This is a genomic window from Ensifer sp. ENS02, assembly GCF_014851885.1.
Classification (GTDB): domain Bacteria; phylum Pseudomonadota; class Alphaproteobacteria; order Rhizobiales; family Rhizobiaceae; genus Ensifer; species Ensifer adhaerens.
The window spans coordinates 1-56,769 of the sequence record NZ_JACVAO010000025.1 but is presented as its reverse complement, the minus strand read 5'-3'; the positions used below and the strand labels follow the sequence as shown (position 1 = coordinate 56,769).

Here is a 56,769-nt window from a genome sequence, read left to right as displayed (position 1 = left end):
ACGGAAACTCCGATGATGGCTGCGAGCGCCGCCAGCGCCGCACAGGTCAGATAGACTGGCCAGATCGGCCAGGGCAGCTGGATCAGCGTCGTCCCGTATCCCCTCGCCTCCAGGCCACCGGTAAACAGACCCCAGGCAAAAAACGCCAGGCAGCCGGCCAAAAGCAGGTCCCAAAGGCCGTCGATGACCCGCGTGACGCGTGCGGGGAGAGCCAACGTGAAGGTATCGACGGCAATATGGCCGTTGCGGGCCTGTGTGTATGCGAGAAAGGAGAAGGCGGCGACGCCGACCGCCACCTCCACCAGCTCGTAGTCGGCCGGCACCGGCCGATTGAACAGCCATCGGCCCAGCACGCTGACGGTGACCAATCCCGCCGCAAGGCAAAGAAGCGTGCCGCCGATCAGTGCCAAACCGGCCGCGAGGCGTTCGACTTCCCTGCGGCGCGGCACCCTCACCGCGTCCTCGTATCCTACGTCTTCCATTGTTGAGGCCTCGAGCTGTTGGTTCATGCAGCGGCGCGTTCAGGCGCCACGTTCAGGCGAGTACGGCCGGCAGTGCGCTCAGGCGCTCGAATATTTCTGCACAAGCGCCTGCGCCGTGGCGATCAGCGCCTTGCCGTCGAGGTCCTTGGCCTTCATGTCCTCGATCCACTTGTCGTGGACGGGTCTGGTTGCCTCCACCCACTTCGCCTTTTCGTCCTCGCTGATCGTGCTGATTGTTCCTTCTCCGGATGTCTCGATTGCCGCGCGCACTTCGGCACCGACGCTGTCCCACATCTCGCCGGCCTTCTTGGCGAAGGCCATGCCGCTGTTGGCGTCCAGCACGGCCTTGAGGTCGGCCGGCAACCCGTCATACTTGCCCTTGTTCATCGCCAGGAAGAAAGTTGCGGTATAGAGCGTCGGCGAGCCCGGGATTTCGGTATGGAACTTGGTGAGCTCGTTCACCTTGATCGAGGGAACCACTTCCCACGGGAGCACGCAGCCGTCGATCGACCGCTGGGCCAGTGCTTCGGGCACCTGCGGAATGGGCATGCCGACCGGCGTCGCCCCCAGTGCCGCCAGCGCCTCACCGGCAAGGCGCGTCGGACTGCGAAGCTTCAGCCCGGCGAGGTCCGCTCCGGTCTTCACTTCCTTATTGGTGTGGATCAGGCCCTGATCATGCGCCCAGAAGCACAAGAGCTGGTTATCGCCAGTTTCCTTCAGTACGTGCGTCTGGCCATATTCCTGGCAGGCTTGCGCGTTGACGGTCGCCTCCTTGGCGGCGACGAATGGCAGTTCGAACACTTCCGTGGACGGGAAACGTCCGGGCGTGTTGCCGGGCAAGGTCCAGACGATATCGACGACGCCGTTCGACGCCTGATCGTAGAGCTGCGGCGGCTTTCCGCCGAGTTGCATGGCCGGGAAGATGTCGACCTTCCGCGCACCGCCGCTTTGTTCTGCCAGCAATTTCGCCCATGGCGTCAACAGCCGCTGATGAACGTTGGATGCCGGCGGCAGGAAATGGTGTAGCTTCAGCGTGACTGTTTCCTGGGCGCGCGCCGCACCGATTTTCAGAACGAAGGGCGCTGCAAGCAGAGCGCCGCCGGTCTTCATCAAATTCCGTCTGCTCAGTTTCATAGGTTCCTCCCTGTCGACCCCACATTCACGCGCGGCGAACATCGCATGCACGCACCTGATCCTTCACGGCCATCCGGCGGGCAGATCTCCCCGGTCGCTTGAAACTTCCCTTTGCTCCTCATCGGAAAGCTTCAATCCATTAACATGTTAAGTTTATTTTGAACCGACTGTCAAGCGACGGCATCGGGCGACAAAACGCCATGGCGTTCACCCGGACACGTCCTCGTGAACGGGCCCGTTCGAGCCTTCCCGTAAGGTTTTGAACCAGTAACGCGCCAGGAGATGGGATCAGAGCGTGAGCGTCTGCACAGTCCCCGCATATTCGCAGTCGAGCTTCCAATCGGCGCCATCCTGCCGGACGTGGAGAAAAGTCGCACCGTCGCCGGGAGCCGGCCGGGTCGCGTCGACGATGCAGTGATAGCGCTTGGCCTTGTAGTCGAACTCGAACGTCTCCTGCTCGACGATATCCTCGTCGATCCCGTTTGCAAAAGGATAAGGCGCATACATTGCCGCGGTGTGGATCGAATGCACGGTCGTGATCGGCGTGCCGTCCATTTCCGTCAGAAGCGCCGTTGCAATGCAGCCCCGGTGTTCATCACCGGAGAGGAGCACGACATGCTTGATCTTTCCGGCGGCGATGGCGCCGAGAACATCACGCAGACTGTTCGGATAGCCATCCCAGCCATCGGAACGCAGCGCACTCAGGTTGTCCGGGCTGAGGCTGGCATCGCGCTGGATCGCCCGGCGATGACGCGGGAGAAACATCGATGGCGACGAAGGCTGAGGTGCTGCGCGGCCGCCATGCCATCCTCCCACACGGACATTGCGCCAGCCTCCTTGCCCTCCAGCCAGAGTGATACGCCCGACCAGACATTCGACTACGAGGGCTTCCATTTCTTCCTGCTCGACACGCGCAGCGAAAGGATGCAGCGGAAGGTCGGCGCCGGGCTTGCCAATGCGACCCTGTTCAAGACAGGCGTCGGCGAGACGATGGGCGATCTGGAGACGTGGCTTTTGAAAAATGGCGCGAAGTTCATAGCGTCGCGGCGAGGCCATGATCGCCGCCGAGCTGCGTCGCAGGCGGGACCGGCTTTAGGGACGTGACTAATCGGCGCAACTCGCGAGACTATCGTTTCCAAGCCCGCCCAGCCGTTCGGTGAGAAGCGTTTTAAGGCCAGGCTGCCCGACAAGCGACGCCGCGAGGGATGCCGGCACCCAGCGCATCGCGCGCGCGCCCTTTTCCGGAAAGTCGGGCGCCATGGACACAACGGCGATCAGGTGAACCTGGACGTGATAGACGGCGGCCTTGCCGAGCTTGCTGTAGGTGTAACCGCCGATTTCGTCGTTTAACGCCGTTCCGATGACACCGGCCTCTTCGAACGCCTCCCGGACGGCAGCGCCAGGGGTGTCTTCACCATACTCCAGGTGTCCCTTGGGAATGCCCCAGAGCCCGGTGGTGCGGCCGCAAATGAGCAGCACCTCGAACCGGTCTCCGCCGCTTTCCTTGCGAATGCAGATCGCACCAGCCTGGTCGACGACGACCGGCTCTGCGTCGGAAGCGGCTATCGCGTCAGATGACAGACGTGACACAGCGGGTGTTTGCATCATCGCTCTCATGTTGAACTGACTGGAAGCCAAGGGAAGGTCAGGCGGCTATGTGACGGTTTTATGACGATTCATAGTTAAATTCAACAGCATGCTAATGCAATTGAAAGGCCGGCAAGATGGCCGGCCGCGGGGCAGTATTCTCAGCCTCGCCGAGCCTGATGACGGCCCACAAATCGCGGGCCGTCATCACATCAAAGCTTAATCAGAACGGCGAATCCGGGAAGTAGAAGTCCTTCGCATTGTCCTTGGTCACGAGCGTTGCATCGATCGTGTAGACGCCGCGCACCGGAACCTGGCCGTAGAAGTTGGCGACGGTCATTTCGAGCGCCGTGCCGACCATTGCTGGCGGATAGAGCACGTCGACCGGGATCATCTTGTCGCCGTCCATGACCTTCTTGATCATTTCCTTCGAGCCTGCGCCGGCGACGACATACTGGATGTCGGTGCGCTTGGCCTGCTCGATCGCCTGCAGCACGCCGACGGCCATGTCGTCGTCCTGGCACCAGACAACATCGATCTTCGGGTACTTGGTCAGGTAGTCCTGCATGACCTTGAAGGCATCGTCGCGGTTCCAGTTGCCGTACTGGCGGTCGAGAACCTTGACCTTCGAGCCTTCGATGCCCTTGTCGAAACCGTCCTGGCGCTGCTGGTCGATCGGGATCGGCAGGCCGCGGATGACGACGACTTCAGCTTCCGGCGTCGTTGCCTTGATGTACTCGCCAGCGACCTGGCCAAGCGCCGGATTGTTGCCGGCAACGTAGAGGTCACGCACCGAGTTGTCGTTGACACTCGGGGCACGGTCGACGAGAACGACGAAGGTGCCCTTGCCCTTCACTTCCTTGATGGCGTTGACCAGCGGATCCGGATCGGTCGGCAGGATGACGAGCGCGTCGATGCCTTGCGTCTCAAGATCCTGCACGGCGTTGGCCTGGCTTGCCGGATCGGGTGAGGTCTTGACGATGACGTTCAGGCCGGGATTACGCTCCATCAGGATCTTGGCGACCCGTTCGGCATGGAACACCACGCCGGCCGTCCAGCCATGGTCGGCCGCCGGGATCGAGACGCCGATGGTTACTTTCTTTTCCTCTTGCGCGTGAGACACGCCGGCAAAGGCGGTCATCGCGGCAAGGGTCAGGCCGAATAGCTTCTTGTGCATTAAGTTCCTCCCAAATTTCAGGTCAGCCTGTTCAAGGCCGGGAGACCTGTAGGCCCGGCCGTCTCACGACTTCCGCACCAGCGAACGCTGGACGAGCATCGCAATGATGATGATCGCGCCCTGGATGGCACCGATCAGATATTCGCTGATGAAGTTGGAGAGCAGCATGATGTTGCCGACCAACTCGAGGATGAACGCGCCGCAGATCGTGCCCCAGACGCGCCCTGCACCGCCCTTCAGCGCCGTGCCGCCGACGACGACGGCGGTGATCGCCTGCAGCTCCCACAAAATGCCCGTCGTGGCCGAGGTCGAGCCGAGGCGCGGCACATAGAGGAGAACAGCGACCGCAACGCAGAGCCCTTGAATGACGAAGGCGATGGTGCGCACGCGATTGACGGAGATGCCCGAATAGCGGGCAACGTCGCGGTTGGAACCGACAGCAACGACGTGGCGACCGTAGCGCGTGCGGTAGAGGACAAAGGCAGCAACAGCAGTCACCGCAAGGATGACGACGATCGGAACCGGCACGCCGGCGATCGTGCCGAAATAGGCTGGCCGGTACATTTCCTGCAGCTCAGGCTCCTTGAGCGTGATCGCTCCGCCCTGCGAGAGCCAGGTCGTCAGCCCACGATAGATGCCCATGGTGCCGAGTGTCGCGATGAAGGGCTCGATCTTGCCGACGGTGGTGATCAGGCCGTTGGTGAGGCCGCAAAGCGCACCGGCGACGATGGCAAAGAGGATTGCCGCCAGGAGCATGAGAACCGGATCGGCAATGACGCCGGAGTTCATGAACAGGATCATCAGGCTGGCGATGAACGCGACCATGGCGCCCACGGAGAGGTCGAGATCTCCGGACGAAATCACGAAGGTCGCGCCGACCGCGATGATGGCAATGAAGGCGCTTCGGGTGGCGACATTGGCGAGGTTGGTGATGCTGATGAAATTGGGATTGACCAGCGCGCCGACCAAGAGAAGCAACGCCAGCGCAACGAATGGCGCCACTGCCCTCAGATCAATGTCACGCCAGCTGCGGCGGCGGATGGCTTCCTGGCTGCCTTCCTGGTTCACGCTCATGTCCAATCGAACCTCCCCCATCTGTCGGGAATCTTGTTGTTGTTGTCGTCGGCCGCGCCGCTGATGCGGCTCAAGCCGCCGTCTTTTTCTTCAGGCCTGCGGCGTAACGCATGATCTCCTGTTCGGAGATCTCGTCGCCTTCGAGAATGCCGGCGATATGGCCTTCCCGCATGACCGCGACGCGACTGCAAAGGCCAATGATCTCCGGCATCTCGGAGGAGACGACGATGATCGAGCGGCCATCCCGGGCGAGCGCCGAAATGAAGTGATAGATCTGCTGCTTGGTGCCGACGTCGATGCCCCGCGTCGGCTCATCGATGATGATGATGCTGGGGTCGGTTTCCATGACCTTGGCGAGAAGCAGCTTCTGCTGATTGCCGCCGGACATGCGCCCGGCTACGATCCTGTCGTCCCGCACGCGAATGTCGAAGCGACGCCGCGCCTTGACCAGGGCCGCCTCTTCGCTGCCGGGATCGAGATAGCCGAGGCGGCTGTGGCGGCCGAGCGATTGCAGCGTCAGGTTCGCCATCATGCCGGCATTGAGCAGGAGCCCCTTGGCCTTGCGGTCCTTGGTCATATAGGCAAGGCCAGCCTTGTTGGCCGCATGCACGTCGCCGGATGGCACCGGCTCGCCACGCACCAGCACCTCGCCGGCCGTGCGCGCGCGCAAGCCGACGATCGCCTCCATCAGCTCCGTCCGGCCTGAGCCGATCATGCCGGAAAAGCCGAGGACTTCGCCGCGGCGCACCTCGAAGCTCGCGTCGCGGACATAGCCGGTCGATACCGCATCGACGCGCAGAACCACGTCTTCGTCGACATCCGGCTCGTTCTTTGCGGGATAAAGGCTCGACAGCTCGCGCCCGACCATCAGCTGGGCGATCGCCTCGCCGTCGAGAATGGAGGTCGGCGACGTCTTGATCCACTGGCCGTCGCGCAGCACCGTCACGCGGTCGGTCAGTTCCATCACCTCGTCGAGCTTGTGCGACACGAAGACGAAGCTCGTTCCCTTGTCGCGCAGCTTGCGCACCAGCCGGAACAGGAAGTTCGTCTCCTCGCGCGACAGCACAGCCGTCGGCTCGTCCATGAACACGACGCGCGCATCGCGGCTGATGGCCTTGGCGATTTCGACCATCTGCTTTTCGGCAATCGAGAGCGATCCGATCATCGCGCTCTCATCGACATGCGAACCGAGGAGATCGAGCACACGACGGGTCTCGGCGCGCATGAACTTGCGGTCGAGCACGCCGAAACGGGTTACCTCGCGGCCGAGAAACAGGCTCTCGGTAACGGTCAGATGTTCGGCAAGATTGAATTCCTGGTGGATGATGACGATGCCGAGCGCTTCCGCAGCGCCATTGGCCGGCAGCTTCGTCGACTTCCCGTCAAGCAGGATCTCGCCCGATGTAGGCTGCTCGAAGCCCGACAGGATCTTCACCAGCGTGGATTTTCCAGCCCCGTTCTCGCCCATGAGCGCATGGATTTCGCCCTGGCGAAGCTCGAAATCGACGCTGAACAGGACCTGCACGCCGCTGAACGATTTGCTGATGCGGCGCGCCGACAGCACGACGGGAGCCCCGTCGACATGCTCCGTGGTCATTATCCCCTCCCTGCGGCCTCCACCGCTATTTCAATGATGTAAACCTTTACACTCGCCGATGTAAAGGTTTACATCGTGATTGCTCGACAATTTTTTTGGCTTCTTCGTTTGACCGTCGGGCGAACCTGTGTAACGTCCTCGCAGCAAATCCCGAGGCCAAGTGTGTCCAATTCCCAGCCCGCAACCATTGAAGACGTCGCACGGATCGCCGAAGTGTCGATCGCGACCGTATCGCGGGCCATTCACATGCCGGAAAAGGTAGCCAAATCGACGCGCCTCAAGGTCAACCAGGCGATCGCGATTACCGGCTACACGCCCAATGCGATGGCGCGCAGCCTGCGGCTCGGGCGGTCGAACATGATCCTCGTTGTCGCACCAGATATCGGTGATCCGAACTTTTCCAGCATTCTGGTGGGTCTCGAAAACGAAGCGCGCGCGCATGGTTACGGCGTCCTGATCGGCCATACGCAGAACGACGCCCAGCGTGGCCTGGAATATTTGAAGTTCTTCAATTCCAACCAGGCGGCGGGCATGATCCTGTTTACGGGCATCCTTCCCTTCGGCCATCAGACGCTAACGGCGCGGCTGCCGCCGACCGTCGGCGTTTTCGAGCCGGTCTTTAACGGCGGCATCCCCTATGTCGGGGTCGATGACGTCGAGGGCGCCCGCAAAGTCGTCGATCTCCTGATTTCCGAAGGACACCGGCGCATCGCCTTCATCGGCGATTCCAACACCCGCCTTGCCTATGGTCGCCGGCGACAGGGATATGAAGCGGGGCTTGCAGCGGCCGATATTGCCATCAATCGCCGTCTGATCATGGAAGGCGACGGCACCGTGGAAAGCGGCAGGCTGGCGCTCGAACAACTCTTCATGCGTGACGACCTGCCGACCGCCTTTATGTGCGTCAACGACCAGACCGCACTTGGCGTGACGCTTGGCCTGCGCGCCCGCGGCTACGACATCCCTGACGATTTTTCCGTCACCGGCTTCGATGATGTCCCGCAGGCGAGTTTCATGACGCCTTCGCTGACGACCATCCGCCAGCCTCGAACTGCCATCGGCAAACACGCGATGGCGCTGCTTTTGGAGTTGCTTTCAGACCGCGCGCCCTCCGAAACCGAAATCCTGCTGCGGCCTGACCTCGTCATCCGCAACTCCGTTGGCCCCCCGCCGGCACGGCGATGACGCGACATTCGCAGCCCTTCTGGAAACTCCTGCCCGTGCTTGAACCTGTGACACGGTGATGGAACCGTTTGCTCTCAAGTCGGTTCTCCCACTGTGAAGTCAAAGGAGCAACGAAGATGGATCACACTGGTCACGTACGCCTTGCAGCCACGGAACTGACACCGGCGATTTTGGAAGGGGCAACGGTTTACGGAGCGGACGACGATAAGGTCGGCACGGTCGACCACGTCCACGGCGTCGGCACAGCGAGCACCGTCGTCATCGACGTCGGCGGGTTTCTGGGCATCGGCGCAAAACCCGTTGCCGTGCCGCTTGCCGATCTCGATTTCATGCGTGACGAAGACGGCGACGTCCACGCCGTGACGACGTGGACCAAGGATCAACTCAAGGAAATGCCCGAGCATTACGACTCGTAGCTTGTCCGACATAATGGCCTGGGGCTTCGAACGCCCAGGCTCACATTAGGATTGCGGCGGCGGCCAAAATATATCCGGCCGCCGCATACGGTTGACCCCCCGTCTCGCTGCGCCATCACTCCTGGAGCGAATGCCAGCCATTCCTCATCACCCAAGGACTGCAGTTTCAGTTTCGGCCGGGATCGGCGCCACATCCTTCGCCCTTCGCGGCAAGCCTTGCCTGGTGTTCCTTGCCCCACGTCGACAGGACCGTGACGGCCTCGTTCAGGGTCTTGCCGAACTCCGTCACCGAATACTCGACCCTTTGAACGGCGCCCGGAAAAACCTCGCGGCGAACCAGACGATCGGCTTCCATTTCGCGAAGTTGTTGTGCCAGGACCTTTTCGCTGATCCCCGGCAGAAGACGTCGCAATTCGCCGAAGCGACGCGGTTCGATGTTGACCTCCCACAATATCAGGGTCTTCCATTTGCCGCCGATCGCGTTCAGCGCCGATGCGAAGCCACAATCGTCCTGCTGCAACCGTTTCACGCGCCCCGCTCCCTACTTTCGAGTTACCGCTTACTTTAAAGTGCGTAATTTACAGGCTCCGAAAGCCGCTCCTATTAGACGGCAGCTTTCAATCGGAGTTGTCGTTCATGACCAATATAGGTGTTGCCGGCGGCGGGCGCATTGGCCCCGCGCGCGCCCGGATATTTCTGAAGCCTGGCGCGTTTGCTTCAAGTTATCTGCCGAGTGAACTCGCGGCCCTGGCCAGGTCGGTGCCATGACCACGAGCGATCGCCTGCAAGACAATGGACGGCCGCAGGCGCTAGAACGTGCCTGCAAGAGAACGGCAAGCTGTGCCTGCGGTGGCCTGAAGATTACCGTGAACGGAGCCCCTGCCCGTGTCTACGCCTGCGCCTGTCTGGAATGCCAACGCGCAACGGGATCGGGCTTCGGCTATCGCGCCCGATTTTCCAGAGCGTCCGTCATCGGCATCGAAGGGGAACGCCGGGTGTGGCGACGCGGCAGCGACGCCGGCCGCTGGGTGGACCAGACCTTCTGCCCGACATGCGGAACGCTGGTCTACATGGAGGCGGAGGCGCTGACGGACGCGGTGATGATCTCCGCGGGCTGCTTTGCCGACCCGGACTTCCCGCCGCCCGCCGCCGTCTTCTGGGCCTCGCGCCGACATACCTGGTACGACCTGACGGAAGGCATCGAGACATTTGGATAGGTGGCCGATTTCCCCTCAGACGCAACATGTCGCAATCCACCGCGGCGAGGGCCACGGCGCAACATTAGGGAGCTTGTCCGCTCATCGTGTCTCGGTATCCGCCCGTCGGGCCACGAGGCCCAGGTCCTTGGCCCCGAGCCTGCCGATGGCCGACAGGATGCGGTAGCCTCCGACGACGGTCTCCCGCTCAGCGGTGGCGAGCTTCACCTGCGCCTTCACCACGTCGGCCTGGGCTTCCAGAACGTTGAGTAGCGTGCGCTGGCCGATCGCTTGTTCTGCCATCATGCCGTCCTTGGCCATTTTTGCCGCCTTGACGGCGGCCCGGTTGGCGGACGCGGTTGCGAGCGCTCCCCGGTATTGCGCCCAGGCAGAGGCTGCCTTCGCCTGAACTTCGGCGTGCTGAACGTCGACGGTGAAGTTCGATTTCCCGAGGTCCTCCTTCGAGCGCCGTACCTCGGCCGCCGCCTTTCCTCCCTGATAGATGGGTACCTTGAGCTCGATGCCCGCCTTTTGCTCCGTCGCCGATCCGTCGAACGCCATTGCGTCGATCGCGCTCACGCGCTCACCTCTGCCAATCCCGATCGCCCCCTTCACGGTCGGCAGGAGCTTTCCCTCGCTGACGGCAACATTGAACATGGCGCCTTCGGCGAGGTGCCGTTTCGCCAGAAGAGCGGGATGCTGCTTGGCGGCAATCGCCAGCGCCTTATCGATGTTGGCGGGCAGTATTTTCACGGGAACTTTTCCACCGGTTAGATTGCCCGGTTCGTCGCCGATGACCTGCCTGTAGGTCGCCTGGGCACGCTTGGCTTCGGCATGGGCGAGGCTCAGTTCCGCCTGCGCCGCAGCGCGGCGCGCCTCGGCCTGAGCGATGTTTGTTCGGGTCCGTTCGCCTGCTTGGTGGCGGGCGATCTCGGATCGCGTGAGTTCCTTGAGGAAATCCAGATCCTGTTTGCGTAGCGCGACGATGCGGCGCGTCAGCACCACGTCCATATATGCCTCGGTCGCCTCGAACAGGATGTTCTGCTCGGTGTTGCGGGTGTTTTCCTCGGCGGCGCGCTGTCGCGCCTTATTGACCTCGACATTGTTGGTCGTCTGCAGGCCGTCGAAGAGGGTCTGATCGAGAACGATACCAAACGTGCCGCGATTGGTCGTCGCACTGGAATTGTACCCGATCCCGCTGCGCCAGGTGATTTTCGGATGCATCGCCGACCGTGCGATGTCGATGTCGTACGCGCTTGCGCGCGCTCCGGCCCGCGCTGCATTGAGCGTCGGGTTGTTGCGGTAGGCCTTCGCCAAGGCACTTGAAAGCGGCTCGGCATGAGCCTCAGCCATGGCAATCGGCGCAATCATTGCAACCAGGGTCACCAGTATTCGTTTCATCGAACAGGAATCTCCGTTGGGAACCCGGATGGCCCGCAAGCGAGATAATCCGGATCGAGGGCACGGAGACGCTCGGCGGACGGCGTCAAGGGACGGCCAACGGCCGAACAGCACTTGGCCGGCGCCATGGCGGAAATACAGCGCCCGAATTTGGTACCGATGGATCCGCCGTCACAAAAAAAGTCGTGCCGTCGCGAATCCTTTTCCGGGTTCCGCGCCTCTTATGACTGAGACGATGGGTCTCGGTTTGCACCGGAGGTGTTGCATGGCATTTTTTCGCAAGAATATAGGTAAGGGGCAGCAGATCGTGCGGATTGGCCTTGGGGTTGGCGCGGCTGTGCTGGCATACAGTTTCCTGAGCGGGTGGATCGCCCTCTTGGTGGGCGTATCGGCCCTCACCTTCGTCCTCACCGGCCTCATCGGCTATTGCCCGGCCTGCGCCGTTGCCGGGATCCATGATCGGACCAAGCCATGAACACAAAGGCGGTGACGACTGAAACTTTCGAAGCCGCCCGCCACGGCGATCGCAATGCGATCGTCCGGCTGCTCGAGCGGACGCAGCCGGATATTCGCCGATATGCCCGAGCAACCTGCCGGACCGCCGATGTCGACGATGCGACACAAGAAACGCTTTGGCTTCTGTCACGCCACGTCGGCGCGATCCGGGCACTCGCGACCCTGTCGAACTGGTTGTTCAGCGTGGTGCGGCGGGAGTGCCTGAGGCTCGCCCGACGTACCGGCATGATCGCCGCCGTAGACGAGGACGCACTTGAAACAAGTCTGGTGCAGCGGCCCGAACATGTGTTGCGGCTTGATCTGGCAGCGGCCTTCGAGCCTCTGCCGCCGCACTATCGCGACGTGGCTCTGATGCGCGACCTCCAGGAGATGACGATCGACGAGATCGCCGCGGCGCTCGATCTTTCGCGACAGGCAGTGAAAGCGCGGCTGCACCGTGCACGCCTGCTGTTGCGCGAATATTTGGCGGAGTGAGCGAGCCGAAGAGATTGTGCGCGAGCGGCTTCAAGGAACAATGGCGCTGCTATCACGAAAACGCGGATTCCTTCGTAATTTTCGGAAATGCCAGATCGACGACCAAACCGCCGTTCGCTGCTTCTCCGAGCGCCACGGAGCCGTTGTGTGCCGTCATAATCTGGGCAACGATGGCCAGTCCCATGCCTGTTCCCTCACTCGCGCTGGTATTGCCCCGCACAAACGGCCTCAGCATTTTCTCGCGCTCCGCGGCCGGGATTCCTGGGCCCTCATCGCTGACCCGCACGATCCGGGCTTGCAGAACCTCGACTACAAGCACTTCCGTTCCGCGTGCGTGTCGCATCGCATTGATGATCAAGTTGTCCAAGGCCAGGCGAATGGCCGGTTCGGAACCGGGGACAATGACCCGCCCCTCTGCTTTGAACTCGATGTCCATGCCCTGCTTCATCACGGATGGCACATGCTCGGCAATGGCCGCGCGCGCGATGGCTGCGAGATCTACCATGGTGAAGGTCAGCGCCTGGCCTGACAAACGCGCCAACTGCAACGATGTCGTGACGATTGATGCAAGCCGCGCCGTGTCGCGAACAAGGACCTCCCGCACGTCCGGGTCCTGAACAAGGTCGAGCTTCAACCGCAATTTGGTCAGCGGCGTCCGCAATTCGTGGGATGCGTTGGCAAGAAAGTTTCGCTGCGCTTCGAACGCGTTGTCGATACAACCGAGCGCCGTGTTGAACGCGGCAACCATCGGCTTCAGTTCTATCGGAGTGTCGCGATCCGATATCCGGCGACCATTGGGAAGCCCGTCGATCTGCTCGGCTGAATCGACAACCCTTCTTACAGGGGTTGCGATCGTGCGCTTGACAGCAACGACAGCGATCGTGGCCGTGGCAACAAGAACAATACCCAGAAGATGGTAAAGCCCCTGCGGCCAAATTTCGCGCAGGACCACGAGCAGCGTTTCAGCATTCGAAAATGTCACTCCGCCGACCACAACGAGTTTGGGTGGATCCTCCGCGTTCAGTTTTCGGAGCCCGAGAAACTGCTGCTGGCCCGCCATGTAAGAAAACTCAGAGGAGAATACCTGGGGAGAGGTCGTATCGATGATGTCTTGGACCGATGCCGGCACGGCACCGTGTATGATGGATTGGGTTCCGTCACTGACAAAGTACCAGAATTCGGACTGCTCTTCGGAAAGCCTGATAATCTTTTCCGCAATTACGCCTTCGACCTCGAGCACAAACTTGCCGGTGTGATCGTAGCTCACACCATCCTGGAGAAGTTCGACGACACTTTCGACTGCGATTTTTTTCCTGCTCTGCCCATCCGTCAACAGGAACACCGCGACGGTGAGGACGGTGCTGATCACCATCATCAGCGCCATGCCCAAGATGAGCACAATGGCCACCGGAAACGCGATTGAATTCGGACGCCTCATTACTCTTGCACCAGCATGTAGCCGATGCCGCGAATGGTCCGGATCGTTGCGCTGCAATTGCCCTCGCGCAGACGCTTGCGTAGCCGCGAGACATGGGAATCGAGCACGTTGGACTCGATCTCCTCGTCGATATTATAGACGGCAGCTTCAAGATTGTCGCGCTGCACGACGCGCCCTGCCCGCCGGATCAACGCTTCCAGAACGGCGAGTTCGCGTCTCGGAACGCTCAGCGCGTTCTCACCGATCATGGCGGATCGATTGATGAGATCAAACGATAGATTGCCGAATTGCGTGCAGCCGGTCTCGTCCAGGCTGTAGCGACGAAGAACCGCGCGCGCCCGTGCAATAAGCTCCATGGGCTCGAATGGTTTGCCGACATATTCGTCTGCGCCCTTGTCGAGCGCAGACACGATATCGGTCGGATCGTCCAATGCCGTCAGAACGAGCGTTGCCGGCCTCGGGCGGAGTTGCCGCAGCGTCGGCAGCAGCGACAGGCCGTCACCATCAGGTAGGTTGCGGTCGATGACCACGAGATCGAACTTGAAGGCAAGCAGTGCCGCCTCGGCATCCGCAAGCGTTTCGAATACATCCGCAACGCCGATCGCGGCTTCCAGCATGGTCTTGAGCGAAGACGCCAGCTCACGATCATCTTCTACGATCAGAATTCGCATGTTGCCTGCCAGTGTCGACTAGAATTGAGTTTTGAAGATGCGAATATTCATGAAGGAAACAAAAGAGGATTCTAAACAACACGACGTAAGTCAGGTCGCAATCATCCTAATCGAAACAGCCCTCGCTAAAACATCCGTCATCCCTGCGGAATTACTCGTAAGAATACACGGGAGGATCGTAATCGCGTCCTCTACGGCGTTCATCGGACATATCAAGACGTTGTACGCAATTAGCATAAGCATCGGTTCCCGGCACGAATCCGTACTCGGCACAACGGTTTCTGTATTCTACGGTTTCGCATCCCGCCAGCACGATCAGCAGGCCCGCTGCAATGAAAAGACGCATAAAATGACCTCGGTTTATTTCTCGTTTTGTCGATGCCTGGATCCCATTGCCACCTTGCGACAATGTTACGAGACACAAGCGTAGTCCGCCTCAGCGGCTGCCAATGGAAGGGATTGTTTTTTCGGCAGAAACGGCTGTTCCGGTTGCCGCGACGGCGAGCTTGCCTCCCCTGTCCGTCCAGGACGGCGGCGCTCCGATGGAGGCGCCGATCATTCCGACCACACCCGGCGCACGCCCGAAGTCCTCACAGATCGCAGAACCGGGTTTCCCACCAAGCGACGTGCGAATGTCATAAACGGACGGCAAGTACAGATCGAAATCTCCAGGTTCTTTGCCGGCGACGACCATTCTTGAGAAATCCTTGCCGAAAGCCGCGGCCAGGTCATAGGCGTCACCAACCTGCGAAACGCGCGCTTCACTCGTAAACGAGTTCGCGCCCTTCGACCAAACGATCGCCGCCGTTTGTTTGCCGGTTCGATCGACGGCCTCCGCTTCGACGGCCAGCCCGCCGAGCCCGAAGGGCAGTCGTGGTATGCCGACCGGCAAGGCAAGCGAACTGCCGATGGAAATCGCCTTGGCGGCACCAGCGACGGACTGCTCGGTCGGGACAATGTCCGTAACAACCGTTCGGACCGTCAGATCTGCGGGCGTACCGAACGGGACGATCCGATATTTTTCGCTCATGGTGATGCAGATCGCGCGGTCAATCGCGTTCGTTACCAGCAGGCGGTCCTTCTGCTTCTCGACACGCTGCAGAGCAGGCGGGGCCAGAGACGTCGGCGCGATGCTCACCGTTTTGACGTCCTTCAGGCCATCCTTGCTGAAATAGACTCTCTTCTTCTCGAACTTCCCCTTCGGAGCACTGAGGTTGCTGTAGGAGGTAAGCGTTCCTGCTTCCTTCAAGGGAACGGTCGTACATCCCCCAAGAGTGAGCATGATCGGCACTATTCTTGCGATTCCCCGACCCCCTGCCACGCCCCTTCTATGGCTGTTCGTCTTCTCATTGCATGTCATTCGCCCAGAACCCTCGTTGTCAAAGACGAGCGCCGATTGGGGTCCTGCACCTTGTGAAAACATTACGAATTCAGCTCAAACGCGCTGACTACCATTTGAATTCAATATCCGGGAAAAATCAGGTCTCTTGCAGCGTAATGTTCCTGCAAAAGAACAATAGGACAAGGATGTACGGTGATTTTACTCGGAGCACATTGATGTACCTTTTTATGTTTTTTAGCGCGATAATCGTATTCAGCATTCTGTTCCTGAGCGCATACTCCATTTACTCGCAGCTCAGCGACGCCAACGATATTTTATAGGTACGTCTGCGCTGAGCGCGGGAAACAAAAAAGGTCGACAAAAGAGTGCTTTGTCGACCTTTCCTCAAGTACCCGCGCATCGGCCGAGCAGACTACTTTCCGGTGGCACTTGCCGGTGGCTGCGTGGCCGCCTTCAACCCACCTTCCTGCAAATCCGCCTCATCGGCCAGAATGGCGGTCGCCTCAGCAAGCAGAACGTCCTTTGCGTTCTTGCGGGCGTTTTCCATTGCGATATCGGCACTCAGGCTGCGTTCGTCCGCATTCAATCCATCGTCCTCACCGGTATCCTCGCCATCGCTTCCCTGAGCTCGAGCCTTAAGACGATTTTCGCGATCCTTCATTTCCTTGCGACGTTCGGCTTCGTTGAGGGAGACAACGCCTTTTTCGCGTTGCGCCTTGATGTCGGCGATGTCTTCGAGGAGGCGCTGGAAATCGGGGTCGCTTGCAATGCGCGCATTATGGCGGTCCTGCAGTGCCGGCAGCAGCGCCGTGACGGTATCGGCCGGCGTATAATCCGCAGGCTTGATCTCTGACCACGGCAGGGCGTTATCATAGCTCGTCTCGCCAAAGCGCGTCGGGTCGGAAAGCCCCGGCAGACTGATATCGGGCGTTACGCCGTGCAGCTGCGTAGTGCCGCCATTGACCCGGAAGAACTGGGCGATCGTCACCTTGAGTTCGCCAAACGCAGGCTTGCTGTTGCGGACCATCTGGTCGAGGTCGACGACGGTTTGAACCGTGCCCTTGCCGAAGCTGGGCTCGCCGATGACGACACCGCGGCCGTAGTCCTGGATGGCCGCAGCAAAAATCTCAGAGGCCGAAGCCGACCCGCGATTGATCAAAACACCGACGGGCCCTGACCAGAGAGGCTCAGGAAACTCCGAGCTTGTCACCACGACCTTGCCGTCGCCACTGCGTTGCTGAACGACCGGTCCAGAGCCGATGAACAGGCCGGTCAGGGCAATCGCCTGGTCCAGCGAACCGCCGCCATTGTTGCGAACGTCGATCAGAACGCTGTCGACCTGTTCCTGCTTCAGCTCTTCGAGAAGCTTTGCGACGTCGCGGCTCGCGCTGCGATAATCCTGCTCTCTTTTGCGCCGGGCTTCGAAATCCTCATAGAAGGCCGGAAGAGTGATCACCCCGATCTTGCGGGTGGTATCGCCCGCCTTCACAGACAGAACGCTCTTCTGCGCCGCCTGCTTTTCGAGGCTGATCTTGTCGCGCACGAGGGTGACGATGCGATGGGCGGCGTCTGCTCCCGCATCGGCCGGCAGAACGTCGAGGCGCACGACCGACCCCTTCTTCCCGCGGATCAACTGCACGACTTCATCGATGCGCGTGCCGACCACTTCCTTTATCGGGCCGTCGTGACCCTGCCCGACGCCGGTGATGCGGTCTCCGACCGCAAGCTTGCCGGACAGCTGCGCCGGCCCACCAGGCACGAGCTCGCGGATCGTCGTGTAGTCGTCGCGTTCCTGCAGCACCGCGCCGATTCCAACCAGCGAGAGCTTCATGGCGATATCGAAGTCGGCCGAAGCCCGGGCGCCAAAGTAATCCGTGTGCGGATCGACCGACGTCGTGTAGGCGTTCATGAACGACTGGAAGACGTCGTCACTCTTGTACTTGGAGGCACGCTCGAGCGCGTTTGCATAGCGCTTGTCGAGCGTTTCGCGAATGGCCGCATCAGTCTTGCCACTGAGCTTCAAGCGTAGCCAGTCGCTTTTCACACGCTTGCGCCACAGCTCGTTGCTCTCGGCTTCCGACTGCGGCCAGGGCGCCTTCTCGCGCGACAGGGAATAATCCTCCTGCTTCGTGAAATCGAAGTCCTGCTTCAGCAGTTCGCGCGCGTAGTTCATGCGGTCGACGACACGCTTTCCATAGACGTTGAAGATCGCAAACGGGATCTTCAGGTCCTTCTTCTTGATGGCGTCGTCGATCTCGTTGCGGTCAGGTTTGAAACTGTCGATGTCGGCCTGCAGGAAGAGCCCACGATCCGGATCGAGGGACTCGATGAAGCTGTCCATGATCTTGGCCGACAAGGCGTCATCTAGCGGAACGGGCTTGTAGCTGTAGCGCGTCAGAAATTTTGCGCTCAACTGTGCGGCCTGTGCCTGCTGCTTCAGCGGCTCCAGAACAGGAGGCGAGGCAACGTCGGCATAGGCGGACGGCGCGATTGCAAGAAATGCACCAAGGAAGACGTATGAAATGCGCATTCAGCGTTGACCCAATTCTTAATGCCGAGTGTCGAAGAGGGATCTAGGTGAAGCAATTATGGCTTTTTGGCAACCGGATTGATCCGACGCCGAGGCCGGCCTTACGTCAAGGCAGGCATCCGCCCGGGACTAATGGAGCGAGCCTGCCGCCCGGAATTCGCCCGGCGCCATCCCGTAAGCGCCCGTGAAAAGTCGGTAAAACCTTGCAAGACTATCGAATCCGCAGGCATAGGCGACCTCGGTGACGGGCAAGGCGGGCCGCTCGACGAGAAGCCGCCGCGCCTGCGAAGTCCGCATCGATGCCAGCGTGCGAGCGAAGGTCAATTCCGCGTGTTCGAACAGGACATGCAGCTGGCGCACGGAAATACCGAGCTCGAGCGCGACCTTTGCCGGCGTCAGTTTCTGCTGGTATTTGTCGCGCGCCACGATCTCTTCGGCGGCATAGCGCAGGCCCGAACGAAGGGCCGCACGCACTTCGGGCATGCCGGGTTTCAGTCTGTCGAGAATGGTCACCGGGTGGGCGGCATGTTCACTGATCCAGCGGCCGTGAATGCGCTTGATCGGCAGCGCATTGAGATAGTTCCAGCGCTCGCGTCCTGCCCGGCTGACGATGATCAGGTCGGCCTCTTCCAGCACCTTCAGATGCTGCATGACGGTACAGCGATCCATGTCTGAAAAGGCGGCGCAGAGCATGTCGGTGGTCTGCGCCTGGGCCAATGCCCAGAAAACCGAGACTTCTTCCCGCTTGCTTGACATGTTATGGTTTTACAACATATTGAAGCCAGATGCGACGGAGACCGCGCCGGTAAGATCGGATTGAGAGCTTTTCGGGAGCAATCGAACCGAGCCGGTTGGCTGGACGTCGCCGATCGGAGTTCAGCGTTGCAACGATGCCCCCACGCAAGTTGCCCAAGAAGGGAGATCATTGAGAATGTTGCCTAAGATCGTTTCAATTGATGAGTGGCAAGCCGCAATCGAACAACAGATTGCCAGGGAGAAAGCCCTCACCCGCGCACGCGATGACTTGAGCGCCGAGCGACGGCGCTTGCCGATGGTCAGGATCGACAAGGACTATTCGTTCGAAGGCCCCACGGGCACGTTAAGCCTTGCCGACCTCTTCGATGGTCGGCGGCAACTGATCGTCTATCACTTCATGTTCGCGCCCGGATGGAAGGCGGGCTGCGACGGCTGTTCCTGGGTCGTGGACGCGATGACCCACCCGGCGCATCTCAACGCACGCGATACGTCCATCGTGCTGATCTCGCGCGCGCCGCTCGAGAAGCTGCAGAAATATCAGGCCCGGATGCAGTGGCAGCACCCGGTCTGGTACTCGTCCATGGCGAGCGACTTCAACCACGACATGGGGGCCACGGTCGCCGACCCGGATGACCCGACCAGGACCAGCGATCGTCATGGCGTCAGCGTTTTCCTCAGAGACGGCGACGATATCTACCGCACCTATTTCAACGGTGCACGTGGCGTCGAGTATCTCGGCAGCATGTGGACGTATCTGGACCTGACGCCCTACGGTCGCCAGGAAACATGGGAAGTGTCTCCCGCGGGATGGCCACAGACCGAACCCTACGTTTGGAACCGGCGCCACGACGAATACGGGACCGAACCGGCCTTCTGATTTTCCCCGCCGGCGAGCATGGAATTGTCGTGCTGCCGTTCCTACGTCTTGTCTTGCCGATTGTCCGACCTCCGTCATTGCTGCGGGCCGGAACAGGGCTCGGGCGCGATGCTGAAGGAATATCGCCGGCCCTGGCTGGAGCGCTGAATGTGGGGATGGATCGCGCCTTGAAGAGGGGCGCTGTTGGGGGCCGCAATCGATGGGAAACGAGACTCAAATCGGCAAGGAAGATCCGGCGCCGAGAGGCAACAGGTTTTGGCGGCGGCGCGGCGTTCGGATTGCATCGATAGCGCTTGCCGCCTTGCTTTTCCTGCTGGTCGCGCCGCTTGCGGCTATTCTCTATCCGACGCTGAAGAGCTATCCCCGAAGCGACTTTCCGGCCGCGACCTCGCAACTGGAGCGCAACAGGCAGGACCTTGCCCATCTGCGGCGCCTGATCGAGGTCGACCGCAGCTTCTCGCCGACCGCCCAGGCCGCGTTTGCCGATGCCCTCGAAGTGATCGAACAACGGGCCGGTGATCTCGACCGCGCCGGTCTGGCGATCGCGGCTGCAAAAGCGGTCGCGCTCGCCGACAATGGGCACACCAGCGTGGTCGGCCTCGTCGGAGGTCACAGCTTCAATGCGGTTCCCATCCGGCTTGGCTGGTTTGCCGACGGCCTGTTTGTGATCGCCACGACAGGCGAGCAATCGCACCTTTTGGGCGGAGAGATCCTTGAGGTAAATGGAAGAGCGACGGAGGCCTTTGTCGATGCGCTTCGGCCCTATTTCGGCGGCCCCGCCAATCTCGCCAAGGAATTCGTCCCGAATGTCGCGATTTCGCCGGAATTGCTCCATGCCGCCGGCCTTGCCGAAAGCCCGCGGGAAAGCGCCTATTTCATCCGTCGCGCGGATGGACGCGCAGCGCAAATCGCTCTTGTCGCCACGCCCGGTGCGCCGGAACCCTTGAACGCCCATGTCTGGCCACGACGCGATTTCAGCCCCTTGTCACAGACCGGTCGCGGCGCCGGGTGGCGGCACGTGCTCGACGGTGTCACGCTACCGGCCTATCTCACGCGCCCCGACGCCAATGTCTGGCACCATTATCCCTTGCCCGATCTTCTCTACATCCAGATCAACCGCGTCAGGGATGCGACGCCGGAGGGCCTGTCGCAGGGGCTCGCCAAGGTGCTGGACGAAGCTGAGAAAAAACCGATACGCAATGCAGTCGTCGACCTGCGGTTCAACAATGGCGGCAATTACGAACTGACCGCCGATTTCTCGCGAAGGCTCCCGGCCATCCTGCCGCCGGAGGGACGGCTGTTTGTGCTGACCAGCGCGAACACGTTTTCGGCCGCGATCAGCACGGCGGCGCGACTGAAGTACTTCGGCGGCCCGCGCACGGTACTTGTCGGCGAGCCGATAGGAGACCGGCTGCAGTTCTGGGGCGAAGGCGGCCGCACGGTTCTGCCGAACTCGAAGATCACCATCCGCTACTCGACGGCCTATCACGACTGGCAACACGGTTGCAGCCTGTCGGAGATCAGGACCTGTTTCCTGCTGAATTACGTCTACGACGTCCCGGCAGGTCCCCTTCAGCCAGACGTCGCGCGCTCCACGAGCTTTGCCGACTATGCCGCTGGCACCGACCCGGCAATGGCCGCCGTCATGAAGATACTCATGGTGGGCAATGCCGATTGAGAAGCAGCTTGTGGGGAGGCAAGGCCGCGGCCGTACGCCGCCGTGGCCGCTGACATCCGTTGGCCCGGCCATTCCCGGCGGCGAAGGATCTGCGGCGACGCTTTCACATCTTCTCGCCCGGCAGTTCGCTGGCCTGCTTGACCCAATCCATGAACTGCGCCTCGTCGAGTTCGTCCGTCTCATAGATGTCGAGATAACGAACATCCGGCTGTTTTGACGTGCCGGGAGGTAAGGGGCTGAATTGCGCCCCGCGGAAGAAAGCGACCTTCACGTATTTCGTCATGCAATGAAAACTGAGGAACCAGACATCCTTTTCCACGCCATAAAAGGGAGAGTTCCACTTGACCGCTTTTTCGACGCCGGGAACGGTCTTGACGACCAGCCGGTCCAGCCGCTTGCCTAGATCGCTTTTCCACCCCGGCATCGCAGCGATGTACTGCTGCACCGGCGCATTTCCGTAGCCCTTTGCGATCTGCGGATTGCCGCCGGTTAGAAGGACGACGCCATCGGCCGATTTTGTCGGCGGCGTCTTGCGTCCGATCTTTGAGCGTGGCGCAAGGGAAGCGGCTTTCGGTGCGTTCTTTCCGACTTTCTTCTCAGACATCCCGGACCTCGACTGTTCCGTCAGTTCGTTCAGGGTCGGATCCACCGTGATGGGCGCGGAGCCCCATACCAAATGGCTAAGCACGATACATAGCCATCCAGCTATGCATCGGTCAAGAATAAACCTCCGGTGTCAGCTGCATTGCGGGCCGCAACTCGATCAGAAAGCCGCTTCGCCAGGTATTGGCCATCGGCACGGCATCCCTCCACAGCCGTAGGGTCATGGCATGCAAACGGTCCGGATCCCCTTGCGATCCCGACCTGTGCGGCAGCGGCTCTCGTGACGAGCCATCATTCGTGATCTCGAGCGTGCTCTCCACCAACACCTTGACCGCCGGACAACACCCATGCCCAAACGGCTGTAGACCTGCTGAACTGAAAAGACGCTCTGCCGACACGGCTGCGCGCGCTGTTGCAGCCTGCTCCGGTCGATTTGCCACGTGGGCCCAAGGCCACGGCCGCGATCCCTTGTCACCAGCAAGCGCCTCTACCCGGCATGTGCCGAACTGGCCGTCGCGGCCCGAACCGAATAGCGAAAGAGCGAAAGCACCCGCAACATAGGCACCCCAAGGTGCGTACTTGTAGGTGGCCTCTGCGCCCGATAGGCCTGCAGCCAAGCCCTGGAGTTTCCCTTTCCAGGTTGTCCGCTGCTTGAGGAAGATATCGATGAAGGCAATGGTTCTCTGCTCCAGCCCGCGGCGCGATGGAAACTCCACGACGATGGCGAAAGCGGTGGCCGATGGTTTGCTTGAGGCGGGCCATCAGGTCGAGACCGTTCATGTCGACGACGTCCTGTCGGCGCTGCTTAGAGACTGTCGCCAATGTCGTATGCCCGATGGCGAATGCGCGATCGACGACGGTTTCCGGCGGGCGTTCTTTGGCTCCTACCTTCCCGCTGACGGTTTTGTCGCCGCAAGCCCGATCTACTGGTATGGCGTCTCTGCGCAGTTGAAGGGGTTCTTCGATCGAATGTTCTGCTACGTCGCCGCGTCGCATCCACAATCGGCGTCCGTTGTCGCGCAGATGACTGGAAAACGGATCGGCCTCGTCCTCAGCTCAGAAGAGACCTACCCCACCGTTTCGTCCAGCCCGCAGCATCAGTTCCAGGAATTCAGCCGCTATACGCGTTCGACCTTCGTCGGCGTCGTTCATGGCCATGGCAACGCACGCACAGATATTTGCCGCGATCCGAGTGACCCGATCGGACGGGCACGCGTGTTCGGTCGGAACTTCTTCAGCGCTCACACCTCCGACTACCAGATCGACACGCCGCGATCAGGTCGCGTCTGGGCGTGAGCCGTCTTGCGTGCGCGCAATATCTTTCGGCTAGGCCAGGCGGACCTTCCGCCGCCTGGCCGCCTTTGCCTCGCTCGCGGCCGCATCGTATTGCTCCCTGAAGTAATCAAGCTCCGGAAAGTTCCGCTCCGCCCATCGGTCGAGGCTGATGAGCGTTTCGCTGAGAGACAGGCCGACTGAGCTCAGACTGTACTCGACATGGGGCGGGTTCGTCTGGTGATCGTGACGCTGCACCAACCCGTTGCGCTCGAGGTCCTTCAACGTCTGGGTCAGCATCTTTTGCGAAATGCCCTCGATCTTGCGCAGCAACGCGCCATTGCGCATCGGGCCCGCCGCGAGCGCCGACATGATGAGGATCGCCCATTTCGTCGATATCAGTTCGAGCGCATGCCGAGCCGAGCAGGATGCGTCGAACACGGGATTGCTCGCAGGCGGGGCTCCAGCTTGCGGGGGCAGTTTCATCATCACCTCAAGGACATGCCGTTGCGGCCGCCGCTCTTCACCCCTCACAGGTAGTGCGCGTGATCGCGCCCCACAAGTTGCGAGTAGCACAGCCGAAGGCATGAGGGCGCGCCGGGCTACGCCCAGGGCGCACCGGCCGCCCATTCCGCTCGGATGGCCTCAATAAAAAGGCGGACCTTTGGAGAAACGTGCTTTCGTGTCGGATAGACGACGCAAACAGGCGGCTCGTCGCGTTCGAATTCTTCGAGCAGGGGGACAAGCCTGCCTTCCCTGATGTCGCGGCCCACCAGGAAGGCGCCGAGTTGCGCAAGGCCCGTTCCGGCGAGGCAAGCGTCGCGAATGGCCTCGGTGTTTCCGAGACGCAAGTTTCCCTGAACACCGACGTCCCGGTCTCCGCCGCCGACCCTGTAATGCCACGGTACCGGTCCGCCTGCGTGCTTGAACCCGATCCTGTCGTGGCGCGTCAGTTCGTCGATGGTGCGCGGCGTTCCGCGCCGCTTTAAATACTCCGGCGCAGCGCAGGTTATGAGCCGATGAGAGGCCAGGACCCGCCGCACGAGGCGACTGTCGGTGGGCCCGCCGATACGAACGGCAACGTCGATGCCGTCGCCGACGATGTCGCGATACTCATCCGAAAACGAAACCTCCGCTTCCACCTCGGGCCAACGGTTCAGGAAGCGCTGGAGAACGGGCAGAATGTGCAGCCTACCGAGGGCGATCGGCACATCGATGCGAAGGCGCCCTCTTGGGGCCTGGTGCCGTTGTGCCAAGGCGAACTCCGCGTCGTCCACTTCTGACAGGATCCTGATCGCATGCTCGTAGAAGAGCTGGCCCTCCTCGGTGAGGCTGACGCTACGCGTTGTTCTATGGATCAGCCGCGTTGCCATATTGTCTTCAAGACGTGCGACACATTTCCCGACCGCGGAACGGGAGAGGCCGAGCCGCTCCGCCGCCAGGGTGAAGCTCTGGTCATCGGCGACACGAACAAAGGCGCGCACATCGCCGAGATGGTCCAGCATCGCAAGATCCTATTGGGGACGATTCGTCCCTTTTGTTTCCATAAGGCCGAAGTTTATCTGAATATCGGAAACAGTAAAGAATGCCTCGCAACGTCCCGGCAACGGGACATGAAGGATTGGCTGGGCGCCACAACGTGCCTCGCCCCAAAATGAAAGAGGCAATTAGATGAAACTCCAGGAAGAAACCGACGGACTCCAAAGGAAGGGAGGCCCTGACCGGGAGAATTGGCTACCGGTCTATGCCGCCGGCCTGTCGACCTTTTGCGTCGTGACGACGGAGATGCTGCCCGTTGGGTTAATGACGCCGATCGCAGACGACCTTCAAACGTCGATGGGGACCGCCGGTTTGACGCTCTCGCTGCCGGCGTTGCTTGCCGCGCTCTTTGCGCCCACCGTGGTACTCTTGGCCGGCAGGATCGACAGAAGGCGCATCCTGACCACCCTTCTCTTGCTGCTGGTTGTTGCAAACATCATTTCGGCGCTGGCCAGTACGATCGGTTTGCTCCTGGCGGCGCGTATCATTGTCGGCCTTTGCATGGGCGGCATCTGGGCCGTTGCCGGAGGCCTTGCGCTACGGCTGGTTCCGGGCCGATCGATCGGTGTCGCAACGGCGATCATTTTCGGCGGCGTTGCAGCAGCGTCGGTTCTTGGCGTTCCGGTCGGAGCCATGATCGGTGACGCGGCGGGCTGGCGCTTCGCGTTTGCCGCGATGGCGGTCTTTTGTGCGATCGTGCTTGTGGTCAATCTCTGTGCGTTGCCTGCGCTGCCCGTCCACCAGTCCGTCCGGCTCAGCCAGTTTGGCCATCAGCTCTTGAACCGCCGGATCCAGCTTGGTTTGGCGATCACGTTCCTGTTCGTTGCGGGGCATTTCATGGCCTACACCTTCATACGTCCGCTTCTGGAAGTTGTTTCGGGCATCGGCACACAATGGGTCGGGCTCATGCTGTTTGCCTATGGAGCCGCTGGTATTGGCGGAAACTTTGTTGCTGGCCCTGTCGCCGACAGGCGTACCGGCGCGACCTTGCTGTGCATTGCCGGTGCCCTTGCTGCTGTCCTCTTCGGCTTTGCTCTCTTCGGAAACTCCGCTCTTGGCGGTGCGGTCGTCCTCATCTTGTGGGGCATCGCCTATGGCGGCGTCTCGGTCTCATTGCAAACCTGGATGATGAAGTCGGCACCCTCCGACATTGAAGTCGCAACGGCGCTGTTCGTCGCAATCTTTAATATCGCCATTGCCGCCGGATCCTTTGCCGGCGGTCGCATTGTCGATCAGTTCGATCTCGGCTCCAACCTGCTCGTAGCGGGCATCCTGCCGTCCCTCGGAATTCTGCTCGGATTGAAAGCCCAACGTGCGGCCACTGCTAAGGCTGACTGATCATCGGACATATATCGAGCGGATCGCACTCACCATCTGTGCGCAACCGGATGGACCGGGACGGCTTTCGTCCCGGCTCCGGCGGATCAGAAACAATCGCTTGAGGAATTTCCTACTCCGGCCGGGGGGAGAGAGAAGCAAAATCATTCCGCACTACTACATAAAATACATAGACTATATGTGTATTAGCCCAGGATTCTCACGCATGATGCTGGCAACAACACGTGCGCCGGACCCGTTCCGCCTGCAACGAATGACAACGCTGGCCAGCCCAGATTTCGACGGAGGATCTCATGTCCAGTTCCATTTTCGGCCAGGCCTATCGCCGCCGCAGCGTGCTGAAATCGCTCGCGGCTGCCGGCGCCCTGCCCTTCATCGCGCCACTTGCCTCCTCGACCGCCCTTGCGTCCGGCAACAAATATGCCGGCCGCACGGTCAATCTCCTGATCATCCAGCCGCATGTCGTCACCGGCAAGAAAATTGCCGAGGATTTCGAAAGGCTGACCGGAGCCAAGGTCAACGTCACGGCGGTGCCCTACGACCAGGTCAGCGTCAAGGCGACGCTGGACGTGCAGTCGGGCGCCAACCAGTTCGACGTCATCGACTATTTCTATACCTACAAGGGCCAGCTCGCCGAAGATGGCGTGATCGAGGACGTGACCGATCTCATCGAGCGCGACAAGGCCGAGATCCAGCCGGAAGACTTCATCCAGACCATCTACGACCAGTACACGCTGCATGACGGCCGTCGCTATGGCTTGCCCTATGACGGCGACAGCCATCTGTTGTTCTATAACCGCGAGCTGTTTGATCGCTACGGCCTGAAGGCGTCGGCAACCTGGGACGAATACAACGAGAACGCCAGGGTGATCACCGAGGCGGAAAAGAAGAACGGCATCTATGGTGCTGCGGTTCTGGGCGCGAAGATCCCGGTCATCATTCTTTCCACCTATGCCAACCGGCTCACCGGCTTCGGCGGCAACTTCTTGAAGGCGGACGGCACCTCGGCGCTCGACAGCACCGAGGCCGTCGAAGCCCTGAAGTCGCTGCTTGCGTCGGCTCCCCATGCGCTGCCGACCCCACTTGAAACCCGCTTCGAAGAAGGGCTGCCCGCGTTTCTCAACGGCAAGGCTGCACAGATCGACTTCTGGACCGATCTCGGCGGCTATGCACAGGACCCCAAGGGCTCGAAGATCGTCGACAAGTGGGGGGTGACGCGCATTCCCGTCGGCGGCAGCAACAAAACACCCCGCCTCGCCTTCAATGCCGGCTTCGGTTTTGCGATCACCAGCGGATCGAAAAACAAGGACGTCGCCTGGGACCTGATCAAGCTTGCGACCGGCAAGGACTACCACCAGGAGCTTCTGGTGCTCACCGGCTCGGGCATCGACCCGGACCGCCAGTCTGGCTTGAAATCTAAGATTTTCAGAGACTTCCAGCCGTTGGTGCAACCGCTGCTCGATGATGGCGCATTGGAAAACAGCCTGGCCTGGCCGACCGCCGTCTATGCGCCAAAACTCGAAAATGCGCTGACCGACGAACTGGCCCTGGCGCTCGCCGGCACCAAAAGCGCGGAACAGGCGATCGCCGATGCCCACCAGGCCTGGACCGAAATCATCGAGACCAACGGCTGATTGCTTGCGGGGTGGCGCTTCCTCCCGGCGCCGCCCCGCCACTTTTTTTGAAACGAGGCAAAAGACCATGAGCGCAAGATCCTTGCCGAAACGCAGGCTCGGCCGAACCGATTTCGACATCACGCCCGTTGGCTTCGGCGCCTGGGCCATCGGTGGGCCCGATTGGGGCTGGGGATGGGGAAGTCAGGACGATACCCGGTCGATCGCCGCCATCCGTCATGCGGTCGAGCGCGGCATCAACTGGATCGACACGGCGCCCGTCTATGGCCTCGGCCATTCCGAACAGATCGTGCGCGAGGCGCTTTCGACCATCCCACGCTCCCAACGTCCGTTGATCTTCACCAAGGCCGGGCTGATCTGGGACCCGGACAACCGCAACGCCCTTCCCGCCCGCATCGGCAATGCCCAATCCATTCGCCGCGAGCTGGAGGCTTCCCTGAAGCGGCTCGGCGTTGATGTCATCGACCTCTACCAGGTGCACTGGCCTGCCAATGACGACACGCCGGTCGAGGAATACTGGGCGACTTTTGCGGAGTTGAAGAAAGAGGGTAAGGTACGGGCCATCGGGCTTTCGAACCACGATCGGGCGCTTCTGGAGCGCGCGGCAACGGTGGCGCCCGTCGATGTGGTGCAACCGCCCTTTTCGGCAATCAAGCGCCAGTTCGCCAGAGCAGACCTGCCGTGGGTGCAGGCGCATGGCAGCGGCGTCATCGCCTACAGCCCACTGCAATCAGGCCTGCTCACCGGCGCCTTTACGCCGGCGCGCGCCCGGGCCCTTCCGCACGACGATTGGCGATCGCGCGACGAGGAATTTTCGGGCGAAGCGCTTCACCGCAACCTGGCCTTTGCCGAAGGCTTGAGGCCGATTGCCGCGCGACACAAAACGACCGTCGCTGCGATCGCTGCGGCCTGGGCGATTTCCTGGCCCGGCGTCACCGGTGCCATCATCGGCGCGCGCGAACCGCTGCAGATCGACGGTTGGATCGATGCCGCAACCCTTGCGCTCACGCCCAGCGACCTCGACGATATCGAGGACATGTTGCTGGCCACCCGGGCCGGCAGCGGGCCGACACGCCCGGATCTGGCCGAGGCCGCATGACCACCTTTGCCGTCGAGGTGCTGGAACCCGCCGGCGCGGCGGGTGTTGCCGGGCGCGGCCACGCCTTTTGGGCGCGTCTCGCACGGTTGGCCTGGATCGCACCGGTCCTCGTCGCGCTGATCGTCACGACGCTCTACCCGACTGTCTTTCTGCTGGCGCTTGCCTTCAGCAAGAGCACGCTTGGAAAGCCGTTCCGCGGCTTCGTCGGCATCAAGCACTTCGCAACGGCGCTTCAGGATCCGATCTTCCTCGCGGCCATCGGCAGAAGCGTCGCCTATGCACTTGCCACCTCGCTGGTGCAGCTTGCGCTCGGCTTCCTGATCGCGCTGCTTTTCACTTCCCTGTTGAAGGCCGGCCGCTTTTTGATGAGCCTCGTTCTGCTGCCACTGATGACCCCGCCGGTCATGGTCGGCATCGCTTGGAAGCTGATCTTCGCGCCGGCAGGCGGGCTCCTGAACGGTACCCTGATCACCTATGGCTTTATCTCCGAGCCGATTTCCTTTCTTGGTCACCCGACGCTCGCCTGGCTGGCGATCGGCGCCGCCGACCTCTGGCAATGGACGCCATTCATCGTCATTCTCTGCTTTGCGGCTCTTTCCACGGTACCCGACAGCGTTCACGAGGCAGCGCTGGTGGACGGGGCCAATGGCTGGCAGCGCTTCTGGCACATCACACTTCCGCTGGTCGCAGCACCGCTTTCGTCGATCTATCTGCTGAAGCTCATTTTGTCGTTCAAGCTCTTCGACCTCATCTACATCCTGACCTTCGGCGGACCGGGCTTTGCGACGACATCGGCCGGCTTTGCCATCTATCGGCGGGCGATCGAACAGTTCGACGTCGGCCGCGCCGCGGCCGAAACGATGATCTATGCGCTTGTCATCGGGCTTGTGACCTTGCCCGTCGTACGGCTGCACCAGCACTTCGAAAGGCGAGAGCTGTGAGACCCGCCGCGCGACATCTGTGGCTCGGCCTTGCGACAGCGCCGGTCGTCAGCTTCTTTGCCTTGCCTTTCCTCTATCTCATCGCGGTTTCCTTCAAGACGAAGGACGACGTGCTCAACGGACGCTTCTGGCCGACGATGCCGACGCTCGCCAACTGGCCGGCGGCCTTCGACGCGGCCAACATCCTCGGTTTCATCCTGAATTCCGTGATCGTGTCGCTGGTTTCGGGCCTCGTCACCATCGCGCTGGCGCTGCCGTCGGCCTATGCCGTCCTGCGGCTGAAGATCGGTGGCAAATGGCTGTCGGACGTAACGCTGTCGAGCTACATGGCGCCGCCGATCGTAGCGCTGATCCCGCTGTTTTTTCTGCTGAAGACAACCGGACTGCTCGATACGCGCGCCGGCCTGATTCTCATTTATGGTTTCGCCAACGTGCCGGTCGCCTTCTGGCTGCTGATGCCGTTCCTGCGCCGGATGCCGATCGAGATCGAACAGGCAGCGGCGATGGACGGCGCCGGTCCATTTCGCACGCTGCTGCAGATCGTCGTGCCGATCATCGCGCCCGGCATCGTCGCGACCTTCATCATCGTCACGGTCTTGTCCTACAACGAGTTCCTGTTTGCTTCCGCCTTCACCTTCTCCGACGCCACGCGGACCTTGCCGGTGGGCATCTCGCTCTTCCAGGGCGACCGTCTGGTGAATTTCGGCCAGATGGCAGCCGCCTCCCTGGCAGGCATCGCGCCGGTTTATCTGGTCGCGCTGTTCATGCAACGCTACCTCGTGAGCGGGCTTGCCCATGGCGGGGTGAAATAAGGATCGCCAACCGCAAGCTATCGCGCAATAGGAGAGTTGAACGCTTGTTGCGCCGCAGCTTTTGGTTTCTTGTCGGTCCATTGAGGCGGCGCGCCGTATTTGGCTGCTATCGCGCCGACCAGGCCCGGTGCCCGACCGAAGGCATCGCATGCGGCATATTTGGGTTTGCCACCCAACCAGGACTGCATGCGTTGCCGGGTCGGCAGCGAGATATTCAATGCCTTCGGCTCCTTGCCGGAAATCAGCACCTGCGAAAACGCGTCGGCGAATTTCGTCGAAAAGCTATAGGCGTCGCCAACTTCCGAAACACGGGGCTTGTCGAGGATCGAATTTGCACCACGCGCCCAAAGCATGGCGGCACTTTGCAGACCGCTGGCATCGACCGCTTCGGCCTCTACAGCCAAGCCTCCCAGGCCGACAGGCAATCGCGGCACGCTGACGGGCAGGACGAACCCCGTACCAATGGTGATGGCCGTGGAAACCCCTGCGAGCGCCTTGTCTGTCGGGACAATATCGGCGATCACGGAGCGAACCGTCAGATCAGCAGGCTGATTGGCAGGAACCATCTGGTACCTGTCGCTGAGCGCGACGCAGAGCGCCCGATCGAGAGCGTTCGAAACCAAATCGCGATCGGCATCGGACTTGATCTTGGAGGCGGCTGCAAAGGAAAACGTCGTTGGCGCGATGCGGACGGTTTTCACGTCGACCAGACGTTGTCCATCAACGTAGAGGCGTTTCTTGGCCACCATGCCTTTCGACGGACCGAGCTTGCCATAGGAGGTCAAAGTCCCCGCCTCCTTCAATGGAACCGATTGGCATCCGATCAGGGTTGCCGAGAGTAGCCCTGCCAGCGCCACCGCGCCGGCCGGGACGAGCGATGAAGAAACCCAGGCAAGCGATTGAATAAAATATTCTTTTAGCACGTTTAATGATCTCCGTTGACATGCAACGGCGACCTTGGGGATGGACAATTGCTACAGAATTACAAGCAGGTTAGAGCTGACACCGAAGGGATGGTGTCTCGAAAACCCTTCAAGCATGGGCGCGGCGGTGACCGCGACCTAAATCCCACGCCTCTCGCGGTCAGAGGTGGACGACCACCTTGGTTCCGCTCGCTGAACTCGTGAGACTGACACGCCCCCCGTGGTTTGAAGCCACCTGTTTTACAAGGCTCAAACCAAGACCCGCGCCCGTGTCCTTGGGAGAAACCCTGTAAAAGGGTTCAAAGACGAGTTCCTGATGCTCGGCAGGTATGCCCGGTCCTTCGTCGGAAACTTCCACGCGCCCATCGCTTGAGACCAAGACGGCAATCATGCCCGAATTGCCGCCGTGATCGATCGCATTTCGGACGAGGTTCGTGACCGCGCGCAACACGGCAGGTGGATTGCCCTTTCGCGCAAGCGTTTCCACGTCACTGTGGAAAGACACCTGATAGCCACCCCCTATCGCCAACGGAGCGAGATCGGCAACCGCCGATCGCGCGATGTCAACCAGATCCATCGGCTCGTCCAGAACGAGCGCCCGGTCGTTGCGCTCGAAGTCCAGAAGCTGCTCTGCCGCTTCTGCGAGCCGGGCGACATCATCCATCAGGCGCGTTCTCTCCCGGCCATCAGGCATGCCATCGATGCGCGTCTGCATGATCGCAATGGGGGTTCGCAGTTCGTGGGCCGCATCGATCAGGAAGCGCCGCCGCTTTCTGGACTCGTCCTCGAGGCGCTCAAGTGCGCCGTTGAATGCGATCAGAACCGGGGCGACTTCGTTCGGGATTCCTGCGAGCGGAAGGCGCGTCCCGTGGAGGCGCGGATCGATCCGCGATGCTTCGTCGGCAACCTCGCTCACCGTCGCGAGAGCACGCCCGACGATGTGAGGAACGGCAAGAAAAATCGCCGGGAGGGCACTGGCGATCAAAGACAGGTAGATTGGATAGGCCTTCGCCAAGAGAGCCAGGGCACCCCAACCCTTGTCCGCCACGCCGCCAAACAGAATCCGGACTTCGCCAGCCGGCGTCTTCGCGTTTTCGATCGTCGCAATCTCGCCAGTGGTTGCGGCCCCCCTGATATCCGCTTCGTCGAACAGGTGGATTACCGAGGGCAGCGCGGCATAGGCGGGCGGAACGGATCCATAGGACGCGAAGGCACCGCTGGTGGTGGCGACTACGAACCACAATGCGCTGTTTTGCGCCTTGAGCGTCGTCAGGTCATGGGTCTCGGAAAGCTGCAGTTGACCATCGCTTCCGCGGCCTACGGCACGGGACACGACCGAGACGACCGTCCCCTCCATGGCCGTGTTCGGCGACATGATCGTGGTTGCCCAGATGCAGAGCCCGATGATCACCGAGGCAACGACGGCGATGATGACGAGGCTCAATTGCCAGCTGAGCCGCCACCAGAGCGACGGATTGCGTCCTGTCGTCTGACCCATCACTCTTCCTTCAGGAGGTAACCGACCCCACGGATGTTGTGAATCGAAACTCCGGCCCCAGCATCCGCCAGGCGCTTGCGCAGCCTTGAAATGTGGGCGTCGATCGCGTTCGACTGGATCTCTTCTTCGTAGTTGTAGACCGCTGCTTCGAGCGTCGAGCGGAGAACGGTTTTGTCCCGGCGCCTCGCAAGGGCCTGGAGCACGAAGAGTTCGCGCCTTGGGACGTCAAGCTTCACATCATCGACGGTCACGGTGAGGTTCAGCGGATCGAGCGCCATTCGTCCCAGCTTGATCTGAAGCTCAGCAAGCGCAGCCGGGCGGCGCAACACGGCGCGCAGGCGCGCCATCAGTTCTTCGACGAGAAAGGGTTTGCCGAGATAGTCGTCCGCCCCGGTGTCGAGACCTTCAACCCGTTCCATCGGCTCGTTGCGTGCCGTCAGGACGATGATCGGCGCGTCTTGGCCAATGCGGCGCAATTGCGGGATGAAGCTCAGCCCTTCACCGTCGGGCAGGCGGCGGTCGAGAAGAATAGCGCCGTAGTCATTCTGACGCGCAAGTTCGGCTGCATCGGCGAGATGGGTCGTATGGTCGATGACGATGCCATATTTGCTGAGCGCCACAGCCAGTGCCGCCGCCAGCTCCCTCTCATCTTCGATCAGCAGTATCCGCATCGGCACCCCATGGCTTCGACCTTTCGAATCTGCCGCAAGAATTACAGCAGCATTACGGAAACCACGGGGCAGCCGAACGTAACACTGCTGCAATCGTTCAGAGCTAGCACACGCATCGAGCCGCCCTCGCTCGTATCAGCAGTGATAGGCGCGGCCTTCAACGAACCGGAAAGGCAGGAAGCATGACGACGTCACAAGTGGAGCGCCCTTCCGGGTCGGGATTGAAAACTGTTAGTTCGCGCCATGAGCATAGGGCCGCTCGATGACCCGCGGGCCCCTGCTGCGCTTCCTCATACGCTCGATCCTGTCGGCACTTTTCCTCGCAGCCTTCCTGGCTGGCCCGGCGATCATTCTGATCCTGACGTCCGATCGAATTGCGATGTAGCGCGCCAACGGATCAGATCCCCGACGTGGCGATCTGGTCGATCCAGCCAGTCAAAACGTCGCCGCGCGGATTGACGGCGGACAACATTGTTCGAACTGCTTCGGGCCCATTCACGACCCTTGGTTGCTATCTTCGCCGGATGTGGGTGCCGGGGTGTTCTTCGCTTCCATCGCCGCTTCGATCTGCCTGATGACCTTGACGGCCTCCTGGAGGATTGCCCGCATCTCATCGTCATAGAGATATACCGGCATGCCGCCGGCGCGGATGATGTCCATCGTTTCGGCAGACTCGCTGAGGCGATTGGGCTGCCCGAGCAGCTCCCAACCTTCCTTGATCGCGACATAGGCCCGGGAGACAAGACGGAGCTTTTCGCCCTCCGTCAGCATGTGAACGTCGCGCGCGGCCCGGGTCAGTTCGGCGATGACGTCTTTCGTGCTTTTCATGGGACACCTTGGCTATGCAAGTACCGCGGTGCAACCGACCAATCCATTCATGGTAACTAATGTATAGATTGAGGAAAACAAGAGCCAACACCTTCACGTAAGGGCAAGCCGAGGCCCTGAAATCCATGCACATCGCGGAAATTCATCACCGGGGACGCACGTCGGATGGCATCAACCGCTTCTTAATCCTTTGTTGACCATAATCTCCGTCGAAGAGCCGAGCCGCCGGCCGTTGCCGCCGGTGGATTGTACCTCGATTGAATCGGAAGCCGCTGTGTCTGAGTATCCTGTAACTGCGTATCCAGAGCCTGCCTCGCCTGCCATCGTCAGAGGCGTGAAGCGTATTGCCCGGTGGGCCGCTCGAGCGGCCGCCATCACCGCCCTTGCAGCATCCGCCATGACTTTCACCAGCACGGCGTCGTCGGCAGAAGTCCGGTCGCTGAAGCTGTTCTTCACGCACACCGGCGAACGCGCGACGATCACCTTCAAGCGTGACGGCAAGTACGACCAGAAGGGGCTCGCGCAGATCAATCGTTTCCTGCGCGACTGGCGCCGGAACGAGCCCGCCCGCATGGACCCGCGTCTTCTCGATCTTGTCTGGGAGGTCTATCAGCGCGCCGGTGGGAAGGACTATATCAACGTCGTCTCGGCTTACCGCTCGCCCGCCACCAACAGCATGCTGCGCGGCCGCTCCCGCAGCACCGGGGTCGCCAAGAACAGCCAGCACATGCTGGGAAAGGCGATGGACTTCTATATTCCGGGCGTGAAGCTCACCCGGCTGCGGGAAGTCGCCATGCAGATGCAGGTCGGCGGCGTGGGATACTACCCGACGTCAGGATCTCCCTTCGTACATCTCGACGTCGGAAACGTACGGGCGTGGCCGCGCATGTCGCGCCAGGAACTCGCCCGCATTTTCCCGAAGGGGCAGACACTCCACCTTCCGGCAAGCGGCGGGGCTTTGCCGGGGTATGACCAGGCGATGGCCGACTACAAGCGACGGGTCAAGGCCACCTCGATCGTCGCTGCAAACAGCGCCGGCCCAGCCAAACTGAAGGGCGGAGAACCGGCCGGCAACACGCTGTTGACCGCGATGCTTCCCACGCGCAAGAGCCGCGGTGAAGAAGCCCTCGAGCTTCAGACCATGCGGAAGGAAGCAGCCGAAAAGTCGCCGTTCTTCGACCTTGCGGCGATCACCGTGCCGCTGCCGACGCTGCGCGCCACGGCTACCGCCGCGACCGTGACGCCCGTCCCCACGCCCGAGCGGGCGCTACCCACAGACGTCTCGGCTTTCATTCCCTCCTCGTCGTTCAAGGTTGCGCTTGGCGTGGGCATGATGCGCCATCCAGCTGCAGGCGAAAGCAGCCTCACCGGCCCGTCGCCTACAAATGCCGAGTGGACAATTCGCGACGCGGCGCTCTTCAAGTGGGCGCTTGCGCCGGCCAAGGAGCTTGAGCGTCTGGCACTTCCGGCGAACCTGGAGCTCTCGGTGGCAAGCGCCGACGATACACCGCGCGTTCTAAAGCGGGCGTCCCAGGCTGGTAAGGAAAACAAGAGCTTCAACAAGGAGCGCTTCTGGTCGGACGGTTGATGCGGCAAGCACCTGTCACCATCTCGGCTTAAGGTTCGACCGGCCGGTCCGGCGTGCCACCAAGGCCGGCGTCACAGCGGCAGACGGCCCGATGATCACGCCAAGCTTTTCGGCCGAAGGAGCGGCGACCCCGCACACCTTTTGCCACGTCTTGTAACGCGGCCGCTCGAGAAAGTTCGCCCGAGCGGCCCGGTTTTCTCAGCGACCGCGGCCGCCGCCACCACCACCACGTCCGCCACCGCCGCCGCGGAAAGCAGCTCCACCGCCGCGACCACCACCTCCGTGGAAGCCGCCGCGGTTGCCACCCTGGAAGCCGCCGCCGCTGTAGCCGCCGCGACCACGGTCAAAGCTCTGGAAGTTCCGGCCGGACTCTTGGTAAAGCCGCCCATAATTGCGGCTCAGTTCGTTCTGGTTGCCGAATTGCCGTCCGGCGCGATCGAAGGACAGATGATCCGGCGCCCGTTGGCGAACCTGCTGGTTGCGGCGCGGTGCGGGTCTCGTTTCGGCACGGTTCTGGATACGCTGTGTGGCTTGGGGCCGGTTGGATGCCGCGCCTTGGGCGGCCTTGCGCAGGTTCTCCCCGTCCGGCCTCTGAACCGGTTGCCAGCCATCCGGCGTGTGCTTCTGCCATTGGCCGTCCTGACGGCGATAGACGCTGCCATCGCGGCCGGCATAAACGTCACCGCCCTTGCTGCCGGCGATAAAGCCCTTGTCGCCTTCCGAGTTGCGCCAGCGCAGGCCGCCGGCACTCCCGGTTGATCCGCCGCTGATGCGTGCGAACTCTCCGCCGTGCTTGACGGCTACACTGCCCCAGGAGCCGTAAACATTCTGCCCGCCCCGCGCGACCATCGCGTTGCCCGTGCGTGGATTGTAGGCAGAAATGAAACCGCGCTCGCCACCGGGACCCGCCACCGCGCCGCCGCGGAACCGTGTCCCCGTGACGGGGTTATAGGCTGCGCCGAAGACCAGGCCCCTTTCCGGGCCATAGGCGTAGCCATAGCGCCCGAAAGTGCCATAGGCCGGGTTGTACGAGGCGCCGAACCCGTAGCTGATCGGCGGCGGATAATACGGCCAATCATCGTCGTAATAGTCCCAATAAGGCGGATAGTACCATCCCGAGCCCCAGACGACTGTATCCCAGGCAAGGTAGGTATAGAGATAGCCGAGTGTGTAGCCGTACCAGATGGCATCCGGTTCCGTATCGTAGATGCGGACATAGGTCGCGTTATAGACCGGAGACGACGATGGGATCGTGTAGATCTCATCGGCAACGGCGCGCGCAACGGCGAAGGGCCCGGTCGGCGTATCGCCGACGAACCAGATGCCGTCCTTCAAGACGAAATACTTGTCCGCGACCTTGATGACCTGCTCGTTGGCATTGACGGCATAGAACATGGACGTGCCTTCGATCGGCTCGAACTTCGGCTCGCCATTGTAGTGGACGTCCACCTTCAGCGATCCATCCGTCGAAACCCGCGCGAGCTTCGGAATGCTCGCCCGCAGACGCGCCATTGCGCTTTCGGACGTGCCGGGGATCGACGCGCGCACAGCCGAGTAAGCGGCGTCGTCGGGCAGGTTTACGAAATCATCGGGCAGGTCAGGCGTGGCAAAGGTCCAGGGACCTTCGAGTGCCGTTGAAGAAAACCACCGTCCGGAAAGAAGCGTGTACCACGTCTTGCTGGCCCGATGGAAAAACACCGAGCTGCTCGTATTGGAAATCCAATCCAGCCCGGTGCCCGCGATCGGTTCGAGGGCCGGTTTTCCTTCAAAGATCAGAAGCTCCGCCGGCTTCTCCGAATAGAAAACTTTCGGAACCTGGTTATCGCTGAAGGGCGTGGGCGGAAGAGAGGCCTTTACCCCTTTCCAGTTGTCGATTTCCGGTAGCTTGGAAAAGACGTCCGGCACCGATGCCGCTTCAACCCAACCGCTCTCCAAGGTCTTTGTTGTCAGCCAGTTCTTTTCGCTCCGCAGATAGTAGTCTGCCGCCTGATCCACCTTGAAGAGGTCCCAATTCGTATTGACCACGAAGGAGAGGCCCTCAACGCCCTTGACCGGAGCCGTCACCGGCTTGCCGTCCGTCTGCACCAGGATGGCCGGCGTCTCACTGACAAAGATCGGCGGCGGATCGGCCTTGATATCGGGGATATCGGCGAGGCGTTGGAAGTCCGCAAGGCTTGCCGCCAGGCGTTGCTGCGACACGACGATCGGATCGGTCGGGACAAGCTTGCCGATGTCGAGCGCGAGGTCAGCGAGCTGCTGTCGGTCCAGTGCGGAGAAATCGAGCTGCGTGGTGCGAACATCCGTCAGCGTAACATTCTCCGTCGCCTCGTCGGCCACAGTCTTGGCCGAAAGCCCGATGATCCCATAGATCGGCTTGGCGTCGGCGGACGGTTTGAGCTCGGTCGCGACAAGGGCTTCGAGCTCCTTGAAATCCTTCCAGGACGTGATCTGCGGCTGGAAGAGCGTGATCGTCGCGCCTTTTTCGGTGTTGAACATCCTTGGCCAGGCCGGCGCGGTGGCATCGGACTGGTTGAGATACTTGCCGGCAACAAAGCCATTTGCCCCGGCATAACTCACGGCACACCAGGAGGCTTCTGCGTCGCATTCCTTGATGTCGACTTCCTCGCCCTGGGGGATCACGCGCATGGCGTCAAATCCGGTTCCCGGGCCCACCCTGAAGTTCACATTTGCAGTCAGGATGGCGGGATCTGCAAAGGCTGAAGTTGAGAAGAACGAAGCGATCGTCAGGTACGCAAGAAGTCTACGCATGATCACATTCCCTTCCTGGGGTGTCTAAGCTGTTCGAAGTCCCTGCATGCTGGAGTGCTACTGAAAAAAAACGGACCGCCACGACAAAGTCGCCCGCGTTCGCAGCCGGTTAAAGTCGTTCAATTTCAGGATCATTGCACATTCGGTGATAGGTGCAACTGCGCAGCACGAAATCCTGGCGCGCACCGGCGCGCCTCGCGATCGTGAGGACTCTTCCGCCAAGCTGCGCTGAGCGTCAGCCGAGGTCGCCTGCCTGTTCGAGAACATCATGCGCGCGCTCGATGATCGGCGCATCCACCATGGTCCCGTTCAGCACGAAGGCGCCACGGCCGTCTGCCTGCGCCGTCTTCGCTGCGTCGATCACGGACTTTGCCCAGGCGATCCGTTCTGGGCTCGGGGAGTAAGACGCATTCAGCACCGGGACCACGGACGGGTGGACACAGCTCGCGCCATCGAACCCGTGGGCCTTCGCCTCACGAGCGGCTGCCTTCAAGGCATCCAGTCGCCTATAGTCCGCGACCGTCAAAAGCATGCCGAAGGACAGCTTGCCTTCCGCCTTGGCGGCAAGGTGGACCATCAGTTTCGGAAGTCGCAATACGTCTGGCAGCGGTTCTGCGCCCATGCTGGTCGCGATGTCTTCGCCGCCAGCGGCAAGGCCGACCACGCGGCTGACGCGGGCAATCGCGCGCGCATCGAGAACTGCCCCGGCATCTTCGAGGAGTGGCACGAAGGCGACCGGCGGCCTGCCGATCTGCCGCTCAACTGGTGCGAGATGCGCTGCAATATCCTCTAGCTCCTGCGGCGACCGGGTTTTCGCGACATAGAGACCGAACGCGCCGGCACGGCAGGCGGCCTCTGCATCCGCCATCCGCAGATCCGGCGCCGAATTGATGCGGACAAAGACGGTCGCACCACCGCGTGCCACCTGCGCCACGGCGTCCTTCAACCCATCCCTTGCGGCCTGTTTCTGATCCGGGGCGACTGAATCTTCCAGGTCGAGGATGATCGCATCCGCTCCGCGTTCGTGCGCCTTGGCGATGAATTTTGCGGACGAGGCCGGGACGTAGAGTAGGGAGCGAAGCCTCATGCGGCTTTACCCTGGAGTATCGTCTCGATCGCGCCGCGATCCAGTCCCGCTTCGGCCAGAACTTCCGCCGTGTGTTCCCCAAGCGCTGGTGCCGGCCGCCGCCAGACGCCCGGCGTCTGGGAAAGCCGCGGCACGATGTTGTGCATCGGCAGGCTGCCGAACTCGTCATCCTCCACATCGACGATGATTTCGCGCTCGGCGAAATGCGGGTCCGACGCGGCATCTGCGATGTTGTAGATCGGCCCGACCGTCGCGCCGGCGTCACGCATGATCTTCAGCGCCTCGTCATGGTCGTGCCGGGCAAACCAGCCGCCAACGGCCTCGTCGACCAGATCGCGATTTTTGACGCGTTCAGAATTGGTGGCAAAGCGCGGGTCCTGGTTCATGTCGGCACGGCCGATGATCTCGAAGATCCTCCGTGCGACCTGCGGCGTCGATCCCGACAGCGCCACGTACTTTCCGTCGCGGCAGCGGTAGACATTGCGCGGGGCGGCCGTATTGGAGGCGCTGCCCACGCGCTCCTTGATCTTGCCGGTCGTCTGATAGATCGCCGCTTCTGGCCCGAGCACCGAGAACATCGGTTCCAGCAGCGACAGGTCGATGACCTGTCCTTTTGCGTAGCCGCGATCGCGCGCAAGCAACGCTGTCACGGTGGCCGAGCTGCCATAGACACCGGCGATCATGTCGGCAAGCGCCAGCGGCGGCAGCACGGGCTCGCGATCGGGAAAGCCGGTTCTGTAGGCAAAACCGCTCATGCCTTCGATGATGGTGCCAAAGCCCGGGAACTGCGCGTAAGGCCCCGTCTGGCCGAAACCGGAAATGCGCACGATGATCAGGTTGGGATTGCGGGCGTGCAGCGTTTCCGGCGAAAGCCCCATGCGCTCCAGCGTTCCCGGCCGGAAATTCTCGATGAAGACATCGGCCGTATCGATCAGTGCCCAGAGCGCCGTCATCGCCGTCTCTTGCCTGAGGTTCAGAACGACGGAGCGCTTGTTGCGGCTATAGGTCTTCCAATAGAGCGAGTGGCCATCATCCTTCCAGTCTCTGAGCGGATCGCCCGCCGGCGGCTCGATCTTGATGACATCGGCGCCGGCATCGGCCAGCTGCAGCGACAACATGTTGCCGGCAACGAGCCGGGAAAGATCCAGAACCCTCGTGCCGACCAGCGGTCCCTTGGCGTCGGGATCGAACTGTCGCTTCGCAAATCCACTCATCGAAGGCGCTCCCCGGTGTCCTTGTCGAAGAGCAGAACCTTGTCGGCATCGATCGTCAGCGTCACATCCTGCCCGGCCGAAAGCAGCTTGCCGCCGTGGACGACGACCGAGATATCCTGGCCGCCCATGTCGACGACGATTTCCTGGTCCTCGCCGGTCGGCTCGACGAGGCTGATGCGCCCCGGCACGCCCGTTGTTCCGAGCGTGATGTGCTGCGGGCGGATGCCGCAGACGACCCGCTTGCCAGCCTGCACCTGTCGCCCGAGCGGCAGGGATACGCCGCCCCGGGTCAAGGCCGTCGCTCCCTCTGTGACTGCCTCGATCAGGTTGATCTCCGGCGAGCCGATGAAGCCGGCGACGAAGAGATTGGCAGGATCGTTGTAAAGATCGAGCGGTGCGCCCGCCTGCTCGATCTTTCCGCCGTTCATCACCACAATCTTGTCGGCCATGGTCATGGCCTCGGTCTGGTCGTGGGTGACATAGACCATCGTGCGGCGAAGCCGTTGATGCAGTTTCTTGATTTCGCTGCGCATCTTCACGCGCAGCTTGGCATCGAGGTTCGACAGAGGTTCGTCGAAGAGGAAGGCACGCGGGTCGCGCACGATGGCGCGACCCATGGCGACACGCTGGCGCTGGCCCCCGGAAAGTTCCCGCGGCAGGCGGTCGAGCAGCTTTTCGAGGCCGAGGATTTCGGCCGCCTGGGTAACGCGCTTTTCGATCTCCGCCTTCGGCGCACCGGCGAGCTTCAAGGCGAAGCTCATGTTTTCCGCGACCTTCATGTGCGGATAGAGCGCATAGGACTGGAAGACCATGGCGATGTCACGCTCCTTGGCCGGCATATCGTTGACGACCTTGCCACCGATGGTGATCTCGCCAGCTGAAATATCCTCCAGCCCGGCGATCATGCGCAACAGCGTAGACTTGCCGCAGCCCGAAGGGCCGACGAGCACGACGAATTCGCCGTCGCCCATTTCCAGCGAGATGTCGTTGAGCACGGCGACACTGCCATAGCTCTTGCCGACGCTTCTAAGCTCTATCTCGGACATGTTTCCTCCCTTTCTTTCCGCCTCGCGCAGTTAGCGCTCGGCGACCTCAAGCCGGCCGATCGACATGCGCCCGGCAGACGCCATGCGAAGGCCAGCCATGCCGTAGCGCAGCGTCCCATCGTCCGCCTGAAGCAGCCGCTCGCCATCGACGGAAAGCGTCAGCTTGCCACCTTCGACAGTGAGATCGACCGCGTAGCTCCGGCCGTATTCGATACGGAACGGGCTGTGCGCGAGGATCTTCGTGCCGTGGTCTTCAAGAAGGATCACGGCTTCGCCGTTCTCGAAACCGGCGGCATAAAAGCGGCTCGTACCCTGAGCCCGGGCCACCACCAGGTGCGAGGCACCCGAGTGCGGCTGAAGCTCGGCCTTGACACTGACGTCGCGGAGATAGGCGTTGCCCGTCCAGGCGTCCGCGTCGGTTGCGGTATGGGCATGGATGCGGCCTTGCTGCAGGCTCCAATGGCCGCGGTTCCAGGTGAAGCGGGTGATGCCGCCCCATTCATGCGCTTCCTTGGACGGGTCGATGACGGCGCGCCCCTTGCCGGATACGGAGAAGTCCGCAAGGAACAGCCGGCCGAGGAATTTCAGGCGCCCGAAATATTCGACCAGGATGCCGATCTCGTCGACCGCCTCGCCGTTGCCGTCGGGGATGGTGAACGCGTAGTCCTGCCAGCCGCTCGCAGACGGCACGTGCCAGGCGCCTGTTTCCTGGATGGCGCCTGTCATGGCGCGGCGAACATAGGGCGCCACACGCAGGTTGCCGTCACCGTTCCAAGGGTCGAGCCAGAGCTTGAACGACACCCTTTGGCCGTCATCGGCAAGCGGCGTGAACATCGGGCGGTAGCGCTCGTCGTCGAAGTCGGAGCGGCGATAGAAGGGCTTCCAGAAAATGCGTCCACCATGCCCGCGCTCGAGACGGTCGAGCAGGATTTCCAGCGATCCCTTGGCGTTATCCGTATGACGCTCCGCCGATGCCTTGACGGCGATCTGGTTGAAGGGCTCGGTGCGGAAGCCATGGGTGGCGCCGGGTGCGTCGAAATCGAAGCGAACGCCGCGGCGCTCGAAATCCTCGACCCAGAGCGCCGGAGCCTCCCGTCCCTGCAGGCGGAGCGCCAGCACCGTCAGTTCACGGGCAAAGGAGGGGATGTCGACGACGTTGACCGTACCGGTTACGCCGGAAGCGACGACGAAATCGTTGATCGGCTTGCGGTACTTGTCCCAGCCCGGCTGCACCTTTTGCAGGGTGCCGACGATCGCACCGGCATTGCCGGCGTTGCAGTCCGTGTCCCAGCCGGCCATGGTGGCGATCTCGACGGTGCGCGGCAGATCGCCCTGACCGTAGATCAGGCTCATGATCAAGACGCCGGCATTCGGAATGATGTGGCAGACGCCGGGATAGCGGTCATAGCCCCAATCCGCCGTCAACATGTCGCGGCAGGCACGCCAGTCGTTCCGGTTGCTGTCGTGGAAGCGGAGTACCGCGCGCGAAACCTTGGCATAGAGGGAGTCGGCCGGGATTGTCGCGAGACCCGTCTCGATCACGTCCTCGATGTTCTTGGCAACAAAAGCCTGGGCGATGGCCGCGGCGCAGAAGCGGGCGCCATGCAGGCCCTCGCCGTCATGGGCGACACTTGCCGCACGGGCTGAGGCTTCGGCTGCCTTCTTCGGGTCGGCCGGATGCACCCAGCCCCAGCTGTCGATGAAAATCTGCCCGCCGATCTGCTCGGCAACCGTCGTGCCGTTCTGGGCGATCGAGCCGGATTGCGGCGCCGGAATGCCAGCGCGCAGGTTCTGGTAGGCGGTATGCTCGGTCGAATTGCCGAAGCCGCCCCACCAATACATGCCGTGTTCCTCGGCCGCATAGTTCAGCCAGGTCTTGCCGACCTCTTCGGCGGTGGCGCCGAGACCGTAGTCGCGCAGCGCCCGGATGAAATAGACCGGACCGTTGGTGTCGTCATCGGCAGCGAAATTCTTGAAATCGCGCAGATATTCCGTCACCTCGCCATAGGTGTCCCGGACGCGTTCATAGCTCCAGATCGTCGGTTCGACAGGTGCGCCCAAGCGCACGCCGATCGCCTTGCCGATAAAACCGGAATAGATACGCTCGAAGATTTCTGTGGTGCTGAGCATCGGATACTTTCGAATTCTAGAGACTGGAAACCTGGGTGAGCTCGGGAGCGGCAAAGAGGCCTGCGCGCGCCGTGGCCCGCGCCATTTCGCGTTTGTGGTCGGCCGCCCGGATTGCGGTCACGGTTGCGGTAAAAGCATCGGCCGATCGGTAGAGATCGAGCTTGTTGACACGGTCGAGCTGGGAGACCATCGCCCGGTCGATGATGCTCTCGCCCTGCATGGCGCCGAGGATTGCGCCGGCCATGACGCCGATCGAGTCCGTATCGCGGCCGGAGTTGATGCCGTCGATGATCGACTTGTAGAAATCACCGTCATTGACGACCGCAAAGCCGAGCGCCAGCGGCAGTTCCTCGATCGCGTGCAGACGCGATGGCTGGTAGGCGTCGGTCGCAATGCCGGCCTTCTGCGGCGTGTGCTGCACGTCGTCGCCCATTGGAGAATAGCGCGCGATGATGCGGTGGAATTCGGCGACGACTGTCGCATGATCCGCGCCCTTCAATGAGCCCGCAGCCTCGACGATATCGGCGATCGCATCACGCGTTCCGTCCTTGGCAACGGCCAGCGTTTCTTTGATGACGGTGTCGAGGGTGGTGCCCGGCACGAAAGCGGCGGCGACCGCGGCGGCGAGTACGCCGGCAGCTTCCAGGCCGAAGCTCTGCTGGTGGCCGGAGGCAAAGGCGATCGCCTCATCATAGGCTGCCTTCGGATCACAGGCGTTGGCGACGCCGATCGGCGCGATGTACATCGCCGCGCCACAGTTCACCATGTTGCCGACGCCGCCCTGGCGCGGGTCGCAGCCGGAAAGTTGATGGCGCTGGAAGATCCACTTCTCAGGATAGAACAGCCGCTCGATCAGCATCGTCTCGCGCTGCAGCTCCGGCACCCAGCGCGGCGTCCAGGCAATTTCCCGCACCATGCCCGAGGCCATATCCCAGGCATCGAGATGGCGCTTCACGTCGTCGTAGATCGACATCACGCAGAGCGTCATCAGCGTGTCGTCGGTGACGATGCCGCTGCCGCGGACACGGCCGTTGCGGGCCGCCTCACTCTGCTTCATGCGGTGCCACTCTGTGTCGAGCGATGTCACCCGGCCATAGCGCTGGCGGATTTCCGCAGCGGAGAGCTTTTCGACCGGCGCCCCGATGGCGTCGCCGTAGGCGACGCCAAAGAGAAGCGCCCGAACCCGTCCCTTAAGGGAGAGCCCTTGAGCATCATTTGTCATTGAGAACCGTCCTTGCATATTCGGTCATTTTCTCGCCGCCGGCAGCGTTCCACTCGGAAACGAACTGGTCCCACTGGTCCATCTTGGCTTCGCCGGCGACGAACTTGTAAACCCAGGCCCGGTAGACGTTCTCCGTGGCGTCGATGTCGGTGGCGTATTCCGCAGGCCAGACGAAGGCGTTGTCCGGCTTGAAGTCGGCGGAGATCGTCTTCAGCGATTGCTGCGCGGCATCGCTCAGCCACTGAACCGGCGGCTGCCAGTTGGCGGCAACGAGGAAGCGGGCATACCAGGTAGCGAGCTTGTCGGTCGGCTTGATGGTTTCGCCGTCCTTGGTGTACTGCTCGCCCTCAAAGCCGAGCCGTTCAATCGCCTGGCCCTCGGGGCTGGCGATGAAGTCGAGCAACTTGACCACCTCCTCCTTGTGCTCCGAGGTCGTTGCGATCGCGAGACCGCGCGCTTCCTTGGAGACGTCCAGCGCCATCAGGCCCTGGCCGCCCGGACCCTTCGGCGGCGAAAGCAGGCTGAGGGTCACGCCGGGATGGGCCTGGCGCATCTTGCCGCCATAGATGTCGATGACCTCTGCGGAGGAACCGAAGATCACCCCGGCACGGCCGGAATAGAACTTGTCTTCCTTCACGTCCCACTTGGTGGTGATGAATTCCGGATCATAGAGACCCTGCTCGCGGAGCGATGCGTAGAAAGCGATCTTTGCCTTTTCCGCGGCCGAAACGCGGGCATGGATCCACTCGCCAGCATCGTTCTTCAGCCAGGTTCCGGTGACGCCAAATGCCTGATTGAAGACGGCGTCGAGCTCTTGAGTGTTGTCGGCGGTGGTAACGCCGTAGCTGTCGGCCTTGCCGTTGCCGTCGAAATCGCCGTCCTTGATCGCCTTGAAGAGGGTGACGTAGTCGTCCGTAGTCTTCGGTGCTTCGACGCCCGCTTTCTCGAGCCAATCCGCGCGGATCACCGGCTGCGGTATGCGCGGCGGGTAGACATAGAGCAGGTAGGGATAGTTCTTCAGCCGCTCGACATTGTGCGGGAAGAGCGCGTCCTTGAGATAGGTCGTCTTCGGCAGCCAGGTGTTCCAGTCCTCCAGCACGCCCTGTTCGGCCATCTTGGCGTCGCCGCCCTGGAAATAGATGAGATCGGGGATATCACCGGACAGAAGCATGGCGCTGAGCTTGTCGGCATAGCCAGAGGACGGCAGGTCGACGACCTGGATATGGATGTCGGTGCCCTTGGCCTTCAGCGCCTCCTCATAGGCCTTCATCAGCTTCACGTCGTCAGGATTGCTCGTCGTGAGATCCTTCGAGACGACGCGGATCGTCACCGGATCGGCGAAGGCGGGCATGGCGACGCTCGCCATCAATGCCATGGCGGTGGTTGCGCCAAGGATCAGTTTTCCAAGCATGTTTGTTCCTCCCAATATGCTATGGCTTTTATGGTTCGGTTCTGCATCGTCAGCCCTTCAGCGCACCGCTCATGGTGCCCTTGGTGAAGAACTTCAGAATGAGTGGGTAGATTGCGAGGATCGGCGCGATCGTAAGCAGGATCATGCCTGCCTTCAGCGCGCGAATGTTGATCTGGCTCGCACCGGTGTAGTTGTTGCTGTCGACGACCCCGACCATGGCGAGCTTGTCGCCCTCGACCACGAACTGGCGCAGCACGACCTGCAGCGGCCATTTTGACTGGTCGTTGAGATAGATCATCGCCCGGAAGAACTCGTTCCAGTGGAAGACGAAGTAGAAGAGAGCGATGGTCGCAAGCGCCGACTTGGCGAGTGGTAGCGCCACGTACCAGGAGATCTGGAAAGGGTTGGCGCCGTCGAGCTCCGAGGCCTCGATCAGTTCCTTCGGCACTTCCTCGAAGAAGCGGACGAGAATGATCAGATACCAGGCGTTCACAACCTTGAAGAGGATCAGAGACCAGTAGCTGTCGAGAAGGCCGAGGCGCTTGTTGATGAAATAATCGGGAATGATGCCGGGCTCAAAGACGATCGTCACCAGCACGAAGACGAAAATCGCGCGCCGCCCCGGCAAACCCGGGCGGGAAAGTGCCCAGGCCATCAGCGCCGTCAGCACGACACCAAGGACGGTGCTGACCAGCGTGATGAAGATCGAGTTCAGGAGGCCGCGCTGGACGGCCGGGTTGTTGACCAGGAGGCTCCAGACGTCGGTCGAAAACCCGTTGGGGACCACCGTCAGGCCGCTCATGCCGGCAACCTTGCCCGGATCCGAAAAGGAGATGGCGAGCAGGTTGAGCAGCGGCTGGACCGTCAGTACGACGAGGAACATCAGCGTCGAGACGATGATCGCATATTCGAGCCGCTCGAGCGGCGTTCTGCGAACGTTGTGGGCGGCCATCACCATACCCCCTTGCCGGTAAGACGTTTGGAAAGAAGGTGGGCGGCGACGATCATCAGCATGCCGAGAACCGCCTTGAAGAGGCCGGCGGCCGTTGCCAGCGAATACTCGCCGGTCTGCAGGCCGATGCGGTAGACATAGGTGTCGATGATATCGATCTTGCTGCGCACCACGTCGTTGGAGAAGTTGATCACCTGGTTGAGGTCGGCGTTCAGGAACATGCCGGCGTTGAGGATGAACAGCGTCGCGATCGTCGGCACGATGCCGGGAATGGTGACGTAGCGGATCTTCTGCCAGCGATTGGCTCCGTCGATCTCGGCCGCATCATAGAGCTCCTGGTCGATGGCGATGATGGCGGCGAGGTAAAGCAGGCTGTCCCAGCCGGCCGATCGCCAGATCTCGGAGAAGACCAGCACCCAGCGGATCGAGCCCGTGTCGGTCATGAAGGAGACCGGCTGCAATCCGAAGAAACCGATGATGTCGTTGACCGCGCCGTCGCTCGGCGAAAGCACCGCGATGAACACGCCGGCGATGACCACCCAGGAAAGGAAATGCGGCAGGTAGATCGCCGACTGGATGAACTTGCGGAAAGCGCCGCCCCGGATCTCGTTGAGCAGCAGCGCAACGATAATCGGGACCGGGAAGACGAAGACGATCTTCATCGTCGAGATGATCAGCGTGTTTATCAGCACCTGCCAGAAGATCGGCGAGGAGAAGAGCGTCTGGAAATGCTTGATCCCGACCCAGATGTTCGGCGGGATGATGCGCAACTGCTCGAAGGCGATCTTGGCTTCCCAGATCGGAAAATAGTGAAAGATCACGAAGAAGATCAGCCCAGGCGCCATCATCAGGTAGTAGGGCCACCATTGCCGCACGTTTTTCGTGACGCTTCGCCGATGGACGTTGGGAACGTTCCCACTTCTAGGCATGGCTGCATCCGCTACAAGATCGTTGCTTACGCTCATTGTTACCTCCCTGCCGCCGTGCGCACAGCTACCGAGGCCGAGACATCGGCAAGCGAACCGCGCTCGACCAGTCGGCACGGCAGAAATATCCGGCCGTGCTCCGGGCGGCCGGCAATCTGATCGAGCAGGCATTCGACCGCGCGAATGCCGATCTGCCGGCCAGGTTTTTCGATCGTCGTCAGACCGGGCCAGGAGAAAGCACCCGCCGGAATGCCGTCGAAGCCAAGAATGGAAATATCCTCCGGGCACCGGAGCCCCGCCTCGCGCACGGCGATCATGGCACCGAGTGCCATCAGGTCGTTGGCGACGAAGACGGCGCGACTGCCTCTCCACGGCCCGGCGAGCAAACGCCCCATGGCCTTTCGGCCACCCTCGACCGTGTAGTCGGATTCCTCCACCAGCAAGATGTCGGGGTCGATGTCGCGCGCGATGCAATGCTCGTGCACGGCGCGCAGGAACCGGGCGCGCGCAAGACGCGACCGCGGGCCGAGCATCAGGGCCGGCGCCGGGTGTCCGCGCTCAACGAGGATATCCATGCCGAGACGGACAGCCTGGGCGATATCCGATCCGACGCTCAAGGTATCCGGAAAACGCTCGGCGCTCGATCCGATGAAAACGAAGGGTAAGCCGAAGCGATCGAGATCATCGAAATTGTCGGCGACCGGATTGATGATCGCGCCATCGACACGGGCGCGCCGCAGGGCGCGAAGATGCGTCGCCTCCGTGCCGGCATCCCAGTCCGACGAGAAGACGAGAAGCGAAATGTCGTCCTTGGCGGCGCGATCCTGGGCGCCGCGGGCGACTTCGGCCCAGAAGGGGTTGGTGATATCGGGAATGACCAGGCCGAGCATGCCGCTGCGCCCCGAACGCATGCCGACGGCCAGATGATTGCGCTCGTAGCCGGTGGCTGCAACGGCCTTCAGCACGCGGTCGCGGGCTTCGTCGGAAATGCTGGCAGAACCCGCCAGAACACGTGCAACCGTGCTCTTCGAGACCCCTGCCCGCTCCGCGACGTCGATAATGGTGGCCCGTTGCCGGGGTCCGTTCTTCATGTTTCCTCCCGGGCCGGAAGCCATCATCAAAGGTAACAGGCCTCAAGCTCGTGGGAACGTTACCATGAGAGTTCACGCATTGGCAAGACACGAAAATCCCGCCTTAACGCAAGGCTCCTTTGTCGCCGATTGCGCGCGACCGATCTCGCCGTGGGCATCTTGCCCCCTCACGCCAGGAACGTACTCGACGGATGCGGGGATATTATTGAGCGATCGCCTCATGATACCAGCAAGCCATTGGCTGAAAACAGACTTCCACACATTGTTTCGAACACGCGCCGATCCGGATCAGGCACCGGGCCCGCGCTTCTGGCTCGCCGGATGCGCGGAGGGAAACCTGTGCGAAGCACGCGCGGACCTGCCGGGCGGTCTGGTCGCGGAGCTGGAAGGACTTGCCGCAATCGAACCGCCCTTCGTTCATCCCAGCACGCCTGTGAACCTTGAGCGCTATCTGTCGCTGCTTGGTGATGATGGGCCTGCCGAATACGATTTCGGCCTTGTCTTTGAGTTGCAGCACGACACTCCTCACCAAGGCGATGCGCGGCTCGTTGGCAACGACTCCGAAGAAGGCGACGGATGGGATTCCTGAGGCCTGGTTCGATCTTGGTTTCCACGGCGTTGCCGACTTCTGGTCGCCCTGGTGCGCTGCCATTGTCGACGGTGAAGTCGCCTCCCTGGCATGTGCGGCGCGGCTCACCGATTCCGGCGCCGAACTCGGGCTTGTGACCGCCAAGGCGTTTCGAGGACGCGGTTTCGGCGCTGCTGCGACGGCTGGTTGGTCGCGGCTGCCGACGCTTCGCTCTCGCACCTTGTTTTACAGTACCGATCGAGACAACGCGTCGTCGAAGCGTGTCGCCTCCCGCCTTGGCCTCCGGCTTCGCGGCGCGAGCTTGCGGATAACGTGAACTTAGCTGCCGTGCCCTCGCCCGCTTCTCTACACCGAATGCAGCGCGATCGCTCGCCGCATCGGTTTTTGGTCAACAACGCTTCGGTCAGAACGAGCGGGGCGCGGGATCCAGAAGCTTCACGCTGCCGGCGGTCACCTGGTAGATGGCGCAGGTTCGCTCTACCGAGCCGTCCTTTGTGAACCGGAAGGTGGCCGCCGCACCGACGAAACCGTTTGGCGCGCGGATGCTTTCCTGATTGATGGCGCCTTCCCCCTGGGACCGCACGAGACCAGCCGCAAGGGCGATGACGTCGAACCCATAAGCCGCGTCCGCACTTGCCGCACGCTCGTAGCGATCGAGGAAGCGCGACGTCATCCGCGAGCCGTTTTCCGGGCCGAAGAGACAGAGGTGGCTTCCGGAAAATTCGGGTCGCTTGTAGGCGGCATTCGTCCAACCGGAAGTTCCGACGACCATTGCATTCGGTTTCAGATAGCCGTTGGCCTTGAGTTGCGACAGAGAACCGACCTCCCCCCCTTCCGATCCGATGAGGAGAACCGCATCAATATCCTTTAGCTTTGCCTTGGCGGCCGCGTCACCGGAAAATGTCGTGATGCCGGTCACGGCGACAAGCGCCGGCTTGATGCCATAGCCCGCAAGACCGCGATCCAGCCTTTGCCGTTCGGCGGCAGAGACATCGCTGGGCAAAAGCACGATCAGCCGCTTGCGGCCGGAGGCAAAAGCATAGGAAGCGCCCTCGACAGCGCTATCGATGCGGTCAGAAACGAAGGCGAAGGTGCCGGCCGGCCGCTCGGCGCCGTTGCCGCGCAACGCGAGAAGCGGCGCGCGGGCAGAGCCAAGTCCCTGGCGGACGGTGCTGACAGGCACGTCCGCAACCGACAGCGCAATCAACGCCGCGTTCTGGCCCGCGAGACGCTTGGCGGCGTCCTGGACTTGCTGCGGCGAACCGTCGGTATTTTCGACCAAAAGCGAAAGCTGGCCACCACCCACCTCGTCCACGGCGAGCGACGCCCCGTCGCGGATGTCGCGTTCGCGCACCGTTTCGCCCGAAGGCGCCATCAGTGCAGTGATAAGCCCGACACGCGTTGCGCCGGTTCCGAAGGCCTCCTGCAACTTCACCGCATGCTCGGATGCGCGCCGGGCATGCCTTGCCTGCGGCGATTCGACGTCGAGCACCTCAGGGGCGGTGGGAGCACCCTGGCAGCCGGCAAGGACTCCAAGCGCCAGCACGCCGAGTGCCAGCCATCGTCGGCACGACGACACGCGCCGTGCCGGGGAAACCACAACGTGGGGCATTTCGATCATACCGGCTGTCTCAATTCATGAAGTGCCGCATTTTGGCGTAGAAGCAATCGCACTTGGCAATGTAGTCCTCGTCACGCCAGCTCGATTGCAGGTAACCATAGGCCTTGCCGCAGGCGACCTTGGTCTCGGACGCCCAGACGAAGGCCGGCCGCGTCGAAGCGATCCAGCGCGGATCGTCGGCAACGGCAATCGCCTCGTCCATGCGCGCCACGACTTCCTTGGTCAGCGTCGCCACGTCCTGATCGACCGTCAGCGCGGACTGGCTGATCTCGGTGCATTGCCGGGCCGCCGGCGCATAGTCGCCGATAAGGTCGGCCGCGAAACTGGATATGGGCATCAGTGCGAGCATCACCCCCGCCAGCATGCTTCTGCTCATGAAAAACTCCCCCTGAATACGCGGTTCCCGGATGATTGCCGAGAACCGCAGAACTGTCGAGATCGACCTTGCGTTAGTGGACGTCCTGTTCCGTTTTCGTCCCATTATTATTGAACAGGATCTTCACCACATCCGTCGAGACGTGGAAATCTTCCAGCACCGCAACCGTATGCCAGCCGCCGCTGCCGACACCATCGGTGTCCACCTGCAAATTGGCGTTGTCACCGCCCGCGTCTTGTACGCGGACATAGTTGTTTTCGAGCGTTGTGTTCGAGGGGAGGCTGCCAAGCAACTCGGATAGATCGACAGCGTCACCATCACCATAATTGTAGTCGGTAATGACGTCTTCGATACCAGGGGCATCGGAGCCGATGACGAACGTATCTCCGCCCCCGCCGCCAGTCATGTGGTCGGCGCCGGCACCCCCATAAAGCATATCATTGCCCCCACCACCAATTATGGTATCGGCACCTCGACCACCATAGATTTGGTCGTCCGAAGCGCTACCTGTGAGCGTATCACTGTAATCGGAGCCGATAAGCCCCTCAATATTGCGATATGTGTCGGTCCCGAGACCCACGCTCGTCAGGTTCACTGTCGTGTCGCTGCTGCCCTGCACCAGGGTGAAGGTTACACCCGCAGTCGAGTCGGATAGGTCGAGCAGGTCATTGTCGGCACCACCATCGATCCTGTCGCTTCCGCCGCCGCCCCTCAGTGTATCGTGTCCGCCGCCGCCGTTGATCAGGTCGTTTCCGCCACGGCCGATGATGGTATCGTCGAGAGCGCCGCCGGTCAGGGTATCGTTGCCCGAGGTGCCGTAGATGAGGTTGGACTTGCCGCTGTCACCCACCACGATGATGCCTGGGTCACCCGGGTCAAATTTCGAGAAGTCGAACTTGAAGTATCGTGCCTGTTCGTTGCCCCCCTTGTTGTCTTCGTATTGTACGGTCCAAACGTCGGTTGCTTCAGGTGCGTTTGCAGGGATCGCCAGATATTGCGCTAATGTCTGCGAGGAATTGGTCGTGTTCTTGATCAAGTCGAAATCGACGTCGGCCTTCATCAAACCGGAAGAGGCGTCGTAGGCCCAATTGTCGGGATTAGCGTCGTTGGCAAATATCACCTGAAATTTTATGCCGTCGACAAAGACAAAGACGTTGACCTGTTTCTCCAGGTCATTGCCGTTCCGATCACCACTGTTCACAGTTGCATAGGTGCCGCTGGGATCAGTCGCCCCCTTGTTGTTCCAGTTCTGAAAGTTGGTGAACAGGCTTAGCAAGCCACCAGATGGGTCAGCGTTGACTGCAGAAGCAAACGTCGATCCGAGTACTACATTGGCTTGCGCGCTATTACCCGACGTGAGCGGGCCGGAATTGTCGGATATCGAGTTGACGGGCCCGCCGATCCTCGTCGGAGCGATTTCGCTTATGGTTACAGAATAGGGCACGGGCCCCGATCCGTCGTTTGCGCTAAGGTTCAGAGTAACCGAAGGGGTGTCATTCACAATCGAAGTTGGCCGATAGACGAGATCATCAAGCAGGTTGATCCCCGCCGCAGGATTGTAAAGTACGGTTCCGGCGATGAGCTGGACGTAGCTATTGCCGTTGAAATAGAAAACTTCGTTTGGCGCAGTCGTCGCGGTAACGGTCACGTTTTCGCCATCGACATCCGTCGGCACGGATACGTGTAGCGGATAGCCATTGGTGTAGCCGGTTGCCTGCTGCGTAGGATCGCTCGGAAGCCAGACGCTGGTGCTGGCAACCACCGGCGCGTCGTTGGCGCCGTTGATGGTGATCGTCACAGTCTCAGTGTCGGTTGCTCCTTTGCTATCGGTAACGGCGACATTGTAGGAGAACGTAATCGTCTCGCCGCTGTCGAGGAACTGCACCAGCGCGTTAGAGACATTGTAGTTCCAGCTAGAACCTGCCGTCGAGAAGTTGCTGGTCAACTCGGCGATCTGCGACGCGCTCAGCACTGCCGAAAGATTACCGCCGGACCATACGGGTGCACCGGCCAGCGTACTCGATACCGTGTGCGTATCACCGATGTCGACGTCGGCATAGCTCAGGCTTCCGCTATCGCTGAGCTTACCCGCAACGACGCTTACGTCCTCCGTGACAGAGCCAGAGTTATCGACAGTCAGAATAGGAGCGTCGTTGGTGCCGGTGATCGTGATCGTCACCGTCTGTTTCGCCGTGCCGCCGTGATCGTCGTCGACGGTCACCTCATAGGTCTGCGTCAGCACCTGGTGCGCCTGCAGCGAGTCCAGCACGCTGTCGGCAACCTGGAAGCTCCAGCCGACCGAATTGCCGGCCTGATCGACCGCACCGAGCGAGAACGTGCCGAGATAACCGCTGCCGCCGGCTACGAAGCTGGCTTTGTGCACGTCCAGCGTATCGGCATCGCTAAACGTCACTTCGCCGGCCTTGGCATGAAGCGTGGCGTTCTCGCCACCCGCGTTGTCGGCGATCTCCGTCACAGAACCGCTTTGGGTACCCGAGGTAATAATCGGCGCATCGTTGGTACCGGTGATCGTGATCGTCACGGTCTGGGTCACCGTGCCGCTCTTGCCGTCATCTAAGGTCACGTCATAGGTCTGCGTCAGCGTCTGGCCAGCCTGCAACGAGTCGAGCACACTGTCAGCAACCTGGAAGCTCCAGCCAACCGTGTCGCCAGCCTGATTGACCGGGTCGAGCGCGAAGGTGCCGAGGTAGCCGTTGCCGTTCGCCTTGAAGCTGGCGCTGTGGGTATCCAGCGTATCGACGTCCGAAAAGCCGATCGTACCACCCTGCGTGTGCGTGGCCGTGTTCTCGCCCGTCGCCTTGTCGGCGATCTCAGTCACAGAACCGGTCTGAGTACCCGAGGTAATGATGGGCGCATCGTTGGTACCGGTGATCGTGATCGTCACCGTCTGGGTCGCCGTGCCGCCCTTGCCGTCATCGACGGTGACGTCATAGGTTTGCGTCAGGACCTGGCCCGCCTGCAGCGAATCGAGCACGCTGTCAGCGACATTGAAACTCCAGCCGACCTTGTCGGTTGCCTGGTTCAGCGGATCGAGCGCAAAGGTGCCGAGATAGCCGTTGCCGTTCGCCGTGAAGCTAGCGCTGTGCTCGTCCAGCGTATCGACGTCGGTAAACGTCACCGCGCCATCCTGCGTGTGCGTCACCGTATTCTCGCCCGTCGCCTTGTCGACGATCTCCGTCACCGCACCGCTCTGCACACCCGAGGTGATCACAGGGGCATCGTTGGTACCGGTGATCGTGATCGTCACCGTCTGGGTCGCCGTGCCGCCCTTGCCGTCATCGACGGTGACGTCATAGGTCTGCGTCAGCTTCTGGCCAGCCTGCAGCGAGTCGAGCACGCTGTCGGCAACCTGGAAGCTCCAGCCGACCTGATCGGTTGCCTGGTTCAGCGGGTCGAGCGCGAAGGTGCCGAGATAGCCGTTGCCGTTCGCCGTGAAGCTAGCGCTGTGCTCATCCAGCGTATCGACGTCCGAAAAGCCAACCGCACCGCCCTGCGTGTGCGTGGCCGTGTTCTCGCCCGTCGCCTTGTCGGTGATCTCCGTGACCGCACCGCTCTGCACGTCCGAGGTGATGACCGGGGCATCGTTGGTGCCGGTGATCGTGATCGTCACGGTCTGCGTCGCCGTACCGCCCTTGCCGTCATCGACGGTGACGTCATAGGTCTGCGTCAGCTTCTGGCCAGCCTGCAGCGAGTCGAGCACGCTGTCGGCAACCTTGAAGCTCCAGCCGACCTGATCGGTTGCCTGGTTCAGCGGGTCGAGCGCGAAGGTGCCGAGATAGCCGTTGCCGTTCGCCTTGAAGCTGGCGGTGTGCGTGTCGAGCGTATCGACATCGCTAAAGCCAACCGCACCGCCCTGCGTGTGTGTGACCGTGTTCTCACCCGTCGCCTTGTCGGCGATCTCCGTGACCGCACCGCTCTGCACGCCCGAAGTGATGACCGGTGCGTCGTTGGTGCCGGTGATCACGATCGTCACGGTCTGGATCGCCGTGCCGCCATGACCGTCATTGATGGTCACATCATAGGTCTGCGTCAGCGAC

The 56,769-nt window shown here is 61.5% G+C and carries 52 protein-coding genes and 1 pseudogene (1 of these 53 only partly in view); 18 read left to right on the top strand and 35 right to left on the bottom strand.

The window, feature by feature from the left end:
• The 3 genes from IB262_RS32645 to IB262_RS36200 all read right to left on the bottom strand — a co-directional run.
• Window positions 1-482 carry the 5' portion of a TRAP transporter small permease gene (locus tag IB262_RS32645; RefSeq protein ID WP_060607804.1) on the bottom strand. Its footprint begins 31 nt before the window's first position, so the window shows 482 of its 513 coding nt (coding positions 1-482); its start codon is at window positions 480-482; its stop codon lies off the left edge, out of view.
• Window positions 483-560: 78 nt separating this feature from the next.
• A complete protein-coding gene (locus IB262_RS32640; RefSeq protein ID WP_192494349.1) occupies window positions 561-1,616 on the bottom strand; it encodes a TRAP transporter substrate-binding protein in 1,056 nt (351 codons plus the stop codon).
• Window positions 1,617-1,904: 288 nt separating this feature from the next.
• Window positions 1,905-2,228, bottom strand: coding sequence for a hypothetical protein (locus tag IB262_RS36200; protein WP_246802788.1), 324 nt, complete (start codon window positions 2,226-2,228; stop codon window positions 1,905-1,907).
• A 3-nt stretch (window positions 2,229-2,231) separates the two neighbouring features.
• Between IB262_RS36200 and IB262_RS36195 the strand changes: the two genes are divergently transcribed.
• The gene (locus tag IB262_RS36195; RefSeq protein WP_246802787.1) at window positions 2,232-2,720 is read left to right on the top strand and encodes a hypothetical protein; all 489 of its coding nucleotides are present in this window, start codon (window positions 2,232-2,234) and stop codon (window positions 2,718-2,720) included.
• Here IB262_RS36195 and IB262_RS32625 read toward each other — a convergent pair whose 3' ends face one another.
• From IB262_RS32625 to IB262_RS32610, 4 genes are all read right to left on the bottom strand, one after another.
• Window positions 2,721-3,221, bottom strand: a complete 501-nt coding sequence (locus IB262_RS32625) for an NUDIX hydrolase (protein WP_051659409.1) — start codon at window positions 3,219-3,221, stop codon at window positions 2,721-2,723. It abuts the gene before it with no gap.
• A 205-nt stretch (window positions 3,222-3,426) separates the two neighbouring features.
• Window positions 3,427-4,380 (bottom strand): substrate-binding domain-containing protein, encoded by a 954-nt coding sequence (locus IB262_RS32620; RefSeq protein WP_192494346.1) that lies wholly within the window; start codon window positions 4,378-4,380, stop codon window positions 3,427-3,429.
• Window positions 4,381-4,443: 63 nt separating this feature from the next.
• Entirely contained in the window at window positions 4,444-5,454 is a 1,011-nt protein-coding gene (locus IB262_RS32615) for an ABC transporter permease (RefSeq protein ID WP_034798144.1), read from the bottom strand.
• 70 nt (window positions 5,455-5,524) lie between these two features.
• Complete coding sequence (locus IB262_RS32610) at window positions 5,525-7,051, bottom strand: sugar ABC transporter ATP-binding protein (RefSeq protein ID WP_034798142.1); 1,527 nt, start codon at window positions 7,049-7,051, stop codon at window positions 5,525-5,527.
• 162 nt (window positions 7,052-7,213) lie between these two features.
• Between IB262_RS32610 and IB262_RS32605 the strand changes: the two genes are divergently transcribed.
• Window positions 7,214-8,236: a LacI family DNA-binding transcriptional regulator gene (locus tag IB262_RS32605; protein ID WP_060530505.1), complete on the top strand. Its 1,023-nt coding sequence runs from the start codon at window positions 7,214-7,216 to the stop codon at window positions 8,234-8,236.
• 116 nt (window positions 8,237-8,352) lie between these two features.
• Entirely contained in the window at window positions 8,353-8,652 is a 300-nt protein-coding gene (locus IB262_RS32600) for a PRC-barrel domain-containing protein (RefSeq protein ID WP_034798138.1), read from the top strand.
• Between the two features lie 166 nt (window positions 8,653-8,818).
• Here the strand turns inward: IB262_RS32600 and IB262_RS32595 are convergent, their stop codons facing one another.
• On the bottom strand, window positions 8,819-9,181 hold the full coding sequence (locus tag IB262_RS32595; RefSeq protein WP_113079346.1) for a helix-turn-helix domain-containing protein: 363 nt from the start codon (window positions 9,179-9,181) through the stop codon (window positions 8,819-8,821).
• A gap of 235 nt (window positions 9,182-9,416) precedes the next feature.
• Between IB262_RS32595 and IB262_RS32590 the strand changes: the two genes are divergently transcribed.
• Window positions 9,417-9,869, top strand: a complete 453-nt coding sequence (locus IB262_RS32590; RefSeq protein ID WP_113079345.1) for a GFA family protein — start codon at window positions 9,417-9,419, stop codon at window positions 9,867-9,869.
• An 81-nt stretch (window positions 9,870-9,950) separates the two neighbouring features.
• Here IB262_RS32590 and IB262_RS32585 read toward each other — a convergent pair whose 3' ends face one another.
• Complete coding sequence (locus tag IB262_RS32585; protein ID WP_192494345.1) at window positions 9,951-11,249, bottom strand: TolC family outer membrane protein; 1,299 nt, start codon at window positions 11,247-11,249, stop codon at window positions 9,951-9,953.
• Between the two features lie 265 nt (window positions 11,250-11,514).
• On the opposite strand from IB262_RS32585, the gene IB262_RS32580 reads away from it, so the two are divergent.
• Together IB262_RS32580 and IB262_RS32575 are read left to right on the top strand one after the other, a co-directional pair.
• Complete coding sequence (locus IB262_RS32580) at window positions 11,515-11,724, top strand: DUF2892 domain-containing protein (protein ID WP_060581405.1); 210 nt, start codon at window positions 11,515-11,517, stop codon at window positions 11,722-11,724.
• Window positions 11,721-12,239, top strand: coding sequence for a sigma-70 family RNA polymerase sigma factor (locus tag IB262_RS32575; protein WP_192494344.1), 519 nt, complete (start codon window positions 11,721-11,723; stop codon window positions 12,237-12,239). Before IB262_RS32580 ends, IB262_RS32575 begins: the two co-directional genes overlap by 4 nt.
• Before the next feature lie 52 nt (window positions 12,240-12,291).
• On the opposite strand, the gene IB262_RS32570 is transcribed toward IB262_RS32575, so the two are convergent.
• The 6 genes and pseudogenes from IB262_RS32570 to IB262_RS36185 all read right to left on the bottom strand — a co-directional run.
• A complete protein-coding gene (locus IB262_RS32570) occupies window positions 12,292-13,677 on the bottom strand; it encodes a HAMP domain-containing sensor histidine kinase (protein ID WP_113079343.1) in 1,386 nt (461 codons plus the stop codon).
• Window positions 13,677-14,348 (bottom strand): response regulator transcription factor, encoded by a 672-nt coding sequence (locus IB262_RS32565; RefSeq protein ID WP_060530510.1) that lies wholly within the window; start codon window positions 14,346-14,348, stop codon window positions 13,677-13,679. Before IB262_RS32565 ends, IB262_RS32570 begins: the two co-directional genes overlap by 1 nt.
• Window positions 14,349-14,784: 436 nt before the next feature.
• Complete coding sequence (locus tag IB262_RS32560; RefSeq protein WP_348646949.1) at window positions 14,785-15,597, bottom strand: DUF3313 domain-containing protein; 813 nt, start codon at window positions 15,595-15,597, stop codon at window positions 14,785-14,787.
• 505 nt (window positions 15,598-16,102) lie between these two features.
• Window positions 16,103-18,220 (bottom strand): carboxy terminal-processing peptidase, encoded by a 2,118-nt coding sequence (locus IB262_RS32555; protein WP_060530513.1) that lies wholly within the window; start codon window positions 18,218-18,220, stop codon window positions 16,103-16,105.
• 129 nt (window positions 18,221-18,349) lie between these two features.
• Window positions 18,350-18,703, bottom strand: a complete 354-nt coding sequence (locus IB262_RS36190) for a helix-turn-helix transcriptional regulator (protein ID WP_246802792.1) — start codon at window positions 18,701-18,703, stop codon at window positions 18,350-18,352.
• Between the two features lie 6 nt (window positions 18,704-18,709).
• Window positions 18,710-18,976, bottom strand: a pseudogene (locus tag IB262_RS36185) (helix-turn-helix transcriptional regulator); the annotation flags it as partial.
• A 175-nt stretch (window positions 18,977-19,151) separates the two neighbouring features.
• Between IB262_RS36185 and IB262_RS32545 the strand changes: the two are divergent.
• On the top strand, window positions 19,152-19,853 hold the full coding sequence (locus IB262_RS32545) for a DUF899 domain-containing protein (protein ID WP_192494342.1): 702 nt from the start codon (window positions 19,152-19,154) through the stop codon (window positions 19,851-19,853).
• A 199-nt stretch (window positions 19,854-20,052) separates the two neighbouring features.
• The gene (locus tag IB262_RS32540) at window positions 20,053-21,531 is read left to right on the top strand and encodes a hypothetical protein (protein WP_192494341.1); all 1,479 of its coding nucleotides are present in this window, start codon (window positions 20,053-20,055) and stop codon (window positions 21,529-21,531) included.
• Between the two features lie 103 nt (window positions 21,532-21,634).
• On the opposite strand, the gene IB262_RS32535 is transcribed toward IB262_RS32540, so the two are convergent.
• The gene (locus IB262_RS32535) at window positions 21,635-22,135 is read right to left on the bottom strand and encodes a DUF1801 domain-containing protein (protein WP_060643687.1); all 501 of its coding nucleotides are present in this window, start codon (window positions 22,133-22,135) and stop codon (window positions 21,635-21,637) included.
• A gap of 665 nt (window positions 22,136-22,800) precedes the next feature.
• Between IB262_RS32535 and IB262_RS32530 the strand changes: the two genes are divergently transcribed.
• A complete protein-coding gene (locus IB262_RS32530) occupies window positions 22,801-23,430 on the top strand; it encodes a flavodoxin family protein (protein ID WP_192494340.1) in 630 nt (209 codons plus the stop codon).
• A 30-nt stretch (window positions 23,431-23,460) separates the two neighbouring features.
• Here the strand turns inward: IB262_RS32530 and IB262_RS32525 are convergent, their stop codons facing one another.
• Together IB262_RS32525 and IB262_RS32520 are read right to left on the bottom strand one after the other, a co-directional pair.
• Window positions 23,461-23,847: a helix-turn-helix domain-containing protein gene (locus tag IB262_RS32525; RefSeq protein ID WP_244495197.1), complete on the bottom strand. Its 387-nt coding sequence runs from the start codon at window positions 23,845-23,847 to the stop codon at window positions 23,461-23,463.
• Between the two features lie 161 nt (window positions 23,848-24,008).
• Window positions 24,009-24,911, bottom strand: a complete 903-nt coding sequence (locus tag IB262_RS32520; RefSeq protein WP_060520301.1) for a LysR family transcriptional regulator — start codon at window positions 24,909-24,911, stop codon at window positions 24,009-24,011.
• Between the two features lie 166 nt (window positions 24,912-25,077).
• Here IB262_RS32520 and IB262_RS32515 point away from each other — a divergent pair, with 166 nt between their 5' ends.
• The 5 genes from IB262_RS32515 (at window position 25,078) to IB262_RS32495 (ending at window position 30,769) form a co-directional block, all read left to right on the top strand.
• The gene (locus IB262_RS32515; protein ID WP_192494338.1) at window positions 25,078-26,283 is read left to right on the top strand and encodes an MFS transporter; all 1,206 of its coding nucleotides are present in this window, start codon (window positions 25,078-25,080) and stop codon (window positions 26,281-26,283) included.
• A gap of 293 nt (window positions 26,284-26,576) precedes the next feature.
• A complete protein-coding gene (locus IB262_RS32510; protein WP_192494337.1) occupies window positions 26,577-27,917 on the top strand; it encodes a sugar ABC transporter substrate-binding protein in 1,341 nt (446 codons plus the stop codon).
• A 67-nt stretch (window positions 27,918-27,984) separates the two neighbouring features.
• Window positions 27,985-29,016: an aldo/keto reductase gene (locus IB262_RS32505; RefSeq protein WP_192494336.1), complete on the top strand. Its 1,032-nt coding sequence runs from the start codon at window positions 27,985-27,987 to the stop codon at window positions 29,014-29,016.
• Window positions 29,013-29,957 carry a sugar ABC transporter permease gene (locus IB262_RS32500; RefSeq protein ID WP_034798110.1) on the top strand — a complete coding sequence of 315 codons (945 nt, stop codon included), beginning with the start codon at window positions 29,013-29,015 and terminating at the stop codon, window positions 29,955-29,957. The genes IB262_RS32505 and IB262_RS32500 overlap by 4 nt, the downstream gene beginning before the upstream one ends.
• Window positions 29,954-30,769, top strand: a complete 816-nt coding sequence (locus IB262_RS32495) for a carbohydrate ABC transporter permease (protein WP_060581391.1) — start codon at window positions 29,954-29,956, stop codon at window positions 30,767-30,769. Before IB262_RS32500 ends, IB262_RS32495 begins: the two co-directional genes overlap by 4 nt.
• 17 nt (window positions 30,770-30,786) lie before the next feature.
• Here IB262_RS32495 and IB262_RS32490 read toward each other — a convergent pair whose 3' ends face one another.
• The 3 genes from IB262_RS32490 to IB262_RS32480 all read right to left on the bottom strand — a co-directional run bounded on the left by IB262_RS32490 (window position 30,787) and on the right by IB262_RS32480 (window position 33,861).
• Window positions 30,787-31,626, bottom strand: a complete 840-nt coding sequence (locus IB262_RS32490) for a DUF3313 domain-containing protein (protein ID WP_244497306.1) — start codon at window positions 31,624-31,626, stop codon at window positions 30,787-30,789.
• A gap of 226 nt (window positions 31,627-31,852) precedes the next feature.
• Complete coding sequence (locus IB262_RS32485; protein WP_192494335.1) at window positions 31,853-33,190, bottom strand: HAMP domain-containing sensor histidine kinase; 1,338 nt, start codon at window positions 33,188-33,190, stop codon at window positions 31,853-31,855.
• Entirely contained in the window at window positions 33,190-33,861 is a 672-nt protein-coding gene (locus IB262_RS32480) for a response regulator transcription factor (protein ID WP_192494334.1), read from the bottom strand. Before IB262_RS32480 ends, IB262_RS32485 begins: the two co-directional genes overlap by 1 nt.
• A 262-nt stretch (window positions 33,862-34,123) precedes the next feature.
• Between IB262_RS32480 and IB262_RS36540 the strand changes: the two genes are divergently transcribed.
• Window positions 34,124-34,246 (top strand): hypothetical protein, encoded by a 123-nt coding sequence (locus tag IB262_RS36540; protein ID WP_255382254.1) that lies wholly within the window; start codon window positions 34,124-34,126, stop codon window positions 34,244-34,246.
• 110 nt (window positions 34,247-34,356) lie between these two features.
• Here IB262_RS36540 and IB262_RS32475 read toward each other — a convergent pair whose 3' ends face one another.
• Window positions 34,357-34,689 (bottom strand): hypothetical protein, encoded by a 333-nt coding sequence (locus IB262_RS32475; protein WP_060581389.1) that lies wholly within the window; start codon window positions 34,687-34,689, stop codon window positions 34,357-34,359.
• A gap of 397 nt (window positions 34,690-35,086) precedes the next feature.
• On the opposite strand from IB262_RS32475, the gene IB262_RS32470 reads away from it, so the two are divergent.
• Window positions 35,087-36,277, top strand: a complete 1,191-nt coding sequence (locus tag IB262_RS32470) for a DUF882 domain-containing protein (RefSeq protein ID WP_051659394.1) — start codon at window positions 35,087-35,089, stop codon at window positions 36,275-36,277.
• A 198-nt stretch (window positions 36,278-36,475) separates the two neighbouring features.
• On the opposite strand, the gene IB262_RS32465 is transcribed toward IB262_RS32470, so the two are convergent.
• The 10 genes from IB262_RS32465 to IB262_RS32420 all read right to left on the bottom strand — a co-directional run bounded on the left by IB262_RS32465 (window position 36,476) and on the right by IB262_RS32420 (window position 50,125).
• Window positions 36,476-39,046: an SH3 domain-containing protein gene (locus tag IB262_RS32465; RefSeq protein ID WP_112975625.1), complete on the bottom strand. Its 2,571-nt coding sequence runs from the start codon at window positions 39,044-39,046 to the stop codon at window positions 36,476-36,478.
• Between the two features lie 235 nt (window positions 39,047-39,281).
• A complete protein-coding gene (locus IB262_RS32460; protein WP_060520307.1) occupies window positions 39,282-40,133 on the bottom strand; it encodes a CoA ester lyase in 852 nt (283 codons plus the stop codon).
• Window positions 40,130-41,347 carry a CoA transferase gene (locus tag IB262_RS32455; RefSeq protein ID WP_112975604.1) on the bottom strand — a complete coding sequence of 406 codons (1,218 nt, stop codon included), beginning with the start codon at window positions 41,345-41,347 and terminating at the stop codon, window positions 40,130-40,132. Before IB262_RS32455 ends, IB262_RS32460 begins: the two co-directional genes overlap by 4 nt.
• Window positions 41,344-42,393 carry a sn-glycerol-3-phosphate ABC transporter ATP-binding protein UgpC gene (gene ugpC / locus IB262_RS32450; protein WP_034798094.1) on the bottom strand — a complete coding sequence of 350 codons (1,050 nt, stop codon included), beginning with the start codon at window positions 42,391-42,393 and terminating at the stop codon, window positions 41,344-41,346. The genes IB262_RS32455 and ugpC overlap by 4 nt, the downstream gene beginning before the upstream one ends.
• A gap of 30 nt (window positions 42,394-42,423) precedes the next feature.
• Entirely contained in the window at window positions 42,424-44,523 is a 2,100-nt protein-coding gene (locus IB262_RS32445; RefSeq protein ID WP_112975603.1) for an ADP-ribosylglycohydrolase family protein, read from the bottom strand.
• Window positions 44,524-44,539: 16 nt separating this feature from the next.
• Window positions 44,540-45,745 carry an ADP-ribosylglycohydrolase family protein gene (locus tag IB262_RS32440; protein ID WP_060520311.1) on the bottom strand — a complete coding sequence of 402 codons (1,206 nt, stop codon included), beginning with the start codon at window positions 45,743-45,745 and terminating at the stop codon, window positions 44,540-44,542.
• Window positions 45,735-47,156, bottom strand: a complete 1,422-nt coding sequence (locus IB262_RS32435) for an extracellular solute-binding protein (RefSeq protein WP_112975602.1) — start codon at window positions 47,154-47,156, stop codon at window positions 45,735-45,737. Before IB262_RS32435 ends, IB262_RS32440 begins: the two co-directional genes overlap by 11 nt.
• Before the next feature lie 49 nt (window positions 47,157-47,205).
• Window positions 47,206-48,108, bottom strand: a complete 903-nt coding sequence (locus IB262_RS32430) for a carbohydrate ABC transporter permease (protein ID WP_192494333.1) — start codon at window positions 48,106-48,108, stop codon at window positions 47,206-47,208.
• On the bottom strand, window positions 48,108-49,073 hold the full coding sequence (locus IB262_RS32425) for an ABC transporter permease subunit (RefSeq protein ID WP_082584572.1): 966 nt from the start codon (window positions 49,071-49,073) through the stop codon (window positions 48,108-48,110). The genes IB262_RS32430 and IB262_RS32425 overlap by 1 nt, the downstream gene beginning before the upstream one ends.
• 2 nt (window positions 49,074-49,075) lie before the next feature.
• Window positions 49,076-50,125, bottom strand: coding sequence for a LacI family DNA-binding transcriptional regulator (locus IB262_RS32420; RefSeq protein ID WP_034798087.1), 1,050 nt, complete (start codon window positions 50,123-50,125; stop codon window positions 49,076-49,078).
• Between the two features lie 205 nt (window positions 50,126-50,330).
• Here IB262_RS32420 and IB262_RS36180 point away from each other — a divergent pair, with 205 nt between their 5' ends.
• A complete protein-coding gene (locus IB262_RS36180; RefSeq protein WP_226020820.1) occupies window positions 50,331-50,714 on the top strand; it encodes a hypothetical protein in 384 nt (127 codons plus the stop codon).
• Window positions 50,596-51,030, top strand: a complete 435-nt coding sequence (locus tag IB262_RS36175) for a GNAT family N-acetyltransferase (protein WP_348646951.1) — start codon at window positions 50,596-50,598, stop codon at window positions 51,028-51,030. Before IB262_RS36180 ends, IB262_RS36175 begins: the two co-directional genes overlap by 119 nt.
• Before the next feature lie 87 nt (window positions 51,031-51,117).
• Here IB262_RS36175 and IB262_RS32410 read toward each other — a convergent pair whose 3' ends face one another.
• The 3 genes from IB262_RS32410 to IB262_RS32400 all read right to left on the bottom strand — a co-directional run bounded on the left by IB262_RS32410 (window position 51,118) and on the right by IB262_RS32400 (window position 56,765).
• Window positions 51,118-52,335, bottom strand: a complete 1,218-nt coding sequence (locus IB262_RS32410) for an ABC transporter substrate-binding protein (protein WP_112975601.1) — start codon at window positions 52,333-52,335, stop codon at window positions 51,118-51,120.
• Between the two features lie 10 nt (window positions 52,336-52,345).
• The gene (locus IB262_RS32405; RefSeq protein WP_034798085.1) at window positions 52,346-52,711 is read right to left on the bottom strand and encodes a hypothetical protein; all 366 of its coding nucleotides are present in this window, start codon (window positions 52,709-52,711) and stop codon (window positions 52,346-52,348) included.
• A 73-nt stretch (window positions 52,712-52,784) separates the two neighbouring features.
• Window positions 52,785-56,765 carry a VCBS domain-containing protein gene (locus tag IB262_RS32400; RefSeq protein ID WP_246802790.1) on the bottom strand — a complete coding sequence of 1,327 codons (3,981 nt, stop codon included), beginning with the start codon at window positions 56,763-56,765 and terminating at the stop codon, window positions 52,785-52,787.
• Window positions 56,766-56,769 lie beyond the last annotated feature (4 nt).

Excerpts from the sequence above, each read along its gene's own strand:
- IB262_RS32535 (WP_060643687.1), bottom strand. The coding sequence starts at position 22,135 with ATGTCTGAGAAGAAAGTCGGAAAGAACGCACCGAAAGCCGCTTCCCTT.
- IB262_RS36540 (WP_255382254.1), top strand. The coding sequence starts at position 34,124 with ATGACCCGCGGGCCCCTGCTGCGCTTCCTCATACGCTCGATCCTGTCG.
- IB262_RS32580 (WP_060581405.1), top strand. The coding sequence starts at position 11,515 with ATGGCATTTTTTCGCAAGAATATAGGTAAGGGGCAGCAGATCGTGCGG.
- IB262_RS32565 (WP_060530510.1), bottom strand. The coding sequence starts at position 14,348 with ATGCGAATTCTGATCGTAGAAGATGATCGTGAGCTGGCGTCTTCGCTC.
- IB262_RS32505 (WP_192494336.1), top strand. The coding sequence starts at position 27,985 with ATGAGCGCAAGATCCTTGCCGAAACGCAGGCTCGGCCGAACCGATTTC.
- IB262_RS32570 (WP_113079343.1), bottom strand. The coding sequence starts at position 13,677 with ATGAGGCGTCCGAATTCAATCGCGTTTCCGGTGGCCATTGTGCTCATC.
- IB262_RS32590 (WP_113079345.1), top strand. The coding sequence starts at position 9,417 with ATGACCACGAGCGATCGCCTGCAAGACAATGGACGGCCGCAGGCGCTA.
- IB262_RS32520 (WP_060520301.1), bottom strand. The coding sequence starts at position 24,911 with ATGCTGGACCATCTCGGCGATGTGCGCGCCTTTGTTCGTGTCGCCGAT.
- IB262_RS36190 (WP_246802792.1), bottom strand. The coding sequence starts at position 18,703 with ATGCCCGAAGTGCGTGCGGCCCTTCGTTCGGGCCTGCGCTATGCCGCC.
- IB262_RS32540 (WP_192494341.1), top strand. The coding sequence starts at position 20,053 with ATGGGAAACGAGACTCAAATCGGCAAGGAAGATCCGGCGCCGAGAGGC.
- IB262_RS32640 (WP_192494349.1), bottom strand. The coding sequence starts at position 1,616 with ATGAAACTGAGCAGACGGAATTTGATGAAGACCGGCGGCGCTCTGCTT.
- IB262_RS32480 (WP_192494334.1), bottom strand. The coding sequence starts at position 33,861 with ATGCGGATACTGCTGATCGAAGATGAGAGGGAGCTGGCGGCGGCACTG.
- IB262_RS32410 (WP_112975601.1), bottom strand. The coding sequence starts at position 52,335 with ATGATCGAAATGCCCCACGTTGTGGTTTCCCCGGCACGGCGCGTGTCG.
- IB262_RS32405 (WP_034798085.1), bottom strand. The coding sequence starts at position 52,711 with ATGAGCAGAAGCATGCTGGCGGGGGTGATGCTCGCACTGATGCCCATA.
- IB262_RS32475 (WP_060581389.1), bottom strand. The coding sequence starts at position 34,689 with ATGAAAAGCACGAAAGACGTCATCGCCGAACTGACCCGGGCCGCGCGC.
- IB262_RS36195 (WP_246802787.1), top strand. The coding sequence starts at position 2,232 with ATGCTTGATCTTTCCGGCGGCGATGGCGCCGAGAACATCACGCAGACT.
- IB262_RS32455 (WP_112975604.1), bottom strand. The coding sequence starts at position 41,347 with ATGAGTGGATTTGCGAAGCGACAGTTCGATCCCGACGCCAAGGGACCG.
- IB262_RS32485 (WP_192494335.1), bottom strand. The coding sequence starts at position 33,190 with ATGGGTCAGACGACAGGACGCAATCCGTCGCTCTGGTGGCGGCTCAGC.
- IB262_RS32470 (WP_051659394.1), top strand. The coding sequence starts at position 35,087 with ATGACTTTCACCAGCACGGCGTCGTCGGCAGAAGTCCGGTCGCTGAAG.
- IB262_RS32435 (WP_112975602.1), bottom strand. The coding sequence starts at position 47,156 with ATGCTTGGAAAACTGATCCTTGGCGCAACCACCGCCATGGCATTGATG.
- IB262_RS32465 (WP_112975625.1), bottom strand. The coding sequence starts at position 39,046 with ATGCGTAGACTTCTTGCGTACCTGACGATCGCTTCGTTCTTCTCAACT.
- IB262_RS32420 (WP_034798087.1), bottom strand. The coding sequence starts at position 50,125 with ATGAAGAACGGACCCCGGCAACGGGCCACCATTATCGACGTCGCGGAG.
- IB262_RS32445 (WP_112975603.1), bottom strand. The coding sequence starts at position 44,523 with ATGCTCAGCACCACAGAAATCTTCGAGCGTATCTATTCCGGTTTTATC.
- IB262_RS32615 (WP_034798144.1), bottom strand. The coding sequence starts at position 5,454 with ATGAGCGTGAACCAGGAAGGCAGCCAGGAAGCCATCCGCCGCCGCAGC.
- IB262_RS32585 (WP_192494345.1), bottom strand. The coding sequence starts at position 11,249 with ATGAAACGAATACTGGTGACCCTGGTTGCAATGATTGCGCCGATTGCC.
- IB262_RS32515 (WP_192494338.1), top strand. The coding sequence starts at position 25,078 with ATGAAACTCCAGGAAGAAACCGACGGACTCCAAAGGAAGGGAGGCCCT.
- IB262_RS32430 (WP_192494333.1), bottom strand. The coding sequence starts at position 48,108 with ATGGCCGCCCACAACGTTCGCAGAACGCCGCTCGAGCGGCTCGAATAT.
- IB262_RS32620 (WP_192494346.1), bottom strand. The coding sequence starts at position 4,380 with ATGCACAAGAAGCTATTCGGCCTGACCCTTGCCGCGATGACCGCCTTT.
- IB262_RS32545 (WP_192494342.1), top strand. The coding sequence starts at position 19,152 with ATGTTGCCTAAGATCGTTTCAATTGATGAGTGGCAAGCCGCAATCGAA.
- IB262_RS32500 (WP_034798110.1), top strand. The coding sequence starts at position 29,013 with ATGACCACCTTTGCCGTCGAGGTGCTGGAACCCGCCGGCGCGGCGGGT.
- IB262_RS32510 (WP_192494337.1), top strand. The coding sequence starts at position 26,577 with ATGTCCAGTTCCATTTTCGGCCAGGCCTATCGCCGCCGCAGCGTGCTG.
- IB262_RS32610 (WP_034798142.1), bottom strand. The coding sequence starts at position 7,051 with ATGACCACGGAGCATGTCGACGGGGCTCCCGTCGTGCTGTCGGCGCGC.
- IB262_RS32440 (WP_060520311.1), bottom strand. The coding sequence starts at position 45,745 with ATGACAAATGATGCTCAAGGGCTCTCCCTTAAGGGACGGGTTCGGGCG.
- IB262_RS32460 (WP_060520307.1), bottom strand. The coding sequence starts at position 40,133 with ATGAGGCTTCGCTCCCTACTCTACGTCCCGGCCTCGTCCGCAAAATTC.
- IB262_RS32425 (WP_082584572.1), bottom strand. The coding sequence starts at position 49,073 with ATGAGCGTAAGCAACGATCTTGTAGCGGATGCAGCCATGCCTAGAAGT.
- IB262_RS32600 (WP_034798138.1), top strand. The coding sequence starts at position 8,353 with ATGGATCACACTGGTCACGTACGCCTTGCAGCCACGGAACTGACACCG.
- ugpC (WP_034798094.1), bottom strand. The coding sequence starts at position 42,393 with ATGTCCGAGATAGAGCTTAGAAGCGTCGGCAAGAGCTATGGCAGTGTC.
- IB262_RS32555 (WP_060530513.1), bottom strand. The coding sequence starts at position 18,220 with ATGCGCATTTCATACGTCTTCCTTGGTGCATTTCTTGCAATCGCGCCG.
- IB262_RS36175 (WP_348646951.1), top strand. The coding sequence starts at position 50,596 with ATGGGCCTGCCGAATACGATTTCGGCCTTGTCTTTGAGTTGCAGCACG.
- IB262_RS32575 (WP_192494344.1), top strand. The coding sequence starts at position 11,721 with ATGAACACAAAGGCGGTGACGACTGAAACTTTCGAAGCCGCCCGCCAC.
- IB262_RS32625 (WP_051659409.1), bottom strand. The coding sequence starts at position 3,221 with ATGCAAACACCCGCTGTGTCACGTCTGTCATCTGACGCGATAGCCGCT.
- IB262_RS32530 (WP_192494340.1), top strand. The coding sequence starts at position 22,801 with ATGAAGGCAATGGTTCTCTGCTCCAGCCCGCGGCGCGATGGAAACTCC.